48 protein-coding genes and 3 tRNA genes (1 of these 51 running past the window's edge) are annotated in these 57,671 nt (G+C 65.4%); 8 read left to right on the top strand and 43 right to left on the bottom strand.

Going from position 1 to position 57,671, the window contains the following annotated elements; genetic code table 11:
• The 3 genes from F3N42_RS13150 to F3N42_RS13140 form a co-directional block, all read right to left on the bottom strand.
• Nucleotides 1-2,051 carry the 5' portion of a M16 family metallopeptidase gene (locus F3N42_RS13150; RefSeq protein WP_150864944.1) on the bottom strand. 703 nt of this gene lie to the left of the window's left edge, so only the first 2,051 of its 2,754 coding nucleotides appear in the window; the start codon lies at nucleotides 2,049-2,051; its stop codon lies beyond the left edge, outside the window.
• Between the two features lie 116 nt (nucleotides 2,052-2,167).
• Nucleotides 2,168-5,092: a serine/threonine-protein kinase gene (locus tag F3N42_RS13145; RefSeq protein ID WP_150864943.1), complete on the bottom strand. Its 2,925-nt coding sequence runs from the start codon at nucleotides 5,090-5,092 to the stop codon at nucleotides 2,168-2,170.
• A gap of 4 nt (nucleotides 5,093-5,096) precedes the next feature.
• The gene (locus F3N42_RS13140) at nucleotides 5,097-5,657 is read right to left on the bottom strand and encodes an ECF-type sigma factor (protein WP_191621412.1); all 561 of its coding nucleotides are present in this window, start codon (nucleotides 5,655-5,657) and stop codon (nucleotides 5,097-5,099) included.
• Between the two features lie 454 nt (nucleotides 5,658-6,111).
• Here F3N42_RS13140 and F3N42_RS13135 point away from each other — a divergent pair, with 454 nt between their 5' ends.
• The 3 genes from F3N42_RS13135 to F3N42_RS13125 all read left to right on the top strand — a co-directional run bounded on the left by F3N42_RS13135 (nucleotide 6,112) and on the right by F3N42_RS13125 (nucleotide 9,182).
• Nucleotides 6,112-7,638, top strand: coding sequence for a carboxypeptidase-like regulatory domain-containing protein (locus tag F3N42_RS13135; RefSeq protein ID WP_150864941.1), 1,527 nt, complete (start codon nucleotides 6,112-6,114; stop codon nucleotides 7,636-7,638).
• A gap of 118 nt (nucleotides 7,639-7,756) precedes the next feature.
• Nucleotides 7,757-8,635: a hypothetical protein gene (locus tag F3N42_RS13130; RefSeq protein WP_150864940.1), complete on the top strand. Its 879-nt coding sequence runs from the start codon at nucleotides 7,757-7,759 to the stop codon at nucleotides 8,633-8,635.
• A gap of 118 nt (nucleotides 8,636-8,753) precedes the next feature.
• Nucleotides 8,754-9,182 carry a hypothetical protein gene (locus tag F3N42_RS13125; protein WP_150864939.1) on the top strand — a complete coding sequence of 143 codons (429 nt, stop codon included), beginning with the start codon at nucleotides 8,754-8,756 and terminating at the stop codon, nucleotides 9,180-9,182.
• Between the two features lie 64 nt (nucleotides 9,183-9,246).
• Here the strand turns inward: F3N42_RS13125 and pnp are convergent, their stop codons facing one another.
• From pnp to tpiA, 26 genes are all read right to left on the bottom strand, one after another.
• Complete coding sequence (gene pnp, locus F3N42_RS13120) at nucleotides 9,247-11,340, bottom strand: polyribonucleotide nucleotidyltransferase (protein ID WP_150864938.1); 2,094 nt, start codon at nucleotides 11,338-11,340, stop codon at nucleotides 9,247-9,249.
• 99 nt (nucleotides 11,341-11,439) lie between these two features.
• Entirely contained in the window at nucleotides 11,440-11,709 is a 270-nt protein-coding gene (gene rpsO, locus F3N42_RS13115) for a 30S ribosomal protein S15 (protein ID WP_150864937.1), read from the bottom strand.
• Between the two features lie 210 nt (nucleotides 11,710-11,919).
• Nucleotides 11,920-12,828 (bottom strand): tRNA pseudouridine(55) synthase TruB, encoded by a 909-nt coding sequence (gene truB, locus F3N42_RS13110; RefSeq protein WP_150864936.1) that lies wholly within the window; start codon nucleotides 12,826-12,828, stop codon nucleotides 11,920-11,922.
• Nucleotides 12,825-13,214: a 30S ribosome-binding factor RbfA gene (gene rbfA / locus F3N42_RS13105; RefSeq protein WP_150864935.1), complete on the bottom strand. Its 390-nt coding sequence runs from the start codon at nucleotides 13,212-13,214 to the stop codon at nucleotides 12,825-12,827. Before rbfA ends, truB begins: the two co-directional genes overlap by 4 nt.
• Nucleotides 13,215-13,226: 12 nt before the next feature.
• Nucleotides 13,227-15,782 (bottom strand): translation initiation factor IF-2, encoded by a 2,556-nt coding sequence (gene infB, locus F3N42_RS13100; RefSeq protein WP_150864934.1) that lies wholly within the window; start codon nucleotides 15,780-15,782, stop codon nucleotides 13,227-13,229.
• Nucleotides 15,783-15,815: 33 nt separating this feature from the next.
• The gene (gene nusA / locus F3N42_RS13095) at nucleotides 15,816-17,339 is read right to left on the bottom strand and encodes a transcription termination factor NusA (protein ID WP_150864933.1); all 1,524 of its coding nucleotides are present in this window, start codon (nucleotides 17,337-17,339) and stop codon (nucleotides 15,816-15,818) included.
• Nucleotides 17,340-17,372: 33 nt separating this feature from the next.
• On the bottom strand, nucleotides 17,373-17,852 hold the full coding sequence (gene rimP, locus F3N42_RS13090; RefSeq protein WP_150864932.1) for a ribosome maturation factor RimP: 480 nt from the start codon (nucleotides 17,850-17,852) through the stop codon (nucleotides 17,373-17,375).
• Between the two features lie 259 nt (nucleotides 17,853-18,111).
• A tRNA-Met gene (locus tag F3N42_RS13085) sits at nucleotides 18,112-18,188 on the bottom strand.
• Nucleotides 18,189-18,252: 64 nt separating this feature from the next.
• Nucleotides 18,253-19,086 carry a hypothetical protein gene (locus F3N42_RS13080; protein ID WP_150864931.1) on the bottom strand — a complete coding sequence of 278 codons (834 nt, stop codon included), beginning with the start codon at nucleotides 19,084-19,086 and terminating at the stop codon, nucleotides 18,253-18,255.
• 28 nt (nucleotides 19,087-19,114) lie between these two features.
• Nucleotides 19,115-20,560, bottom strand: coding sequence for an NADH-quinone oxidoreductase subunit NuoN (gene nuoN / locus F3N42_RS13075; protein ID WP_150864930.1), 1,446 nt, complete (start codon nucleotides 20,558-20,560; stop codon nucleotides 19,115-19,117).
• A 21-nt stretch (nucleotides 20,561-20,581) separates the two neighbouring features.
• Nucleotides 20,582-22,087, bottom strand: a complete 1,506-nt coding sequence (locus F3N42_RS13070) for an NADH-quinone oxidoreductase subunit M (RefSeq protein ID WP_263595899.1) — start codon at nucleotides 22,085-22,087, stop codon at nucleotides 20,582-20,584.
• Nucleotides 22,087-24,081, bottom strand: a complete 1,995-nt coding sequence (gene nuoL / locus F3N42_RS13065; RefSeq protein ID WP_150864999.1) for an NADH-quinone oxidoreductase subunit L — start codon at nucleotides 24,079-24,081, stop codon at nucleotides 22,087-22,089. Before nuoL ends, F3N42_RS13070 begins: the two co-directional genes overlap by 1 nt.
• Nucleotides 24,082-24,096: 15 nt before the next feature.
• On the bottom strand, nucleotides 24,097-24,411 hold the full coding sequence (gene nuoK / locus F3N42_RS13060; RefSeq protein WP_150864928.1) for an NADH-quinone oxidoreductase subunit NuoK: 315 nt from the start codon (nucleotides 24,409-24,411) through the stop codon (nucleotides 24,097-24,099).
• Between the two features lie 3 nt (nucleotides 24,412-24,414).
• Complete coding sequence (locus F3N42_RS13055) at nucleotides 24,415-25,050, bottom strand: NADH-quinone oxidoreductase subunit J (RefSeq protein ID WP_406600462.1); 636 nt, start codon at nucleotides 25,048-25,050, stop codon at nucleotides 24,415-24,417.
• Entirely contained in the window at nucleotides 25,047-25,535 is a 489-nt protein-coding gene (nuoI, locus tag F3N42_RS13050; RefSeq protein WP_150864927.1) for an NADH-quinone oxidoreductase subunit NuoI, read from the bottom strand. The genes F3N42_RS13055 and nuoI overlap by 4 nt, the downstream gene beginning before the upstream one ends.
• Nucleotides 25,536-25,537: 2 nt before the next feature.
• Entirely contained in the window at nucleotides 25,538-26,578 is a 1,041-nt protein-coding gene (gene nuoH / locus F3N42_RS13045) for an NADH-quinone oxidoreductase subunit NuoH (protein WP_150864926.1), read from the bottom strand.
• Nucleotides 26,578-28,935, bottom strand: coding sequence for an NADH-quinone oxidoreductase subunit NuoG (gene nuoG, locus F3N42_RS13040; protein ID WP_150864925.1), 2,358 nt, complete (start codon nucleotides 28,933-28,935; stop codon nucleotides 26,578-26,580). The genes nuoH and nuoG overlap by 1 nt, the downstream gene beginning before the upstream one ends.
• Nucleotides 28,932-30,227: an NADH-quinone oxidoreductase subunit NuoF gene (gene nuoF / locus F3N42_RS13035; RefSeq protein WP_150864924.1), complete on the bottom strand. Its 1,296-nt coding sequence runs from the start codon at nucleotides 30,225-30,227 to the stop codon at nucleotides 28,932-28,934. The genes nuoG and nuoF overlap by 4 nt, the downstream gene beginning before the upstream one ends.
• Nucleotides 30,228-30,305: 78 nt before the next feature.
• The gene (gene nuoE / locus F3N42_RS13030) at nucleotides 30,306-30,821 is read right to left on the bottom strand and encodes an NADH-quinone oxidoreductase subunit NuoE (protein ID WP_150864923.1); all 516 of its coding nucleotides are present in this window, start codon (nucleotides 30,819-30,821) and stop codon (nucleotides 30,306-30,308) included.
• Nucleotides 30,821-32,074: an NADH-quinone oxidoreductase subunit D gene (locus F3N42_RS13025; RefSeq protein WP_150864922.1), complete on the bottom strand. Its 1,254-nt coding sequence runs from the start codon at nucleotides 32,072-32,074 to the stop codon at nucleotides 30,821-30,823. Before F3N42_RS13025 ends, nuoE begins: the two co-directional genes overlap by 1 nt.
• Before the next feature lies 1 nt (nucleotide 32,075).
• Nucleotides 32,076-32,822: an NADH-quinone oxidoreductase subunit C gene (locus F3N42_RS13020; RefSeq protein WP_150864921.1), complete on the bottom strand. Its 747-nt coding sequence runs from the start codon at nucleotides 32,820-32,822 to the stop codon at nucleotides 32,076-32,078.
• Nucleotides 32,823-32,828: 6 nt separating this feature from the next.
• On the bottom strand, nucleotides 32,829-33,368 hold the full coding sequence (locus F3N42_RS13015) for a NuoB/complex I 20 kDa subunit family protein (RefSeq protein ID WP_150864920.1): 540 nt from the start codon (nucleotides 33,366-33,368) through the stop codon (nucleotides 32,829-32,831).
• Nucleotides 33,359-33,715: an NADH-quinone oxidoreductase subunit A gene (locus F3N42_RS13010; RefSeq protein WP_150864919.1), complete on the bottom strand. Its 357-nt coding sequence runs from the start codon at nucleotides 33,713-33,715 to the stop codon at nucleotides 33,359-33,361. The genes F3N42_RS13015 and F3N42_RS13010 overlap by 10 nt, the downstream gene beginning before the upstream one ends.
• Nucleotides 33,716-33,759: 44 nt before the next feature.
• A tRNA-Leu gene (locus tag F3N42_RS13005) sits at nucleotides 33,760-33,844 on the bottom strand.
• Nucleotides 33,845-33,861: 17 nt separating this feature from the next.
• The gene (gene secG / locus F3N42_RS13000; protein ID WP_150864918.1) at nucleotides 33,862-34,323 is read right to left on the bottom strand and encodes a preprotein translocase subunit SecG; all 462 of its coding nucleotides are present in this window, start codon (nucleotides 34,321-34,323) and stop codon (nucleotides 33,862-33,864) included.
• A gap of 16 nt (nucleotides 34,324-34,339) precedes the next feature.
• Entirely contained in the window at nucleotides 34,340-35,092 is a 753-nt protein-coding gene (gene tpiA / locus F3N42_RS12995; RefSeq protein WP_150864917.1) for a triose-phosphate isomerase, read from the bottom strand.
• A gap of 101 nt (nucleotides 35,093-35,193) precedes the next feature.
• Here tpiA and F3N42_RS12990 point away from each other — a divergent pair, with 101 nt between their 5' ends.
• A complete protein-coding gene (locus F3N42_RS12990) occupies nucleotides 35,194-36,042 on the top strand; it encodes an SDR family NAD(P)-dependent oxidoreductase (RefSeq protein ID WP_150864916.1) in 849 nt (282 codons plus the stop codon).
• 4 nt (nucleotides 36,043-36,046) lie between these two features.
• Entirely contained in the window at nucleotides 36,047-36,487 is a 441-nt protein-coding gene (locus F3N42_RS12985; protein ID WP_150864915.1) for an OsmC family protein, read from the top strand.
• Between the two features lie 42 nt (nucleotides 36,488-36,529).
• On the opposite strand, the gene pmbA is transcribed toward F3N42_RS12985, so the two are convergent.
• On the bottom strand, nucleotides 36,530-37,891 hold the full coding sequence (pmbA, locus tag F3N42_RS12980) for a metalloprotease PmbA (protein WP_150864914.1): 1,362 nt from the start codon (nucleotides 37,889-37,891) through the stop codon (nucleotides 36,530-36,532).
• Between the two features lie 11 nt (nucleotides 37,892-37,902).
• On the opposite strand from pmbA, the gene yjgA reads away from it, so the two are divergent.
• Nucleotides 37,903-38,442: a ribosome biogenesis factor YjgA gene (yjgA, locus tag F3N42_RS12975; protein WP_150864913.1), complete on the top strand. Its 540-nt coding sequence runs from the start codon at nucleotides 37,903-37,905 to the stop codon at nucleotides 38,440-38,442.
• Nucleotides 38,443-38,466: 24 nt separating this feature from the next.
• Here the strand turns inward: yjgA and tldD are convergent, their stop codons facing one another.
• The 10 genes from tldD to leuS form a co-directional block, all read right to left on the bottom strand.
• Nucleotides 38,467-39,909 carry a metalloprotease TldD gene (tldD, locus tag F3N42_RS12970; protein WP_150864912.1) on the bottom strand — a complete coding sequence of 481 codons (1,443 nt, stop codon included), beginning with the start codon at nucleotides 39,907-39,909 and terminating at the stop codon, nucleotides 38,467-38,469.
• Nucleotides 39,910-39,940: 31 nt separating this feature from the next.
• Entirely contained in the window at nucleotides 39,941-43,783 is a 3,843-nt protein-coding gene (locus F3N42_RS12965; RefSeq protein WP_150864911.1) for a YhdP family protein, read from the bottom strand.
• Nucleotides 43,784-45,262 (bottom strand): ribonuclease G, encoded by a 1,479-nt coding sequence (gene rng, locus F3N42_RS12960; RefSeq protein ID WP_150864910.1) that lies wholly within the window; start codon nucleotides 45,260-45,262, stop codon nucleotides 43,784-43,786.
• Between the two features lie 76 nt (nucleotides 45,263-45,338).
• Nucleotides 45,339-45,929: a Maf family protein gene (locus F3N42_RS12955; RefSeq protein WP_150864909.1), complete on the bottom strand. Its 591-nt coding sequence runs from the start codon at nucleotides 45,927-45,929 to the stop codon at nucleotides 45,339-45,341.
• A gap of 23 nt (nucleotides 45,930-45,952) precedes the next feature.
• A complete protein-coding gene (rlmH, locus tag F3N42_RS12950) occupies nucleotides 45,953-46,423 on the bottom strand; it encodes a 23S rRNA (pseudouridine(1915)-N(3))-methyltransferase RlmH (RefSeq protein WP_150864908.1) in 471 nt (156 codons plus the stop codon).
• Nucleotides 46,424-46,435: 12 nt separating this feature from the next.
• The gene (gene rsfS / locus F3N42_RS12945; protein ID WP_150864907.1) at nucleotides 46,436-46,816 is read right to left on the bottom strand and encodes a ribosome silencing factor; all 381 of its coding nucleotides are present in this window, start codon (nucleotides 46,814-46,816) and stop codon (nucleotides 46,436-46,438) included.
• Between the two features lie 55 nt (nucleotides 46,817-46,871).
• A complete protein-coding gene (gene nadD, locus F3N42_RS12940) occupies nucleotides 46,872-47,546 on the bottom strand; it encodes a nicotinate-nucleotide adenylyltransferase (RefSeq protein WP_224784924.1) in 675 nt (224 codons plus the stop codon).
• Nucleotides 47,543-48,541: a DNA polymerase III subunit delta gene (gene holA / locus F3N42_RS12930; protein ID WP_150864906.1), complete on the bottom strand. Its 999-nt coding sequence runs from the start codon at nucleotides 48,539-48,541 to the stop codon at nucleotides 47,543-47,545. Before holA ends, nadD begins: the two co-directional genes overlap by 4 nt.
• A gap of 2 nt (nucleotides 48,542-48,543) precedes the next feature.
• Nucleotides 48,544-49,017 (bottom strand): LPS-assembly lipoprotein LptE, encoded by a 474-nt coding sequence (locus F3N42_RS12925; RefSeq protein ID WP_191621410.1) that lies wholly within the window; start codon nucleotides 49,015-49,017, stop codon nucleotides 48,544-48,546.
• A 29-nt stretch (nucleotides 49,018-49,046) separates the two neighbouring features.
• Nucleotides 49,047-51,704: a leucine--tRNA ligase gene (gene leuS / locus F3N42_RS12920; RefSeq protein ID WP_150864904.1), complete on the bottom strand. Its 2,658-nt coding sequence runs from the start codon at nucleotides 51,702-51,704 to the stop codon at nucleotides 49,047-49,049.
• A 158-nt stretch (nucleotides 51,705-51,862) separates the two neighbouring features.
• On the opposite strand from leuS, the gene F3N42_RS12915 reads away from it, so the two are divergent.
• Nucleotides 51,863-53,350, top strand: coding sequence for a helicase HerA-like domain-containing protein (locus tag F3N42_RS12915; protein WP_150864903.1), 1,488 nt, complete (start codon nucleotides 51,863-51,865; stop codon nucleotides 53,348-53,350).
• Between the two features lie 216 nt (nucleotides 53,351-53,566).
• On the opposite strand, the gene pgi is transcribed toward F3N42_RS12915, so the two are convergent.
• The 3 genes from pgi to pcnB form a co-directional block, all read right to left on the bottom strand.
• Nucleotides 53,567-55,192 carry a glucose-6-phosphate isomerase gene (pgi, locus tag F3N42_RS12910; protein WP_150864902.1) on the bottom strand — a complete coding sequence of 542 codons (1,626 nt, stop codon included), beginning with the start codon at nucleotides 55,190-55,192 and terminating at the stop codon, nucleotides 53,567-53,569.
• 330 nt (nucleotides 55,193-55,522) lie between these two features.
• A complete protein-coding gene (gene folK, locus F3N42_RS12905) occupies nucleotides 55,523-56,038 on the bottom strand; it encodes a 2-amino-4-hydroxy-6-hydroxymethyldihydropteridine diphosphokinase (RefSeq protein ID WP_224784923.1) in 516 nt (171 codons plus the stop codon).
• Nucleotides 56,022-57,311 carry a polynucleotide adenylyltransferase PcnB gene (gene pcnB, locus F3N42_RS12900; protein WP_150864900.1) on the bottom strand — a complete coding sequence of 430 codons (1,290 nt, stop codon included), beginning with the start codon at nucleotides 57,309-57,311 and terminating at the stop codon, nucleotides 56,022-56,024. The genes folK and pcnB overlap by 17 nt, the downstream gene beginning before the upstream one ends.
• A gap of 128 nt (nucleotides 57,312-57,439) precedes the next feature.
• Between pcnB and F3N42_RS12895 the strand changes: the two genes are divergently transcribed.
• Nucleotides 57,440-57,514: transfer RNA gene (locus F3N42_RS12895), tRNA-Glu, on the top strand.
• The last annotated feature ends 157 nt before the right edge of the window (nucleotides 57,515-57,671 follow it).

Raw genomic sequence — 57,671 nt, 5'->3', positions numbered from 1 at the left:
CCGAATGCGTCTTCGAGCACCGGCAGGATTTCGTCCATGGTGGTGTCACCGGTAACGAACAGCGTGGCGTTGTCGGGGCGGATCCAGGTGCGGTGGAACGCCACCAGGTCATCGCGCTCCAGGCTGGCGATCGAGTCCTCGGTGCCAGAACCGGTCATCGGTACGCCGTAGGCGTGGTCCTTGCCGTAAACCAGCGGCGGCAGGTTACGCAGCGCGATCTGCACCGGCTGGGTCTTTTCCTGCTGGATGCCGGCAATCCACCGGCCGCGCAGGCGCTCAATTTCCTCGTCGTCGAAGGCCGGGTTACGGACCACGTCGGCGAACAGTTCCACCGACGGCTCCAGGGCGCCCTTCAGCGCCGACAGGTTGACGGTGGACATGTCGAGGTTGGAACTGGTGCTGATGTTCGCGCCCAGGCGATCGGCCTCGGCGGAAATTTCCAGCGCGTCACGGTCCTCGGTGCCCTCGTCCAGCATCGCCAGCGTGAAGCTGGCCGCGCCGAGCTTGCCCAGCGAGTCCGCGGCGTAACCGGCGTCGAACTGGATGGCCATATTTACGACCGGCACCGTGTGGCGCTCGGCCAGGACCACCTGCAGGCCGTTCCCGAGTTCGGCACGCTGCACTTCGGGGAAGCTCAGCCGCGGCATGTCGCCCACCGGCGGCAGGCCCTGGCTGCGATCGACATCGCTGGCCACCGTGGTGTGCTCACCGTAAGGCAGAACATCCAGCTGGTAACGGCCGGGGCCCAGCCATTCGGCGGCGGCCGCACGGACGCTTTCCGGCGTGGCCTCGTTGATCCAGGTCAGTTCGGTGCGGAAGAAGCCCGGGTCGTTGGCGTAGAGTTCACCCTGCGCCAGCACGTTGGCCTTGCCGCTGAACCCGCCGATCTGCTCCAGGCCACGCACGCGGGCGGCGTTGTAGCCTGCCTGGGCGCGCTCGAGTTCGTCGGCCGTCGGACCCTCGTCCAGGAAGCGCGCCATTTCACGATCGATGATGGCGTTAACCTGCTCCAGGGAAGCACCCTGCTTCAGCGTCACGTCAACCCAGAAGTTGCTGGCCAGCAGGTGCTCTTCCACCTGCACGTCGACCTCGGTCGCCAGCTGTTCGTTGTAGACCAGGGCCTGGTACAGGCGCGAGTTCTTGCCGGAGCCAAGGACGGCCGCGGCCAGGTCCAGCTCCGAGCGGGTCTGCGTGGTGCGGCCCGGCACCGACCACAGGCGGTAGGTACGGGTCTGCGGCACGCGGTCGTACTGGACCTCGAACGTGTCATGCGTGCGCTCGGGCAACCAGGCGGTCATGCGCTTGACCGGCGGGCCGGCCTCGATGTCGCCGAAGTATTTTTCCATCAGCGGACGCGCGGTCTCGGCGTCGATATCGCCGGCCAGCACGACCACGGAGTTGGCCGCGCCGTAGAAGTCCTTGAACCACTGGTGTACGTCCTCCAGCGAAGCCGCGTCCAGGTCGGCCATCGAGCCGATGGTGCTGTGCGCGTAGGGGTGACCCTCGGGGTAGAGGCCCTCGAGCACGCGGTAGTAGACCTGGCCGTAGGGCTGGTTGTCGCCCTGGCGCTTCTCGTTCTGCACCACGCCACGCTGGTTATCCAGCTTCTCCTGCGTCACCGCGCCCAGCAAGTGGCCCATGCGGTCGGATTCCAGCCACAGCGCCATGTCCAGTGCCGGGGTGGGCACGTTCTGGAAGTAGTTGGTGCGGTCCAGCCAGGTGGTGCCGTTGGAGTTGGTGGCGCCCACCTGCTCCAGCGGCTTGAAGAATTCGTCATCGTAGTTTTCGCTGCCGTTGAACATCAGGTGTTCGAACAGGTGGGCGAAACCGGTCTTGCCCCGCGGCTCGTCCTTGGAGCCGACCTTGTACCAGACGCTGACGGCGACGATCGGCGCCTTGCGGTCTTCGTGGACGATGACGGTCAGGCCGTTGTCCAGGGTGAAGCGCTCGTAGGGAATGTCGACATCGGGTATGTCGGCGGCAAAGGTCATCGGCGCGATGGCCAGCGAAGAGGTGGCCAGCATGGTGGCCGCAAGGGACTTCAGCGTCATGGAACGTCTCGCATGTTGTTCTGAAAACCGCGCCATGTTCCATGACCGGCGACCGAACCGCCAGCGCCAAAGGTCATGGTCGGAATGCGGCCGTGTGGATTTTTGGCTTCGAAGGGCTAGCGGACGCCGGCGCGTTCTTCGGCGAGTTCGGCGGCAACTGAGGCCGCGGGACAGAAGTACTCGGCAGACCAGAACCGTGTCTGCGGGTGGTCCTCACCCAGGGCCGCCCGCAATGCCGGCACCGCGATGTCCAGCTCCCGGCTCGAGCGCGCCGCATCGCCGCGCTGGCATGCGGCCCGGGCCAGGTCGGCGCGCGCCAGCGCCGCGGGCCAGTAATCGTCATCCCATTTCAGCGCGTATTGTTCGAGAGCGTTTAACAGCGTGGCCTGGGCCGCCACGGCGTCGCCCGATGCCAACTCCACTTTCGCCGCCTGGTGCAGCGCTTCCGGGTAACGTTCACGGCGTTCAGCCGGCCGATCTTCAATGGCGGCCAGCGTTTCGATCATCACGCGGCTGGCCTCGGCCAGCTGCTCAAGCGCGACCAGCGCCTCCGCCCGGACGATGTTCCGCTCTACCCACATGCGCGCGCCCGGGGTGACCACGTCATCCCCCGTGCCGACCGGCCCCAGGTGCTCCAGCGCCGCGGCGGGCTCGCCGCTGCGCACAAGCAGGCGCGCGTACTGGTTGTCGGCATCGAAGCGTGAGCGCACGGTGTCCTGCTGCAGCTGCGCGAAGATGTCCATCGACTCGGCCAGCGCGGCCTGTGCCTCCGGGTAGCGCGCCAGGTCGATCCAGGTGCGGCCGACGGCCTTCAGCGAAAACGCCAGGTCATTTGTCACCGGGCCGTCGCGCTCCCGGTCCATGTCGGCGACCTCCCGGTAAATACGGTTGGCCTCGACCAGTTCACCCGCCTTCTCGCGCGCCACGCCCACCTCGTAGAGCGTCAGGGCGATTTCCACGTGGCTGTCAGGGTAGACCGTGGTGGCAATGTCATGCGCCTTCTGTGCCGACGCCGCGGCACCCTCCAGGTTGCCGCGCAGGGACTGCACCCGCGACAGCACCATGGTTGTGACCCCCACACGTGGATGAATCTCGCCGTAGACCTGGACGCGCATATCGATGGCGTCTTGCAGGTACTGCTCCGCCTCGGCCAGGTCGCCGTTCCGTGACAGCAGCCAGCCGACGTTATGCAGGCCGGTGGAAATCTTGCCATGCGGCGCCTCGTAGAGCGCACGGCGGATGGCCAGCGACTGCTTCATCATCGCCATGGCCTCGTCGTGCTCACCAGAGTGCTCAAGTACCAGGGCCAGGTTGTTGGTGGTATCGCTGAGTGACTCCGTCGGCTCACCGATGCGCGCCTCGTGCAGGGCCAGTGCCTGGCCCAGGTAATCGCGCGCCGTGGCCAGGTCTTCATTCATGCGGGCGATATCACCCAGTTGCGACAGGATGACCACCTGCGGCTCGACATCATCGGGCGAGTGCTCGCGCCGCAGGGCCAGCATGCGCTCAAACAAACCCGTGGCCGCGTCCAGGTCGTCCATCGACTTGTAGGCGGAGCTCAGCGACTCCAGCACGGCGATCTGGGCCATCGGCGAGTCGGCGAGTTCCTCGGCCACTTTCGCCGCACCGATATCCAGCAACTCGTGCACGCTGCGTGGCTCACCGGCCGAAACATTGGGGTTCGCCTCGTCGAACAGGTCGACCAGGAAGCCCGCGACCGCCTCGGCGCTGCGCGCCTCTTCTTCGGCGATCCGCTCGGCGCGCTTGGCCTCGACAAAACCATAGGTGGCGACGCCCGCGCCGGCCACCAGCGACAGGACGGCCACGACCGCGGCGATCGAGGCGCCACGGTGCCGCCGCCAGAACCGCGACACCAGGTACCCGGCCGTCGGTGGGCGCGCCTGCACAGGCCGCGAATCGAGAAAACGGTCCAGGTCGTCCGCCAGTTCCCTTGCCGTGGCATAGCGGTTCTCCGGCTCGGCACGCAGCGCCTTCATCAGGATGGTTTCCAGGTCGCCTTTCAGCGCCCGGGCCAGGCCCGTAACAGTCTGGCGGCGCCGGGTTGCGATCTCATCGGCATGTTCCAGCTGGGCCAGCCGTCGCGACGGTCGCGCGGGATGTTCGAAGTCGGGAGCCGGCAGGCGCCCACCCGTGGTGGCCGCGGTCTCGTCCCGGCCAAACGGGTCACTGCCGCAGAGCAGTTCATAGATCAGCATGCCCAGGCTGTAGGTGTCGCTGGCCGTGGTCACCGGCCCGCCCAGAACCTGCTCGGGACTGGCGTAGCGCGGCGACAGCAGGCGAAACCCCTCGATGGTGGTATGGCCGCCACCCGCCGTGGCCACCGGGTCCAGCAACTTGGCGATGCCGAAATCCAGCAGCTTGGGCGTGCCGTCCTTAGTCACCAGGATATTCCCGGGCTTGATGTCACGGTGGACGACCAGGTTCCGGTGCGCGAACTGCACCGCGTCGCACACCTGCCGCGCCAGCTCCACGCGGGCGTTGAGCCCCAACTGCTCGCGATCACAGTACTCGGTAATCGGCACCCCCTCGATCAGCTCCATGACCAGGTACGGCACGCCTTCATCGGTTTCACCGCCGTCGAGGAGACGGCAGATGTTGGGGTGATTCAGGTCGGCCAGGATTTGCCGCTCAACCAGCAGCCGGCGGCGCAGTTCGCCGGTGACCAGCGAGCTGGTCAACAGCTTGATGGCCACCTCCTGGTCGTAGGCGGTGTCCGAGCGCCGCCCCCTGAAGACCACGCCCATGCCACCGGCGGCAATCTTCGCGGTGAGCGTGTAGGCGCCGATCTCGCGCCCCAGCCAGGCACTCTCCTGCCCCGCGCCCACGTCGGCGGCGGCGCGCTCCAGTGTCGGCGCTACCGGATCCTCGATCTGGTCCCCGGCCAGAAGGTCGTCAACCAGTGCACGCAGCTCAACGTCGCCGTCACAGGCCGCTTCCAGCCAGGCCGCTTGCTCTGCGGCCTGCATATCGGCGCACTGGGCAAACAGCGCTTCGGCCTTTTTCCACAGTTCAATATCCATGGTTTCAGGCGGCCTGCAGGCGCTTGAACAGCCAGGCCTTGGAAATCCGCAGGTCGGCGTGCACGGTCGATTCGGCCACGCCCAGGATTTCCGCCATCTCCGCGTAGGTCATGCCGGCAAAGTAATGCAGTTCCAGCGCCCGCGCCTTGCGCTCATCGAAGGCCTCGAGCTCGTCCAGGGCCGCGTCCAGCGCCAGCACATCCGCCTCCAGCGCCGGTGCGCCGTCGGCCAGCTCCTCGATATACGTCACATGCATGGCATCGCCACCGCGCTTGGCGGCGTTACGGGTATTGGCATGATTGACCAGCACACGGCGCATCATGCGCGAGCACAATGCCATGAAGTGATTGCGGTCTTTCCAGTCGATGTCGACGCCCACCAGCATCTGGTAGGCCTCGTTGACCAACGCAGTGGGCTGCAGTGTGTGACCGGCAGATTCGCGGCGGAAATGACGGCAGGCCAGCTGGTGCAATTGCTCGTAGACCAGGGGCGTCAGTTGCTCGAGCGCTCGCTCCTCGCCGCCTGACCACTGGTGAAGCAAGCCTGTGATGTCGTTATCTGTCATCCGTGACCGGGTGTGCATGAATGGCCACGATTGTTGCATATCCGCAGTGAGGGTCAACCGCGAACAAAAACAGCCGGACCCGGTGCGCCGGGTCCGGCTGGTTCGCTCTCGGGCAGTCGCGCGTCGATCCCCCTTGCGCCTGCCCGTTCGTCCCCTGAGGTGTTCCCCCATCCTGTATAGCGGGAAAACCGGGGAAATACCCCGATCTTTTTTCAGATTTTTTCATGTTTTGCCCTAAACGCTCATATCCTTATGTTTTTAATGTATATTTATTTATTGCCAAACTTAAAAAACGGCGTATAAATAACGCTTGGTGGCCTGCCTGGCCACTGCCCCGACCGGACATCCGGCAGGAACGCGGCCACCCCGGCCGCCGTCGGACAGGCTCGGCATCATTCGCGCGGCTCCTGCTCCGCGTGATACCCCCGATCACCCGAAGGAGGGTGTCGTCAAAATGCGTACCCCAATTCTCGCGCGCGGCTTACTGGCCAGCGCGCTGTTCTGGCTGTTCCTGCCCGCCTGGGCCATGGCGCAGGAATTTGAGCCCAACAATTCATGTGACACGGCACAAACCGAAACACTGTCTGGCTCACCCCACATTATCCTGGGGGAACTGGACCCGTTTGCGGAGCAGGCCGATGTCGACTTCTTTCGGTTCACGGCCCAGCCTGGCACAGTTCTGCGCCTGGACCTCGAGGGCCAGCCTACCGGTGCCGGCGACCTGGGTGACCCGTTCGTCGGCTGGTTCGATTCCGCCTGCCAGCTCATGGCGTTTGACGACGACAGTGGCGAGGGACTCAACTCGCAGCTGCATCTTGTCGTTCCCGGTGACGGCCTGTTCACGGTGGGCGTAACGAACTGCTGCGACAGCGGATTCAACGGCGTTGGCCAGGGCAGTTACCGCCTCTCAGTGACCGAGCGAAACAGCATCGGCAGCATTTCCGGGCTGGTCTTCAACGCCGAAACCGGCGTACCGCTGTCAAGCTATGAGCCGCCCTACGTGGTGGCCTACCTGAACCAGTGCACGGGCACGGAATGTACTTACGGCGTCGCCGATGCCTTGGCCGATGCCCATGGGGTGTTCGCGTTCCTCACCGATTACTGGGGCCAGCCGCTGCTGGATGGCGACTACCAGGTGTCGCTCCGCGCGGAAGGCTTTGACGAGTTCCTGACCGACATATTCACGGCTGAAGCCGCCGCCAACGTGCACCTGGGGGTCCTGGGCATGTCGCCGAAGCAGTACATCGGCTCCATTGGCGGCCAGCTGCGCGATGCGCTTGACGGCAGCCCCATACCGGGCATCGTCCCCCCATGGGCCTGGGTGACGCTGTCGACCTGTGACGGCCCTCAGTGCTTCGAACTGGCGTCGACGAGCGCGGATGAAAACGGCCAATTCCATTTCGATGGCCTGTACTGGCGTGTCGCACCCGGCGACTTCTGGATCACGGCCAGGGCCGACGGTTTTTCCATCCTGGAGAGCGCAACGTTTCAAGTTGGCCGGGACGAGCACGTCGACATCGGCGACCTTCACCTGGCGCCCTTCCCCGTCCGTCTCGGCGAACTGCACCATTGCGAGCCGGTGGCCGGACAGACCTGCCGATTCGGTATCGAGGTCAGCGCGCGGACCAGCAAACGGCTGCGCGCCGAGGTGTGGAGCACCGTCGAGTACGTGGACTACACCCGCCCGGTGCTGAGCACCCGGTTCCAGCTGGGTCGCAATGGCGTCGCCAACCCCGCCCCGCAATCTCTCAACCTGGCCTCCGGGGAGACACGAACGGTCATGTTCGAACTCCGTATCCCGCAGGACGCGCCTGCCGGCAGCTGGGTCTGCGCGACGATTTTTGTCGGGGAGTCACCGTTCGCGCAGTTTCATACGCTGGCGGAGCAGACCGCGTTCTGTGCCACGCCACAAAATGGGGTGATGACCCGCGTGCCTGACAAGGAAGTGCGGATGCGACAACGCGGCAAGCAAGGGAAATAATTCACGCCGGGCGCAATCCCGCGAGCGACTGAGCAGAAAGGGCCCGGGTTTCCGGGCCCTTTCCCCTTTCACCGCCAATCCGGCCTATCATGGGCTCATGCAGAAATTCCCTCGTGTAATGACCCGAATGGCCTGGCTCCTGGCTGCGATCGCGGCCCTGGCCGCCTGCGGCGGCGAGCCCCCTTCGCCCTACCGCGGCGCGCTGTATTACGGCAACGGCGCGTACCTGATGCGGCTGGGCCTGCAGACCGGAGAGGTCTCGGTGGCCGGGCACCTGGGCGATACGGTGATCCGCGAGGTGTCGACCTACAGCGGCGAGTACCTGCTGATTGCCGAGACCAACACGGTCAACCGCCGGCGCGTGCCGCGCATTGCCTGGTTCAATCGCCGCACCGGCGAGAAAGGCGACTTCTACGGGGGTGTTCGCGCCCGCTTCCTGGCCGCGGCCGAAGTGATGGTCTACGACGACGGCAACAGCCTGTTCGCGGTGCCCAGCGAGGACCGCAGCACCAACCAGCTGATCATGGCGCATTCCGGCGCAGCTTTGACGGCCATGATCGAGGCCGCACCGGGCCTGCTGTTGCTGGAAACCCTGCGCGATGGCGCGGCGACCATTCACTCCTGGGACGGCCACAGTGGCGAGCTGCAGGCGCTTGATGCCCTGTCCTCGACCTGTCGGCTGGAAGGCGCCGTCTGGATCGACGCCATGGAGCGATTGGCCTGCGCGCCACGCGATGGCGACGCGTCGGCGCCATGGCTGTTGACGGACCTTGCCGCCGAAGCGCCACGCCCCCTGGGGCTGCCCGCTGACCGGGCCTTCAGGCCCCTGGCCTACCTGGATGACCAGCGCGCGCTGGTGTTACAGGAATCACGTGACAAGCTGCTGGGCGGTGGTGCCCGGCATTCCGCCTGGCTGTACGCGATCGACAGCGGTGAACTTGTCCACCTGGCCGATGATGTCAGCCTGGGGCGCTCGGTGGCCTACGCGGAATACTGACCGCGGGGCGTTCTGTCCTGCACGAGCCCTCGCCCTGGTTTGACCCGGGTGTCAGTCTTTAGCTGTTTCGCACGTTAAACCCTGTAGAAGTCACGAACAATCATGGGAGGAACGAGCGATGAACAAGGCAGTACAACCACTGTCCGCCATGCTGGCCTGCGGGCTGGTACTCACGAGTCCGGCTGCGCTGGCACTGCGGGATTATGGCACCTGGTCTGGTGAAGCAACCAGCACCGAGGCCCACACGATCGGTGTCAATACCGTCGACACCGTGCGCCAGGTGCTCGTATCTGCCCACGTGGCAGCAGACGAAATGCCGGGCAAGCCCTGCATTGTCACAGTGCGGACGTTTGACCAACGGAACCGCATTTATGGCCCAGTCATTGCGCGGGTCCTGGCGGGCGCTGGGCATTCTGCCAACCAGGAGATTCGTTTTCCCCAGGGCCTGGACCAGTCCAGCCAGCTTGACCCGGCGCTTCGCATCACCGTCGACCCGGGGGCCGCATCGGGTTGCCACTGGGTGGTGTCCGCCCACGGAGACCGCTGACACCCGGGCATAAAAAAACGGCGCCCGCAGGCGCCGTTTTCATTCGTTCGAGCTGAAGTGACGATTACTCGCCGTCCTTCACCTCTTTCATGGACAGGCGGATACGGCCCTGCTTGTCCACTTCCAGCACTTTCACCTTCACGACCTCGCCTTCCTTGACCACGTCGGTGACTTCTTCCACGCGCTCGTCGGAGAGTTGGGAGATGTGCACCAGGCCGTCACGGCCCGGGGTCAGTGAAACGAAGGCGCCGAAGTTCATAATCTTGATGACCTTGCCTTCGAAGATCTGGCCCGGCTCGATGTCGGCGGTGATCTGCTCGATGCGCTTACGGGCTTCGTCGCCGGCGGCCTTGTCCACGGAACCGATGGTGATGGTGCCGTCATCGGCGATGTCGATGGTGGCGCCGGTCTCCTCGGTGATGGAGCGGATGGTCACGCCACCCTTACCGATCACGTCGCGGATCTTGTCCGGGTGGATCTTGATGGTCATCAGGCGCGGCGCGAACTCGCTCATCTCGGCGCGCGGCGCGTCGATGACCTTGTTCATTTCGCCGAGGATGAACTGGCGGCCGTCGTGGGCCTGGGCCAGGGCGATCTTCATGATCTCCTCGTTGATGCCTTCGATCTTGATGTCCATCTGCAGCGCGGTGATGCCTTCGGCAGTACCGGCCACCTTGAAGTCCATGTCGCCCAGGTGATCTTCGTCACCCAGGATATCGGTCAGCACCGCGAAGCGGTCGCCTTCCTTGATCAGGCCCATGGCCACACCGGCCACCGGTGCCTTCACCGGCACACCGGCATCCATCAGCGCCAGGGATGAACCACACACGGACGCCATGGAGGAGGAGCCGTTCGACTCGGTGATCTCGGAGACCACGCGGATGACGTACGGGAAGTCTTCCTGTGACGGCAGCACGGCGGAGATGCCGCGGCGCGCCAGGCGGCCGTGGCCGATTTCGCGGCGCTTGGGGCCACCGGCAAAGCCGGTCTCACCCACACAGAAGTGCGGGAAGTTGTAGTGCAGCATGAACGGGTCTTTGTACTCACCGGTGACCGCGTCGATGATCTGCGCGTCGCGCGTGGTGCCCAGCGTGGTGGTCACGATGGCCTGGGTCTCGCCACGGGTGAACAGCGCGGAACCGTGGGTACGCGGCAGTACGCCGGTTTCCACGGAGATCGGGCGAACCGTCATCGGGTCACGACCGTCGATACGCGGGTTGCCGGACAGGATCCGGTCGCGGACCAGGAACTTCTCCAGCTTGTAGAAGTACTCACCCACTTCACCGGCGGACGGTGCATTCTCGTCGTCCTCGTCACACAGTTGGTCGATGACCTGCTGCTTGACGGCGGCGACCGCGTCGCGACGCTCCATCTTGTCGGCGTTGCCGTAAGCGGCGACGAGGCCGTCCTTCGCGGCGGCTTCGACCTTGGCCTTCAGGTCGGTGTTTTCGACCGGGCCTTCCCAGTTCCACGCGGTGACGCCGACTTCGGCGACCAGTTCGTTGATGGCCTTGATGACCGTCTGCATGGCTTCGTGGCCGAAGGTCACGGCGCCCAGCATCACGTCTTCAGACAGCAGGTCGGCTTCGGATTCCACCATCAGAACGGCCTTTTCGGTACCGGCCACGACCAGTTCCAGCTTGGACTCTTCCAGCTGGGTGGCGGTCGGGTTCAGCACGTACTCGCCGTTGACGTAACCGACCTTGGCGGCGCCGACCGGGCCGGCGAACGGCATGCCGGACAGGGCCAGGGCGGCGGAGGCACCGATCAGCGCCGGGATGTCGCCGTCCACTTCCGGGTTGGAAGACACCAGGTTGGCGGTGATCTGGACTTCGTTCAGGAAGCCTTTCGGGAACAGCGGGCGAATCGGGCGATCGATCAGGCGGCAGGTCAGCACTTCCTTTTCGGTCGGGCGACCTTCGCGCTTGAAGAAGCCACCCGGGATGCGACCCGCGGCGTAGAACTTCTCCTGGTAGTTGACGGTCAGCGGGAAGAAGGACTGGCCGGGGTTCTGCTCTTTGCGACCCACGGCGGCCACCATGACCACGGTGTCGGCCATCTTGACCATCACGGTCGCGTCGGCCTGTCGGGCGATCTGCCCGGTTTCAATCGTTACGGTGTGCTCACCGTACTGGAACGTCTTGGTAAATTTTTGCACGTCAGATTCCTGCGTTGAATTTATGTCAGATACGACAAACCGCTGGCGAAACAGGTGTTTGCCAGGCGGTTAGTCGATCGAATCGGGCAAAAGAAGCGTTTATCGACGCAGGCCAAGACGGCCAATCAGGTCGCGGTACCGCTCGATGTCCTTTTTCTTCAGGTAGTCGAGCAGGCTGCGACGCTGATTCACGAGTCGCAGCAAGCCGCGACGCGAGTGGTGATCACCCTTGTGGGTTTTGAAATGATCGGTCAGGTGACGAATACGGCTGGTCAACAATGCAACCTGAACTTCCGGTGAGCCGGTATCGCTCTCCGAACGCTTGTATTCCTCGACGATCTTGCTTTTTGCCTCAGCACTAAAAGACATGGTTAGTTCTCCATGACTAGAGCCCTCGAGGCCTTTGTAAAAACCCGCCGCCACATCACTTGTCGACGTGGCTGGGTCTTTGCAAAGCCCTCTACGAGCCCCGGGTTGAAAGAGCCGCGTATTGTACGCCTGAAGTGCACTGCAAACAAGCTTTTGGGGAAGATAATTTACCTGTGATTCCAGCGACTTGCGACACCGCTGTCAGCGAATTCACGGATCGTCGCGGACAAACACCCTGCGCGGCCTGATTTGCCCGTCCAGGCACTCGCCGATACCGCGCGCGGTGCCTTCGGAATCGTGCAGCCGGACCAGCCCTTTTTCGCTACCGTTCGAGTCGACGGGGTTGCCGTGGGCGAGCCGCTGGAGCGCTTCCGCGCCCAGGGTGACCACCGGCCAGTCGGCAAGCCCGGCATCGGCCGGCAGGCGCAGCGAATCGAGTTCGCCGTTCTCGCTCGCCTGCTCTACCTGTTCCAGCGTCACCATGCTTTGGCTGCCGAAAGGGTGCACCCACTGGCGGCGCAGCGCGACCAGGTGGGCCACGGTGCCGAAGGCCCGGGCGATGTCCTCGGCCAGGGTGCGGATGTAGGTGCCCTTGCCGCAGGTGACTTCGAAACGGATGTCGGGACCGTCAATGGACAGCAGTTCGATGGCGTGGATTTCCACCGGCCGCGGCTGGCGCTCGATCTCGATGCCGCGGCGCGCGTATTCATACAGCGGCCGGCCCTGGTGCTTGATGGCCGAATACATGGGTGGCACCTGCTCACCCAGGCCGACAAAGCTGTCGAGCACATCGCGAAGTCGCGCTTCGTCGACCGGGGGCACGTCCTGCTCTAGCAGCACTTCGCCCTCGGGGTCACCGGTGCTGGTGGCGATACCCAGGCGCGCCGTGGCGCGGTAGGCCTTGCCGGCATCGAGTATGAATGCGGACGTCTTGGTGGCTTCACCCAAGCACAGGGGCAACATGCCGGTGGCGAACGGGTCGAGGGTGCCGGTGTGGCCGGCCTTGCGGGCATTGAAGGCGCGGCGTACGCGTTGCAGGGCCTGGTTGGAGGACAGGCCGGCCGGCTTGTCCAGCAGCACGACGCCGTCGATGGCTTCGCCACGACGACGTCGGCTCATTCTTCTTCGCCTTCTCCCGCGGCGTCATCGCGGCCGTCGGAAGACACGGCCCGATCGATCAACGCGTCCATGGCGATACCGGTCTCCACCGATGCATCGTGGTGGAAGTGCAGCTCGGGCACAGCGCGGATGCGCATTTCCTGCCCCAGGCGCATGCGCAGGAAACCCGCCGCGCGCTTCAGGGCCTTGATGCTGTCCGCGGCCTTGTCGGCCTCGAACACGGTGACGTAAACCTTGGCGTGAGCCAGGTCACGGGTCACCTCCACGTCGGAAAGACTGACGAAACCCAACTCCGGGTCATCCACCTCGCGCTGGATCAATGTCGCCAGTTCGCGCCGCATCTGGCCGGCGACGCGTTCTGAACGCTTGAATTCACGGGGTGCCATGGCCGGTTGCGCTTACAGCGAGCGCTGGACCTCGATGCGCTCGAAGCACTCGATCTGGTCGCCGGGCTTGACGTCGTTGTACTGCTTCACGCCGATACCGCACTCGGTACCGGACTGCACTTCCTTGACGTCGTCCTTGAAGCGACGCAGCGACTCCAGCTCACCCTCGTAGATCACCACGTTGTCACGCAGCACGCGGATGGGGTTGTCACGGCGCACCACGCCCTCGACCACCAGGGAGCCGGCGATGGCGCCCAGCTTGGAAGAGCGGAACACGTCCTTGACCTCGGCCAGGCCGATGATCTGCTCGCGCGTCTCGGTGCCCAGCAGGCCGGAAATGGCCGCCTTGACCTCGTCGATGGCGTCGTAAATGACGCTGTAGTAGTGCAGGTCCAGGTCGGCCTCGGAAATCACCTTGCGCGCGGCCGCGTCGGCACGCACGTTAAAGCCGATGATGATGGCATCGGAAGCCTGCGCCAGGGAGGCGTCGGACTCGGTGATGGCGCCCACGCCGGACGCGACGATATTGACCTTGACCTCGTCGTTGCTGAGCTTCTCCAGCGAGTCGCGCAATGCTTCCGCGCTTCCCTGCACGTCGGCGCGCAGCAACAGGTTCACCTGAAGCTGGTCGTCCTTGCCCATGTTGTCGAACAGGTTCTGCAGGTTGGCGGCCTGCTGCTGGGCCAGGCGGCCCTCGCGCTGGCGGTCCTGGCGCTGCGAGGCGGCCTCGCGGGCCTTGCGCTCGTTGGCCGCGACCAGCATTTCGTCGCCGGCCATCGGTACGCCGGAAAGACCGAGCACCTGGGCTGGGTAAGACGGGCCGACTTCATCAACCTTGTCGCCATTCTCGTCGAACATGGCGCGAACACGGCCGATCTGTTCACCGGCCAGCATCATGTCGCCACGCTTGAGCGTGCCTTCCTGGACCAGCACGGTGGCCAACGGGCCGCGGCCCTTGTCCAGGCTGGATTCGATGACGATACCGCGGGCGTTGCGATCGGCCACCGCGGTCAGTTCCAGCAGCTCGGCCTGCAGCGTGATCGCCTCGAGCAGGTCATCGATGCCCTGGCCGGTGTGCGCAGAAACCGGGATGAACTGCTCTTCACCACCCCAGTCCTCCGGCACGACTTCCTCGGCGGCCAGTTCGGACTTCACACGCTCGATGTCCGCCTCCTGGCGGTCCATCTTGTTGACGGCGACGATCAGCGGCACACCGGCAGCGCGGGCGTGCTGGATCGCTTCCTTGGTCTGCGGCATGACGCCGTCGTCGGCGGCCACCACCAGGATGACGATATCCGTAGCCTGGGCGCCGCGCGCACGCATCGCGGTAAACGCGGCGTGGCCCGGGGTATCCAGGAAGGTAATGCCGCCCTTGTCGGTATCCACGTGGTAGGCGCCGATGTGCTGGGTAATGCCACCGGCCTCACCGGCCGTCACCCGCGACTTGCGGATGTAGTCGAGCAGCGAGGTCTTGCCGTGGTCAACGTGGCCCATGACGGTCACGACCGGCGGACGGGTCACCGCCTCGGCATCGCTGGATGCTTCTTCCTCGACCGCGAGCAGTTCCTGCTCAATGTCTTTTTCTTCCGCCGGCTTGGCGCTGTGACCCATTTCCTCGACCACGAGGATGGCCGTATCCTGGTCCAGCGGCTGGTTGATGGTGACCATCATGCCCATGCCCATCAGCACCTTGATGACTTCGGCAGACTTGACCGCCATTTCCTTGGCCAGGTCACCCACCGTAATGGTTTCCGGCACGGCCACCTCGCGAACCACCGGAGCGGTGGGGCGGGAGAAACCGTGCTCGGTGCTGCCGGCCGAACCGCCGCTTACGCGACGAGTGGGCTTGCGACGACGACCCGCCGCACCCTTGGCCACGTGCAATTCCTTGCGACCGTAGCGGGTGGCTGGCTTGGCCGGTTCCTTGACCTTTTCTTTCTTACGGGCACGCTCTTCGGCGGCAAACTTGCGGGCGCGCTCTTCGTCGGCACGGCGTGCGGCCTCTTCGGCCTCGCGCTTGGCGGCTTCCTCGCGGGCCTTTTCCTCGGCCTCGCGACGCTCCTGCTCTTCCGCTTCGCGCTTGGCCTGCTCTTCGGCGTCCTTGCGGGCCTGCTCCTCGGCCTCGTGGCGGGCCTTCTCCTCGGCCGCCTGCTTCTCGGCATCGGCCTTGGCGGCGCGCTCGGCGCGCGCCTCTTCAAGCGCCTTGCGAGCCTGCTCGCGTTCCGGGTCTTCCTGGTTCTGGCTGTCCAGGGCGTCGCGCTTCACGTAGGTCCGCTTCTTGCGGATCTCGACGTTGACGATGCGCTTGCCGCCACGGGGGCCGCCACCGGAGACACTCAGCTCTTCGTGCGAGCGCCGCTTCAGCGTGACCTTGCGCGGCGCCGAGGCGTCTGACTCGGACTTGCCGTGGCTGGTCTGCAGGTGCATCAGCAGTTTTTTCTTGTCGTCATTGGACACGGGCTCGTCGCCGGACGACGCGCTGATGCCGGCTTCATTGAGCTGGCTGATCAGCTTGTCCACGGTGACGCCGAGCACCTCGGCCAATTGTGAGACGGTTACCTGTGACATATCTTGCTCCTGCCTGGGCGATGCCCGGCCTGCTTACGCTTGTTCTTCGGTCTTTGCTTCTTCTTCGCTGTCGGCGAACCAGGGTTCGCGCGCGGCCATGATCAGCGCCGCCGCCGCTTCCTCGTCGAGGCTTTCCTCGACATCCTGCAGTTCGTCGACGGCCAGTTCCGCCAGGTCTTCCTGGGTACGGACGCCCCGCTCGGCCAGCTTGTAGGCCAGCCGCTCGTTCATGCCGTCGAGGGCCAGCAGGTCTTCGGCCGGCTTGTTCTCTTCCAGCGCTTCCTCGCGGGCGATCAGCTGCGTCAGCAGCGCGTCGCGGGCGCGGCGGCGGAGTTCTTCGACGATGTCCTCGTCGAACTCGGCGATATCCAGCAGCTCGGCTTCGGGCACGTAGGCCACTTCGTCGACGCTGGAGAAACCTTCCTGCACCAGGATGCCGGCCACGTCCTCGTCAACGTCCAGGCGCTCCATGAAGGACTGCAGCAACTTCTGCGACTCTTCCTCGCCCTTGGCCTCGGCGTCCTCGGTGGTCATGACGTTCAGTTCCCAGCCGGACAGCTCGCTGGCCAGGCGCACGTTCTGGCCGCCACGGCCAATGGCCTGGGACAGGTTCGGCTCTTCCACGGCGATGTCCATGGACTGCTTTTCCTCGTCGACAACGATGCCGGCGACCTCGGCCGGGGCCATCGCATTGATGACGAACTGGGCCGGGTTTTCGTCCCACAGGATGATGTCGATGCGCTCGCCGGCCAGCTCATTGCTGACGGCCTGCACGCGCGAACCGCGCATGCCCACGCAGGCGCCGATCGGGTCGGTGCGGCGATCGTTGGAACGCACGGCAATCTTGGCGCGGCGGCCCGGATCGCGGGCGGCGCCCATCACCGAGATCAGCTCCTGGCCGATTTCCGGCACTTCCAGCTCGAACAGCGACATCAGGAATTCCTTGATGGTGCGGCTGGCGAACAGCTGCGGGCCACGGATTTCCGAGCGCACCTCGAACAGGTAGGCTCGCAGGCGGTCGCCGGGGCGCACGGACTCGCCCGGGATCATGTGGCGCGAACCGATAAAGGCCTCGGCGTTGCCGCCCAGGTCCAGGTAGACATTGCCGCGCTCGATGCGCTTGACGATGCCGTTGACCAGTTCGCCTTCGCGGCCCTCGAAGGCCTCGACCACCTGGGCGCGTTCGGCTTCGCGGACACGCTGCACGATCACCTGCTTGGCGGTCTGCGCGGCGATGCGGCCGAATTCCGGGTTTTCCATCGGTTCTTCGATGAAGTCACCCACCTCGATGTCGGCCTGCTGTTCGCGCGCCTGGCTCAGCGTCAGCTGGGCCTCGGGGAACTCGATTTCGGCGTCGTCTTCGAGCACTTCCCAGCGACGGAATGTTTCGTACTCGCCGGTGGTGCGGTCGATGGCGACACGGGCGCCGATCTCTTCACCGGCGCGCCGGCGGGCGGCAGAGGCCAGCGCCGCTTCCAGCGCCTCGAAGATCACGTTTTTGCCCACGCCCTTCTCGTTGGATACGGCGTCGACAACCAGCAGAATGTCTTTACTCATGTTCGTTTGAACCCCGTCTCAGAGCCTCGTCGCTCACTTCTTTCCCGATGCCATCAGGGCATCGTAGTCCGGCACCAGTCGTGCCTTGGCTATGTTGTCGAACCGCAGCTCGACCGTTTCTCCATCCACCTGCATCGTCAGCGTCTCACCATCGTGGCTGTCGATGCGGCCCTTGAACTTGCGTCGCCCCGCTTCCGGCGCGAACGTGGTCACCTTGGCCTCCTGGCCGGCGAAGCGGTTGTACTGCTCCGCGGTGAACAGGGGGCGGTCCAGGCCCGGCGATGACACCTCCAGGTTGTACTGGCCGCTGATGGGATCCTCGACGTCCAGCATGGCGGCGACTTCGCGGCTGACGAATTCGCAGTCCGACAGGCCAACACCCTCGCCCGAATCGATATAGATTCGCAGCACCGACTGTTTCGGGTTACCTGCGTACTCCAGCCCCACGAATTCATATCCCAGGCCTTCAACCAGCGGTTGCAGCAACGCGTTAAGCCTGTCCTGGGTCGCCATGATCATTCTCCGTCAATCGCCACCCCGAATGGCGCGCATAAAAAAGGGGCATGAAGCCCCGCAAACGCCGATCCCGCGAAACATGGGGGACCGTCCCAGACACCCGAATAAAGCCAGTTCGCCAATCCAGGTGAAAGGTCGATGCGGTTGCCTTATTTCATCGCAAATCCATTTCGGTTCAGATGGTCGTTTTCACAACTCCGCCGGTGCTCGTCAACCGGCGTTAACAAAAAGGGCCCTGCTGGGCCCTTTTAAAACTTGGTAGCGGGGGCAGGATTCGAACCTGCGACCTTCGGGTTATGAGCCCGACGAGCTGCCAGACTGCTCCACCCCGCATCAGCAAGGTGGGGAATGATACGGACTCGTCTTGTGTTTTTCAAGCACCGATTCGGGAAATGTTTCAGCGCCCGGCCCACGCCCCCATGTCAAGCAGGTCCCGATGGTAACGTTCGGTCAGTTGTGCGACCCGCCGGGACGAAATGGGCGTAAACGTGGTATCACCAAAGCGCCGCCCCTGCTGGTCCAGCATTCGTAGAAACGCGCTGGCGGTCTCGGCGTCCGCCCGTCGAGCCAGCTCGGCGGCCGCGGCGATCTCCTCCGCGCTATAGGAAGAACGTGATTTCTGCCCCGGGAATGCGGACAACGATGACCGATCAACACCGGCACAATCAAGCAGTTGCCCGACAATACGATCAACGCCACCGCCAAACTCGGGCTCGAACGGGATGAGATGCACCCGAACCTGCTCAGGCAGGTCGGTCAGCCAGTCGAATACCTGCCGCCACGAAAACTCACGCAGGTCATGCTGGCCAAGGAACGATTCAACCGGAACGTAATGGTTATTGCGCACGTACTCGCAGTAAATGGACACCAGGAACCGGGCCGGATTCCGCAGCACCAGTACCAGGTCGACGGGCAATTCACCGGTAACCCCGAGAAGCGAGCGAATTCGCTTCCGGGCACGAGGGTAGACTCGCCCAACGGAAAAATCCCTGGGCACCCCGATCAGGTTCTCTTCCGACAACATGAGAACCGGCTCCTTGCAAGAAGCCATCCAACCTTTCAGTCGCTGCCCGGAATGCTTGCCTGGCGCCGCCCCGGCGCGCCATTGTTTTCGACCCACGTAGCCGACACCGGCGGCGGCCAGCGCCGCCTGGTTGGCCTGCAGGTAATCCTGGATGGACGTGGTGGCCGTCTTGTGCAGGCCGATGTGCAGCAGGACCCTGGATGGCATGCGCGGCACCGCGCCCGGACGGTCCGGGTCAGGCCGTGAAGCTGGTCACGCAGAGCGTGATCAGGCCGCCGGAGAACAGGCCCAGTGCCAGCATCAGCAGGCCGTTCAGGGAGATGGCCGCGGTGAAGTCCACCGGCCCGTCGTGCACGGCCTCGCCCGGCGCCTCGTCGAAGTACATGATCTTGACCACGCGCAGGTAGTAGAACGCGCCGATCACGGAGAACACCACCGCGGTGATGGCGACCCAGGTCAGGCCGGCCTGCAGCACGGCCTCGATGACCAGCCACTTGGCGAAGAAGCCCACCAGTGGCGGCACACCGGCCATGGAAAACATGACCATGGCCATGATCGCCGCAAACCAGCCGTTGTGACGGTTCAGGCCTTTCAGGTCATCCAGGTCCTGGACATCATGGCCCTTGCCGGAGAGCAGGATCAGCATGCCGAAGGCCGCCGCCGACATCAGCGCATAGACGATGATGTAGAACAGGGACGCGCCATAACCCGTCGCCGTACCCGGAAGCATGCCCAGCAGCACGAAACCCATGTGGGAGATGGTGGAATAGGCCAGCATGCGACGAATGTTGGTCTGCATGATCGCGGCCAGGTTACCAATGATGATCGACGCCACGGAAAGGAATGCCAGCATCTGCAGCCAGTCGCCATGTAACGGCGCCATGCCGGACACCAGCAGCCGGTAGGCCATCGCGAACGCGGCCAGCTTGGGCACCGTGGAAATGAACAGCGTCGCCGCCAGGGGTGCGCCCTGGTAGACATCGGGCACCCACATGTGGAACGGCACCACACCCAGCTTGAAGGCGATACCCACCACCAGGAAGACCATGCCAAACACCAGGACCAGGTTATCGGTACCGCTGGTGGCCAGCGCCTCGGCAATGTCCGGCAACGCCAATGTGCCGGTCGCGCCGTAGATCATCGACATGCCATAGAGCAGCAGGCCCGAGGCCATGGAGCCCAGGACGAAGTACTTCATCGCCGCTTCCGAGCCATCTCGGGAATCCCGGTTGAAGGCCACCAGGGCGTAGGACGCCAGCGACGTCAGCTCCAGGCCCAGGTACACCATGATCAGGCTGTTGCCGGAGATCATCAGCATCGCGCCCAGCAGCGAGAACAGGCTGAGCGTGTAGAAATCGGCGCGGAACAGGTTGTTGTTGCGCAGGAAGGCCTTGGAGTATGTGAACACCAGCGCCAGCGTGCCGTAGGCGAACAGCTTCAGCAGGTCGCCCATGTAGTCGCGCACGAACACGCCGTTGAACGCGTACTCGACCTCCTTGGACGGGATGCCGGCATCCTGCCGCAACGTGATGATCGCGGCGAAGACCAGCGTCAGCACGGCCAGCATGTGGATGATTCCGCGACGCTCTTCGCGCAGGAACACGTCCACGCACATGACCACGCAGGCCATGACCAGGACCAGGAGTTCGGGCGCCGCCAGCAGCATTTCCGCTTTATTCATTGTTAGGGCCTGTTAACACGACTAGTTCAACTTGCTCTGGATAATGTGGGCCAGCAGCTGGTCCACCGAGGCATGCATCATGTCCACGACCGGGAACGGCCAGACACCCATGCCGACCACGGCGATCGCCAGCGTGGTCAGCACCAGGGCCTCGCGGCCGTTGATGTCCTGCAGCGCGGCGACGTCCTTGTTGGCGACGGCGCCGAAGATCACCCGCTTCACCAGCCACAGGCTGTAGGCCGCACCCAGGATCAGGGTCAGGCCGGCCAGCGCGGCAAACCAGAAGTTGGCCTGGAATGACGCCAGGATGACCATGAACTCGCCAACAAACCCGCTGGTGCCCGGCAGGCCTGAGTTGGCCATCAGGAACAACACGGCGAAGAAGGCGAACCACGGCATGGTGTTGGCCACGCCGCCATAGGCCGAAATCTCGCGGCTGTGGACGCGGTCGTACAACACGCCCACGCACAGGAACAGCGCGCCGGAAATGAAGCCGTGCGACACCATCTGCACCATCGCGCCTTCCACGCCCAGGCCGGCACCCTGGGTGCCACCGCTGTTGCGGTAAATGGCGAAGGCGATAAACAGGCCCAGGGTGACGAAGCCCATGTGCGAAATCGACGAGTAGGCGATCAGCTTCTTCATGTCCTGCTGCACCAGCGCCACGAAGCCGATGTAGACGATGGCGACCAGTGAGAAGGCGATGACCAGCCAGTCCAGCGCGGCGGCGGCGTCCGGGGTGATCGGCAGGCTAAAGCGGATAAAGCCGTAGCCACCGATCTTCAGCATGATGGCGGCCAGGATCACCGAGCCACCCGTGGGTGCCTCGACGTGCGCATCCGGCAACCAGGTGTGCACCGGCCACATCGGGATCTTCACCGCGAAAGCGGCGAACAGCCCCAGGAAGATCCACTTCTGCTCGACCATCGACAGTGGCAGCGCGTGCCAGTCAGTGATCGCCCAGCTACCGGCCTGCAGGTACAGGTAGATAATGCCGATCAGCATGAACACCGAGCCGAGGAAGGTGTAGAGGAAGAACTTGATGGTCGCGTAAACACGCCGCGGCCCACCCCAGATGCCGATCACCAGGAACATCGGGATCAGCATGGCCTCGAAGAAGACGTAGAACAGCAGGCCGTCCAGCGCCGAGAACACGCCCACCATCAGGCCTTCCATGATCAGGAAGGACGCCATGTACTGGTGGACCTTGTCGCGAATGACTTCCCAGCCAGCAATGACCACCAGCGGACCGAAGAACGCGGTCAGCAGGATCAGCGGCACGGAGAAACCGTCCACGCCCAGGTGGTAATTGACGTTGAAAGCACTGATCCACGGCCGTGACTCTTCGAACTGCATGGCCGCCGAGGCGCCATCGAAGCCGGTGTACAGCGGGATGCACAGCGCCAGCGTGACCAGCGTGGCCAGCAGCGAGATCCACTTCGCCATCTGCGGGCGGGAATCGCCGGCGGCCAGCGCCGCAACGCCGCCCAGGATGGGCACCCAGATCAGCAGGCTGAGTAACGGCATCATCGCAGCACCACCCAGACGCCGAGAATGGCAATCAGTCCGATAATCATCGAGAACGCGTAGTCATAAAGGAAACCTGTCTGCCAGCGGCGCACCAGAGCGGCGACCTTGCCCACCAGCTTGGCCGAGCCGTTCACCAGGATGCCGTCGATAAAGCCGGCGTCGGCCTTCTTCCACAGCCCGTTGCCCAGCCGGACCGAACCGTTGGCGAAAACCTTCTGGTTGAACTCGTCGAAGTAGTACTTGTGGTCCAGCAGCGTGTAGATGCCTGACAGCCGTGACTTCGCCGCGGCGGCGATGCCCGGGCGGAACTTCCAGATCAGCGTGGCGACGGCGAAGCCGGCCAGCATCAGCCAGAACGGCACGGTCTGCACGCCGTGGATGGCCATGGCCGTGGCGCCGTGGAAGTGATGACCCAGCTCCGCGACCACGTCGTTGCCCTCGGCCACGTGAATGGCGTCCGACAGCCAGCCGCCAAACAGCACCGGCTCGATGGTCAGCCAGCCGATGACGACCGACGGAATCGCCAGCAGGATCAGCGGGATCGTCACCACCAGCGGTGACTCATGCGGCTTGTGCGCCAGTTGCCCGTCCGGCAGGTGCGCGTGCGGGTCGGCGCCTTCGACGACCTCGAACTTCTCCTTGCCGTGGAAGGTCAGGTACAGCAGGCGGAAACTGTACAGCGCGGTGACGAATACACCTGCCACGACCAGCCAGTAGGTCACACCGGCGCCAAAGCGCTCGGACAGGTGCACCACCTCGATAATGGCGTCCTTGGAGTAGAAACCGGCGAAGAACGGGAAGCCCACCAGCGCCAGCGTACCCAGCCACGCGGTGATCCAGGTCACCGGCATGTACTTGCGCAGGCCGCCCATGTAGCGCATGTCCTGCTGGTGATGCATGGCGATGATCACCGAGCCGGCGCCCAGGAACAGCAACGCCTTGAAGAAGGCGTGCGTCATCAGGTGGAAGATGGCCGCGGAGTAAGCGGACACACCCAGCGCCACGGTCATGTAGCCCAGCTGCGACAGGGTCGAGTAGGCCACCACGCGCTTGATGTCGTTCTGCACGACACCGATCAGGCCCATGAAGAAGGCCGTGAACGCGCCGATCAGCATGACAAAGCTCAGCGCCGCGTCGGACAACTCGAACAGCGGCGACATGCGCGCCACCATGAAGATGCCGGCCGTGACCATGGTCGCGGCATGGATCAATGCGGAAATGGGCGTCGGGCCTTCCATGGAATCGGGCAGCCACACGTGCAGCGGCGCCTGCGCGGATTTACCCATGGCGCCGATGAACAGGCACACGCAGATAAAGGTCAGCAGTCCCCATTCCATGCCACCAATGACACTGATGGTTTCGTCCGCCGCATCCGGGGCCGCCGCGAACACGGTGGCGTAGTCCAGCGAGCCGAAGGTCATCAGCACCGCGGCGATACCCAGCAGGAAACCGAAGTCACCCACGCGGTTGACCAGGAAGGCCTTCATATTGGCGAAGATGGCCGTGTCTTTCTTGAACCAGAAGCCGATCAGCAGGTACGACACCAGGCCCACGGCTTCCCAGCCGAAGAACAGCTGCATGAAGTTGTTGGCCATCACCAGCATCAGCATGGCGAAGGTGAACAGGTTAATGTAGCTGAAGAAGCGCTGGTAGCCCGGGTCATCGTGCATGTAGCCGATGGTGTAGATATGCACCATCAGCGACACGAAGGTCACCACGCACATCATCAGCGAAGTCAGGTGATCGACCAGGAAGCCCACCTCGAAGGTGACGCCCTCGACCACCATCCAGGTGTAGACGCTGTAATTGAGCGTTTCCAGGCCCTCGTACATCTGCAGGTACAGCACCCAGAACGACAACAGGCAGGAGCCCGCCACGGCCAGGATGGTCACCCAGTGCGCGCCGGCACGGCCCACGTGGTTGCGAAGGAGCCCGGAAACGGCCGCGCCGACCAGCGGCAGCAGCGGAATCAGGAGCAGGATGGTCTTGATATCCATGGTCTTGCCCTACCCCTTCAGGTCGTCCAGCTCGGCCACGTTGATGGTGCGCCGGTTACGGAACAGCACCACCAGGATAGCCAGGCCAATGGCGGCCTCTGCGGCGGCCACGGTCAGGATAAAGAATACGAACACCTGGCCGTCCAGGTTGCCCAGGTAACGGGAGAAGGCGACGAAGTTCATGTTCACCGCCAGCAGCATCAGCTCGATGCACATCAGCAGGATGAGCACGTTCTTCCGGTTCAGGAAGATGCCGGCCAGGCTGATGCTCATCAGGATGGCACCCAGGGTCAGGTAATGCGCCAGTGTCAGGGACGTCAACATCGCTCAGGACCCTCCACCGGAATTCGGCGCTTCGGACTTCATTTTCACCAGTCGCACCCGCTCTTCACGCTTGACGCGCACCTGGCGCGCCGGTTGCTGGGTCTTCGAACCCTTGCGCTGGCGCAGCGTCAGGGCCGTTGCCGCGACGATGGCCACCAGCAGGATGACGCCGGCAACCTCGAACGGCAGCAGGTACTGGGTGTACAGGTGCTCGCCCACCGCCTGGGTATTGCTGTAGTCAGCGGCGCGGTCGGCGGGCGTCGGGTATGCGGCCTCGCCGAAGCGGCCCTGCGTCCACATCACCGCCAGCAGTTCGAACGCCATGATCAGCGCCACCAGGATGCCCACCGGCAGGAAGCGCACGAAGCCTTCCTTCAGCGGCACCAGGTTGATATCCAGCATCATCACCACGAACAGGAACAGCACCATCACGGCGCCGACATAGACCACCACCAGCACGACGGCCAGGAACTCCACCTGCAGCAGGATCCACAACGCCGCGGCGGTGAAGAACGTCAGCACCAGGAACAGCGCCGAGTACACCGGGTTACGCGAGCTGATGACCGCCAGGGCCGAGCCCACCAGGATGGCGGAAAACAGGTAGAACAGGATGACCTGCAGTTCGATTCCCATGATCATCGGTATGCCGCGTCCTGCCGCTTCTCGGCGGCAATCTGGGTTTCAAAGCGGTCGCCAATGGCCAGCAACTGCGGCTTGGTGACGACATTCTCACCCCGGTTTTCGAAGTGATACTCGTGGAACGTGGTCTCGACGATCGAGTCCACCGGGCAGGATTCCTCGCAGAACCCGCAGTAGATGCACTTGAACAGGTCGATGTCGTAGCGCGTGGTGCGGCGGGTGCCGTCCTCGCGCTGTTCCGAATCAATGGTAATGGCCAGCGCCGGGCAGACAGCCTCGCAGAGCTTGCAGGCGATGCAGCGCTCTTCACCGTTCGGGTAGCGACGCAGGGCGTGCAGGCCACGGAAACGGTTGGACTTCGGCGTCTTTTCTTCCGGGTAGCGCAGGGTTGCCTTGGGCTTGAAGAAATAGCCCAGCGTGACGCTCAGGCCTTTCATCAACTCCAGCAGCATCAGGCTTTTGAGATATTGGGTCATCGCACTCATCGTCAGGCTCCCAGGGTCACGGCGCCGGAGAGTTTCAGCACTGCGGCCACCATCACCCAGACCAGCGTGATGGGAATCAGGACCTTCCAGCCCAGGCGCATGATCTGGTCATAGCGGTAACGCGGGAAGGTCGCACGCAGCCACAGGAACGTGAACATGAAGAACGCGGTCTTGGCCAGGAACCAGTGCACACCGCCCGCGCCCAGGACCGTATCGCCGATGCCGGGGATACCGGCGAACGGGGACAGCCAGCCGCCCAGGAACAGCAGGGCGGTGAGCGCCGAGATCAGGATCATGTTCGCGTACTCGGCCAGGAAAAACACCGCGAACGCCGCGCCGGAATACTCCACGTGGAAACCGGCGACGATTTCCGACTCGCCTTCGGCAACATCAAACGGCGCACGGTTGGTCTCGGCCACGCCGGAAATGAAGTAGACGATGAACAGCGGGAACAGCGGCAGCCAGAACCAGTCGAAGATGTTGCCCTGCTGGCCCTTGACGATTTCCGACAGGTTCAGCGAGCCGGACAGGACCAGCACGCCCACCAGCGCGAAGCCCATGGCAATTTCGTAGGACACGATCTGCGCCGCCGAGCGCAGGCCGCCCAGGAACGCGTACTTCGAGTTCGACGCCCAGCCGGCGATGATGATGCCGTACACACCCAGCGAGGTCATCGCCAGCAGGTACAGCAGGCCGGCATCAATATCGGCCAGCACCATCGTGTCACTGAACGGAATGACCGCCCAGGCCGCAAAGGCCGGGGCCAGCGTGATCACCGGCGCCAGCACAAACAGGAACTTGTTGGCGTTCTGCGGCAATACGATCTCTTTCAGCAGAAGCTTGAAAACGTCCGCGAATGGCTGCGCCAGGCCCCACAGCTTGAAGCCGAAGATACCGACACGGTTGGGCCCGTGGCGCGACTGCATGAAGCCGATCACCTTGCGCTCGGCATAGGTGAAGTAGGCCACCGAAAGGATCAGCGGAACGGTGATGGCCATGATCTTGACGACGATCCAGGCCAGTTCGAGAAACGCTTCGAACATCAGTCGTTCCCTCCCGGACGGGACACGGTAATCGGGCCGTTGACCGGGCCCAGCTCGGCCGATTCCGGCGTCGACGCGCGCACCCAGGCCGCGTTGGCCGGAACCGCATCGGTGACGCGCACGTTCAGCACCACCGCGGCGTCACCCTGGGCGACGCGGGCGCTGCCGCCGTCAACCAGGCCCAGCGCCTCGGCATCGGCCGGGTTCAGGCCGACGAAGCCGTGCTCGGCGTGGACCGTGTCCTGCAATGCGGCGGAGCGGCGGCACAGGGCGTCGGTCGAGTACATCGGCACTTCGCCGACACGCCACATGCCCGCGGCAACGGATGGCGCCGGCAATGTGATGGAGGACAGGCCGGGAGCGGTCGGCGCGGCCAGGTGGCCGTCCATGTCGGCACGCACGGCGGCGATGTTCACGTGATCAAAACCTTCCAGCGCCAGGGCCGTGCCCAGGCGACGCAATACCTTCCAGCCGGGGCGAGATTCGCCCGCGGCCTGGCCGGCCGGGCTGACGTCCACGCGCAGGCCATCCAGGCTCACCAGGCTGCCCTCGGTCTCGGCCCAGGGCGTCAGTGGCAGGATCACGTCGGCGGCGTCGCGCAACGCGCCGCCGGCAAACGAAGTGACCGCAACGACCTTGTCCGCGGCGGCCAGTGCAGCACCGGTAACGGCCGGGTCGAAGGTGTCGGCCTGCGGCTCGACATCCCAGAGCAGGTAGGCGCGGCGCGGTGACTCCAGCATGGCGCGGGCGTTCAGGCCGCCCTCGCCGGGCAGTGCCCGCGCGGCCGCGGCGCCGGCCGTGTTGCCGCCCATCGGCAGCAGGTTCAGCGCGGTGCCGGTGGCCTCGGCCACCCAGGCGGCCAGCTGTCGCACACGGGCCGCGTCGGCCATGGCCATGGCGGCGTGACCGACGATCACGACGCCACCTTCGGCGTCCGCCAGGCCACGGGCGATAGCGCGGTGCGCGTCACCCGGGGTGACATCGCCCGTCGACAGGTTCTCCGGCAGCGCCTGGCCCGAGGCCTCGGCCACGGCCAGTGCCACCGCGGCCAGTTCGCCGGCCAGTGACTGCGGCGCGGCAATGACCTTGCCGGCGACGTCGAAATGGAAGTTCCAGTCCAGCGGGTTGACCACGAACACCGAGGCACCCGCGCGCCAGGCCTGGCGCACACGGTGACCCAGCACCGGCGCTTCCTGGCGGGCGTTACAGCCCACCAGCAGGATGCCCTTCGCGTTCTGGATGCTGGCCAGTGGTGCGCCGAACAGCGACGGCCGCGCGCCATCGTCGGCGAAATCACATTCCCGCGCACGATGGTCAATATGCGGCGTACCCAGGCCATCGGCCAGGCGCCGGGCCAGGAAGTAGTCCTCGGTGGCCGCTGACGGCGACATCAGCACGCCGATGTCATCACCCGCACGGCCACGCAGCGCATCGGCGGCTGCCTCGATGGCCTCGTCCCAGGTCACCTCCACCCACTCGCCGTCGCGCTTGACGGACGGCGCCAGCACCCGGTCCTCGGCATACAGGCCGAAGTGGCTGTAACGGTCCCGGTCGGACAGCCAGGTCTCGTTCACGGACTCGCGGTCCGCCGGCACGGCGCGCATGACCTTGCCACGGCGCACGTGGAAATGAATACCGGAACCCAGGCCGTCATGCGCCGCCGTGGACGGGCGTGACTGCAGTTCCCAGGCACGCGCCGAAAAACGGAACGGCTTGTTGGTCAGCGCTCCCACCGGGCACAGGTCGATGATGTTGCCGGACATCTCGGAGTCGATGCTGCCGGCAATGCTGGAAGTAATCTCCAGGCGGTCGCCGCGCCCGGTGCCACCCATCTCGCAGGTGCCGGCCACTTCGTCGAGGAAGCGCACACAGCGCGTGCAATGGATGCAGCGGGTCATGTCGGTCTGCACCAGCGGACCGATGTTCTTGTCTTTCACCACGCGCTTGCGCTCGGTGAAACGTGAAACCGATCGGCCGTAGCCCATGGCCAGGTCCTGCAATTCGCACTCACCGCCCTGGTCGCAGATCGGGCAATCCAGCGGGTGGTTGATCAGCAGGAATTCCATCACGCCATGCTGCGCGTCGATGGCGCGGCGCGAGGTGGTGTACACCTTCATGCCTTCCATGACCGGCGTGGCGCAGGCCGGCATCGGCTTCGGTGCCTTTTCCACGTCGACCAGGCACATGCGGCAGTTGGCCGCGATGGACAGTTTCTTGTGGTAGCAGAACCGCGGTACGTTGATGCCGGCCTTGTCGGTGGCCTCGATGATCATCGAGTTCTTCGGCACCTGCATGGCGATACCGTCGACCTCGATGTTGACCATGTCCACGGCCTGTTCTCCGGTCACGGCGCTCATGCGGCCTTCTCCCCGGCCCCGTCGACAATCGACCGGCCGTGCTCCACGTAGTATTCGAATTCATGCCAGAAGTGGCGCAGCATGCCCTGCACGGGCCAGGCCGCGGCTTCACCGAAGGCGCAGATGGTGTGGCCCTCGATCTGGCCGGCCGCTGATTTCAGCAGCTCCAGGTCCTCGGCGCGGCCCTTGCCATCGACGATGCGCTGCAGCACGCGGTGCATCCAGCCGGTGCCTTCGCGGCACGGCGTGCACTGGCCGCAGCTTTCCATGTGATAGAAGCGCGAGATACGGGTGCAGGCGCGCACCATGCAGGTGGTCTCGTCCATGACGATGACGGCGCCGGAACCCAGGCCGGAGCCGGCCTTGCTCAGCGCGTCGTAGTCCATGGTGATGCCCATCATGGTCTCGCCGGGCAGTACCGGCATGGATGAACCACCCGGAATCACGCCCTTGATGGCATTGCCGTTACGCATGCCGCCGGCCATCTCCAGCAGGTCGGCAAACGGCGTACCCAGCGGAATCTCGAAGTTACCCGGCTTGTTGACGTGACCGGACACGGAGAACACTTTCGGCCCGCCGTTGTTGGGCTTGCCGATCTCCAGGAACCAGTCGGCGCCCTTGCGCATGATCGACGGAACGGAGGCCAGGGTCTCGGTGTTGTTGATGGTGGTGGGCTTGCCGTACAGGCCGAAGTTGGCCGGGAACGGCGGCTTGAAGCGCGGCTGGCCCTTCTTGCCTTCCAGCGACTCCATCAGTGCGGTTTCCTCGCCGCAGATGTAGGCACCGGCGCCCAGCGCGCCATGGATATCCATGTCGATGCCGGAACCGTTGATGTTCTTGCCCAGCAGGCCGGCCTCGTAGGCCTCTTTCACCGCCGCCTCGAACCGCTCCCACGGTTCGTGATGGAATTCGCCGCGCAGGTAGTTGTAGCCCACGCTGGCGCCCATGGCGTAGCCGGCAATCGCCATACCCTCGACCACGGCATGCGGGTTGAAGCGCAGGATGTCGCGGTCATGGCAGGTACCCGGCTCGGACTCGTCCGAGTTGCACAGGATGTACTTCTGCACCGGCGCCGAGCGCGGCATGAAGCTCCACTTCAGTCCGGTGGGGAAACCCGCACCGCCACGACCGCGCAGGGCCGAGGCCTTGACCGTCTCGATGATTTCCTCGCGCGGGGTCTTCTCTTCGAGAATCTTGCGCCAGGCCTGGTAGCCGTCGACCTTCAGGTAGTTCTCGTAGGTCCAGGGCTCGTCGAAATCGAGCGTGGTGAAAACGACACTATGATCAGCCACGACGACCTCCGTGACGGGTGACGCGTGACGCGTGACGCGTGACGAGTGACGGGTGACGCGGGAAGGGTGACATCGTCATCATTTGAGGCCGTCCAGGATTTCGTCGACTTTTTCAGGGTCGAGGTTTTCGTGGTAGTGGCCGTCGACGACCATCATCGGCGCGCCGCAGCAGGCGGCCAGGCACTCTTCCTCGCGGATCAGCGTGATGCGGTCGTCAGCGGTGGTCTCGCCCAGTTTCACACCCAGCTTGTTCTCGACGTGGGCGACGATGCCCTCGGCGCCGTTCAGCCAGCAGGAGATATTGGTGCAGATGTTGACCTTGTGCCGGCCCACCGGCTCGCGGTCGAACATGGAGTAGAAACTCGCGACTTCCGCGCACCACACTGGTGGCAGGTCCAGGTAGTCGGCCACGGCCTCGACCAGTTCGTTGCTGATCCATCCACCGTTCTGCTCCTGCGCCGCCATCAGCGACTGGATCACGGCGGAGCGCTTGCGGTCTTCCGGGAAACGCGCCACCCAGCCGTCGATGGCCGTGCGGGTTTTCTCCGTGAGCAGGGACGCCTTGCCCTCGACAAATTCAGCCTTGTGCGCCATCAGCGGTCCACCTCTCCGAATACGATGTCCTGGGTGCCGATCAGCGCCACCACGTCGGCCAGCATGTGACCCTTCGCCATCTCGTCCATGGCGGACAGGTGGGCGAATCCGGGGGCGCGGAAATGCGCGCGGAATGGCTTGTTGGCGCCGTCGGACACCAGGTAGCAGCCAAACTCACCCTTGGGCGCTTCCACCGCGGCGTAGGTCTCGCCTTTCGGCACGCAGTAGCCCTCGGTAAACAGCTTGAAGTGGTGAATCAGCGCTTCCATGTCATCCTTCATTTCCTCGCGCGTGGGCGGGATGACCTTGAAGTTCTTCAGCATGACGTGGCCCGGGTTGGCACGCAGCCAGTCCACGCACTGCAGGATGATGTTCGCCGACTGGCGCATCTCCTCGACGCGGACCAGGTAGCGGTCGTAGCAGTCGCCATTGACGCCCACCGGGATGTCGAAATCCATCTCCGGGTACATGGCGTAGGGCTGCTTCTTGCGCAGGTCCCACTCGATGCCGGAACCGCGCAGCATGGCGCCGGTAAAGCCCAGCTGAAGGGCCCGCTCCGGCGACACCACGCCAATGTTCACGGTGCGCTGCTTCCAGATCCGGTTATCGGTCAGCAGGGTCTCGTACTCGTCGACCTTCTTGAAGAAGTCCTTCGTGAAGGCCTCGACGAAGTCCAGCAGGCTACCTTCACGCCACTCGTTGGCGCGCTTTAAGTCCTTGCCCTTGGTCCACGGCGATTCTTTCTGCTTCGGCATGCGGTCCGGCAGGTCGCGGTAGACGCCGCCCGGGCGGTAATAGGTGGCGTGCATGCGCGCGCCGGACACCGCCTCGTACATGTCCATGGTCGCCTCGCGCTCGCGGAAGGCGTACAGGAACACGGTCATGGCGCCCAGGTCGAGGCCATTGGCGCCGATCCACATCAGGTGGTTACCCAGGCGCGTGATCTCGTCGAACATGGTGCGGATGTACTGCGCACGCACCGGCGGCGTGATACCCAGCAGCTGCTCGATGGCGCGCACATAGGCGTGCTCGTTGCACATCATGGAAACGTAATCGAGACGGTCCATGTAGCCGATCGACTGGTTGAACGGCTTGGTCTCGGCCAGTTTCTCGGTGGCACGGTGAAGCAGGCCCACGTGCGGGTCGGCACGGACCACGGTCTCGCCGTCCATTTCCAGGACCAGGCGCAACACGCCGTGCGCCGCAGGGTGCTGCGGGCCGAAATTCATGGTGTAGCTGCGGATTTCAGCCATGTCAGTCACTCGCCTCCGCGGCGATGTCGTCGGCGGCATCGTCAGCCGCCTGGTCGATGTCGTCGGCCTTGTAGCGCGAGTCCTCGCGGATTACACGCGGCACCAGTACGCGTGGCTCGATTTCGACCGGCTCGTAGACCACGCGGCCGCGCTCCTCGTCGTAACGCACGGTGACGTTGCCGATGAGCGGGAAGTCCTTGCGGAACGGGTGGCCGCTGAAACCGTAGTCGGTGAGCAGGCGGCGCAGGTCCGGGTGGCCTTCAAAAACAATGCCGTACAGGTCAAAGGCCTCGCGCTCGTACCAGTTGGCGGAACTCCAGGTCTCGACCAGCGAAGGCACGATCGGAAAGCCCTCGTCCGGCGCAAAGGTGCGCAGGCGCAGGCGCCGGTTGTGCGTGATCGACAGCAGGTGCACGACCACGGCAAAACGGTTCTCGACCTCTTCGGCTTCGGGCTGTTCACGCCAGCGGAAACGGCCGGGACCCATGCCCTCGACACCGCGGCTGAAGCCCTCGCTGGTGGCGTCACCGGTTTCCCACTCGGTCTGGCCGTAGCCCAGGTAGTCGATGCCACACAGGTCGATGAGCTGCTCGAAGGCGAGCTCGTCGTGGTCACGCAGCGTGCGGGCGGTGTCCAGCCAGTGCTTGGCGGACACGTCCACGGTGACCAGCCCCAGGGCGTCCTGGTTGATGGTAGCGGTATCGCCAAGCAGCTCGGCTAACCGGACCTGGAATTCAGATGCATTCATGATCGATCAGCGAGCGATGGTGTTGGTGCGACGGATTTTCTTCTGCAACTGCAGAATGCCGTAGATCAGCGCCTCGGCGGTAGGCGGGCAGCCGGGCACGTAGACGTCAACGGGGACGATCCGGTCACAGCCGCGGGTCACCGCGTAAGAGTAGTGGTAGTAGCCGCCGCCGTTGGCGCAGGAGCCCATGGAAATCACCCACTTGGGGTCGGGCATCTGGTCGTAGACCTTGCGCAGCGCCGGGGCCATCTTATTGCACAGCGTGCCGGCCACGATCATGACGTCGGACTGGCGCGGGCTGGGGCGGAAAATCACGCCGAAACGGTCCAGGTCGTAGCGCGCCGCGCCCGCCTGCATCATTTCCACCGCGCAGCAGGCCAGGCCGAAAGTGACCGGCCACATGGAGCCCGTGCGCGCCCAGTTGATCAGTGAATCGAGCGTGGTGGTGACCGCGCCGCGACTCAGGATGGGGTTGGTGTCGGCATTCGGCCGCAGGATGTCATCCACGGCATTGAGCTCGACCACGCCCGGATCTGTCACTCCCATTCCAGTGCTCCCCGTGACCATTCAACAAAAAAGCCCACGATCAGCAGCAGCACGAACACCATCATCGCGATAAAGCCGTTCCAGCCAATCGTGTCCAGGGCCAGCGCCCAGGGAACGAAAAACGCGATTTCCAGGTCAAAGATGATGAACAGGATCGCGACCAGGTAGAAACGGACATCGAACTGGCTGCGGGTGTCTTCGAAGGCCTCGAACCCGCACTCGTAGGGCGAGTTCTTCTCGGCGCTCGGCCGTCGCGGCCCGAGGATTCCACCGATGGTCACCAGGATGATACCCAGCGCCATCGAAATACCGATAAACAGCAGGATTGGAAAGTACTCTGCAAGCATGTCCCGTTCCGTTTTCCGGCGCTCAACCACGCCGGGTTCAAAGATGGTGCCCAAGGCCGGACTCGAACCGGCACGGCTTTCGCCACTACCCCCTCAAGATAGCGTGTCTACCAATTCCACCACTTGGGCAATCGTAACAGCTACCGTCAGCTGTCAGTAGCCTCGTCCTCGTCAGCCGCTTCCACGGCCTCGGATTCGGTGGCTTCCGGCTCGAGCGCCGGGAGATCGTCTGCCGCGGGGGACAGTGCTTCGATGCCGGGCGACGGCAGGTCCGTGTCGGGGTCACCCATTACCGGGGTCGACGGCTCGGACTCGAGCGGCGCTTCAACCGCCGGCGCATCACGGCCGACAACACCAAGATCAGTCTCGGGCGCAGACAGGTCACGCGAAACGATGACCGCCATGACCAGGCTGATCAGGCAAAACAGGGTGGCGAGAATCCAGGTCGAACGGGACAGGAAAGAGCCCGCGCCGCGCGAACCGAAAACGGTACCGGATGCGCCGCTGCCGAACGCCGCACCGGCGGTCGCGCCGGGGCCACGCTGGACCAGGATAAAGGCGACCATGGCGATGGCCACCAACACGTGAAAAATGTTGAGTACTTGCATTTAAAACACCAATTGTTCAGGACGCGCCGCGGCAGATCCCCAGGAAGTCCCCGGCCGTCAGCGATGCGCCGCCCACCAGGGCGCCGTCAATGTCATCCCGTGCAAACAAATCGGCGGCATTGGACGATTTCACGCTGCCGCCGTACAAAATCCGAATTTGACCGCCTATTCTACCATCCAACGCCGACAATTTGTCACGTATAAATGCGTGAACATCCTGCGCCTGCTCCGGCGTTGCGGTCAGGCCGGTGCCAATCGCCCACACCGGCTCATAGGCCACCAGTGCCTGGTCAAAGGCGGCGATGCCGCAGCGATCCAGCACCGCATCAATCTGCGCGGCCACCACGGCCTCGGTTTCACCGGCCTCGCGCTGCGCCTGCGTTTCACCGATACACAGCACCGGCACCAGGCCATCGCGCTGCGCGGCCTCGAAACGCTCGGCGACATCTGCGTCGCTCTCGCCGAACAGCGTGCGCCGCTCGGAATGCCCAACCAGCACGTAGCGGCAGCCAAAATCGACCAGCATGGCGCCGGAAACCTCGCCGGTATAGGCGCCCTGCTCGTTGGGATTCAGCGTCTGGCCACCCCAGGCCACCCGTGAACCGTTTGCCATGGCCTGCACCTGCGGCAGGTATGGCGCCGGCGGAAAGACCGCGACGTCCACCGGCATGGTGTCATCCAGCCCATCGATCACCCCGCCCAGCAGGGTCTCGACCATGGACATCGAACCATGCATCTTCCAGTTACCCGCTACCATGATCTTTCGCATGCCTTTCTCCTCATCGGCTGGCCACCACTCGGCGAGGCGAAAGGATACCCGCCGACAACGGGGCTTGCCAGTCGGGCCCGGCCGCCACAGAATTCATCGTCATGAGTGATTCAACAAACAAATCCGCCGCAGACGATGAAACGTCGACCGGCTGGGCCCTGGTCACCGGCGCCTCCGCCGGCATCGGCACGGCGTTCTGTCGCGCGCTGGCCGCGCGGGGTTACGACCTGGTGCTGGTCGCCCGCCGCGAGGACCGGCTGAAAACGCTGGCCGATGAACTGAACGCTCAGTGCGGCACCCGCTGCCACGTCCTGGCGGCCGACCTGGCCGACCCCGCCGCGCCGGCCACCATCGTGGCGCAACTGATGGATGCCGGTATCGAGGTCGAGTGCCTGGTGAACAACGCCGGCTATGGCGTGCCGGGCCGGTTGGTGGAGGTCGACTGGAAGACCCACGCGGACTTCCTGCAGGTCATGGTCACCGCCGTGTGCGAGTTGTGCCGGGCGCTGATGCCCGGCATGATCGATCGCGGCCGTGGACAGATCATCAACGTCGCCTCCGTTGCCGGCCACATGCCGGGCAGCGAGGGCCATACGCTTTACGCGGCCTCGAAGGCCTTCCTGATCAAGCTGTCAGAATCGCTGTCACTGGAAGGCCGGCGCCACGGCATCCGCGTCTCGGCGCTCTGCCCCGGCTTCACCTATTCCGAGTTCCACGATGTGACGGGCACGCGCGACCGCGTCTCGACCATGCCCGGCTTCATGTGGCTGCAGGCCGACGAGGTGGCCGAGTACGGCCTGGACGCGGTACTGGGCCGCAAGCACCGGACCGTGGCCATCCCCGGCCGGGTCTACCGGTTCCTGGTCTGGCTCAACGGCGCCTGGCCGTGGCTGGGCCGGCAACTGAACCAGCGCTCCACGCACCGCTTCCGCAAATTCAACGAGGATTGACCCGATGTCCGAACACCGCGCCACGATTGACTGGAAACGAACCACCGACAGCTTCGCCTACGACGACTACAACCGCGAACACGAATGGCGCTTTGGCAGCGGCATCGCCGTCAAGGCCAGCGCCGCCCCCGCCTTCCGCGGCGACGGTCAGTCCGTCGACCCCGAAGAGGCCTTCGTCGCCGCCGTCTCGTCCTGCCACATGCTGACCTTCCTCGCCCTTTGCGCGAAGAAGCGCATCGTCGTGGACGCCTACGAAGACGCCGCCGTGGGCCTGCTGGCCAAAAACGAAAACGGCAAACTGGCCATCACCGAGGTCCGGCTGTCACCCAACATCACCTTCGCCGGCGAGGCACCCGACGAAGCCGCCCTGGCCGCACTGCACGAGCGCGCCCACCACGAATGCTTCATCGCCAACTCGGTAAGCTGCCAAATCACCACCCCCTAACTCCTCACTACTCACTACTCACCACTCACTACTCACTACTCACTACTCACCAGCCAAAGTCATCCCATCCACCACCACCGTACCAATATGCACATTGCCACGGCGATCAACATCTTCGCCAATCGCGCGGATGTTCATGAACATGTCGCGCAGGTTGCCGGCAACGGTGACTTCCTCGACCGGGAAGGCGATCTCGCCGTTCTCGATCCAGAAACCGGAGGCGCCACGGGAGTAGTTGCCGGTGACCATGTTGACGCCCTGCCCCATGACCTCGGTCACGAGCAGGCCGGTGCCGATATCGGCCAGCAGGTCGGCCTGGGTGCCACCGGCGCCGGTAAGCCGCAGGTTGTGGACCCCGCCGGCATTGCCGGTGGATTCCAGGCCCAGCCGGCGGGCTGAGTAGCTCGACAGGATATAGCCGGTCAGGACGCCGGCGTCGATAATGTCACGATCGCTCGGCGCGACACCCTCGGCATCAAAGGTGGCACTGCCGGCCGCGCGCGGCAGGAATGGCCGCTCGGACAGCGTCAACCAGTCCGGGAACAACTGCTCACCGACCGCGTCCTTCAGGAACGACGCGTTGCGGTACAGGGCCGAACCGGCGATGGCCCCGGTGAAGTGCCCGACCAGCGAGCGCGCAACTTCCGGCGCGAAGGCCACGGGGACCTTAGCGGTCGGCACGCGGCGGGCGTCCAGGCGGCGCAGCGTGCGGCGCGCGGCTTCCTGGCCGGTGAATTCGGGCGATTCCAGGTCGTCAAAGCTGCGCGTGGAGTCGTACCAGTAATCGCGCTGCATGCCCTCGCCCTTGCCGCCGACCAGCACGCAACTCTGGCTGTAGCGGGTTCCGCTGGCCTGGCCCATGAAGCCGTTGCTGTTGCCGTAGACCGACTGGCCGAAGCTGCTGGAAACGCTGCCACCCTCGGAATTGGTGATGCCCGGGTCAGCGCGACCGGCTTCTTCAATGGCCAGCGCACGGTCGATGGCGGCCTGGGCGTCCAGGTCATGGTGATGCCACAGGTCCAGGTCCGGGAACTCGGTGGCCATGCGCTCCGGGTCAGCCAGGCCGTTGCAGTTGTCGGCCTCGGTGAAGCGGGCGATTTCGACGGCACGGTCCACGCAGGCGAGCACGGACTCCGGCTCCAGGTCGGCGCTGCTGGCGTGGCCCTTGCGGCCGTCGGCGTAGACCGTGATCGAGATGCCGCGGTCACGGGTGTGCTCGATGGTCTCCACCTCGCCCAGGCGCACGTTGACGCTCAGGCCACCATGAATGCTGGCCGTCGCCTCGGCGCCGTCGACGCCGGCGCGGGTCGCCCGGCGCAGGGCGTCCTGTATGCGTGCCTCCAGTTCTTCGAAACCGGCCTTACGGTCGGCGTCCGCCTGGGCTACGCTAGTCACTTCTGACATTGATTAACTCCATGAACGAATTCGATTCCGGGACCGGCGATGAGCCGGTCAGCAAGAGCCAGCTCAAGCGCATCGCCAAGGCGCGTGTCGACCTGGGCAAGCGGCTGGCGACCCTGCCCGAGGGCGTGCTGGCGCAACTGCCGCTTGACGACGACATCCTCGAGGCCGTGCGTTTCGCGCGCTCGATCAAGTCCAACGTGGCGAAAAAACGCCAGTTTGGCCACCTGGGCAGCCTGCTGCAGCATGTCGACACCGATGCCGTGCTGGTGGCGCTGGAAGCCCGCGATGCCGACGCGCGACAACTCACGGCGCGGCATCACCGCGCGGAAGCGTGGCGTGATGTACTGCTGGAACGCGGTGACGGCGCGCTGGGGCCGCTGCTGGACGCCCGTCACGATGTCGACGCCCAGGCGCTGCGGCAACTGGTCCGCAATGCCCGGCGTGAAGCCGCGGCCAACAAGCCACCGGCCTCGGCCCGCAAGCTGTTCCGCATGCTGCGCGAACTGGACGAGGCCGAACCGCTGCCACCCACGGCCGAGCCGGCCGGCTGACGATTCACCGGCACCCGCCGGCCATCAGGAGGCGGTGCCACCGACGGTCAGCTGGTCGAGCTTCAGCGTCGGCTGGCCCACGCCCACCGGCACGCTCTGGCCGTCCTTGCCGCAGACGCCGATGCCGGCATCCAGCGCCAGGTCGTTACCGACCATGCTGACCTTGTTCATCGCGTCCGGACCGTTACCGATCAGCGTGGCACCGCGCACCGGGCGGGTGACCTTGCCGTTCTCGATCAGGTAGGCCTCGCTGGCGGAAAACACAAAACGGCCCGAGGTGATGTCCACCTGGCCACCGGCGAAGTTTACCGCGTAGATGCCCTTGTCGACCGAGGCGATGATCTCTTCCGGGTCGTGCTGGCCGGCGAGCATGTAGGTGTTGGTCATACGCGGCATGGGCAGGTGCGCGAAGGATTCGCGCCGGCCGTTGCCGGTCGCTTTCATGCCCATCAGGCGGGCGTTCATCTTGTCCTGCATGTAGCCGCGCAGGATGCCGTTCTCGATCAGCACCGTCTCGCCGGTGGGCGTGCCCTCGTCGTCGATGCTGAGTGAACCGCGTCGCGCTTCGATGGTGCCGTTGTCGACGATGGTCACGCCGTCGGCGGCCACCTTTTCGCCGATGCGGCCGGAATACGCCGACGTGCCCTTGCGGTTGAAATCGCCTTCCAGCCCGTGGCCGACGGCCTCGTGCAGCAGCACGCCGGGCCAGCCCGGGCCCAGCACCACCGGCATGGTGCCGGCCGGCGCGTCCTCGGCTTCCAGGTTCACCAGCGCCTGCCGCACCGCCTCGTCGGCAATGCGGCGCCAGCCGTCCTCGGCCACCAGGCGGCGGTAGTCGAAACGCCCGCCGCCGCCATCGCTGCCCTGCTCGCGGCGACCGTTCTGTTCAGCAATCACCGTCACGGACAGGCGCACCAGCGGCCGCACGTCGCCGGCCAGGTCGCCGTCCACCGACGCCACCAGGATGGTCTCGTGGGATGCCGCCAGGCTCACCATCACCTGGTTGACGCGCGGGTCCAGCGAGCGCGCGTAGGCGTCGATCTTGCGTAACAGGTCGACCTTGTCGGCGGCCTGCATGGATTCCAGCGGGTTGTCCGGCGTGTATAGCGCAGCCGGCTGCTTGCGCGACCAGGCCTGTACCGCCTGGCCACCACCCTGGCGGGCGATGGCGCGCGCGGCGCCGGAGGCTTCCAGCAGCGATGGCATGACGATCTCGTCGGCATAGGCGAAGCCGGTCTTGTCTCCGTCCACGGCGCGGATGCCCACGCCCTGCTCCACCGAGTGGGTGGCGTTGCGCACGCGGCCGTCTTCCAGCGACCAGGCCTCGCGGGCGGTGGACTGGAAATACAGGTCGCCGCCGTCGATGCGTGCGCCCATCAAGTCTGAAAGCACGCGGGCAAGATCGCTCTCGTCCAGGCCGCCCGGTTCCAGCAGGCGGTGTCTCGCCAGCGCCAATGCTTCGGTCATGTGTTCAATCCTGTGTGTCGGGGCCCTATACTCAGGGGCCCGGGGGTTCGGTGGTATCCGCGTCGCCGGCCGCGGTCTGCGGGGCTTCGAGCCGGGTCACTTCCGGCTCCGCCCAGGGGCCGACGATGCTGTAGCGGGCCTCGGCGGCGTTACCCAGCGCATCCCTGAGCAGGCCCTGCAGGGCCAGCCCGGCAGCCGCACCCGGGGGGCCCGCCGCCAGCGCGCCGATCACCGGCAGTGCCTGGCTCACGCCCGGCCGCACGGTCATCCGGTAGTCGAACTGCTGGTTGACCAGGTCGGTGCTGCCCTCGATCGCCAGCGTGGCCGCGGTCGATTCCATGATGAAATCATCGGTGCGGGCCACCCCACTTTCAAGGCTGATGTTGGCCCCGGCCGTGTCAAAGTTGAATCCGGATTCGAACACGTCACGGAAATCCAGCGACAGGCGGCGCGGCAGCGCGGCCACGCTGAACAGGCCCAGCACCCGCCCGGCGCCGGGTTCGGCGTCCAGCACACGGCCGTCGGTGATGGTGAAATTCATCAGGCCATTGAGTTGCGCCAGCTCGAACGCCGCGGGCGGGCCGGGCCACCAGGCGTCATAGTGAATCATGGTCTGGCCACCCTCGAGCAGCGTCGACAGTTCCATGGCGCTGACCAGGTCGCCCAGGTTCTCGGCGGTCAGCAGGATATCGAAATCGGAACGGCTGCCCGCGCCCGTGGTGACCCAGTCGCCACGTGCCTGGAAGGTCATGTGGTCGCTGGCGGCTTCCATTGACTCGATGCGCAGGCCATCGGCCACCGGGTAGGCCTCGATACGGGTTTCGCCCAGCGCCACGCCGTGGTAGCGCAGGTCCTGTACGAAAATGTGAAACTCCGGTAACTGCGTCGGGTCGCTGTCCATCGTGATGCCCTCGGACAGCGGTTTCGGCATATCGACATTGTCCATCTGCGCGGACAGGCTGTGGGTGCCGCCGACATTGGACTGGTAGCGGATATCGCCGGTGAGCCGGGCGGAATCAACCCGAACCTCTACCGCCTCGCCTGGCTGGGTGATCTGCAGGGTGGCGTCAGGAAATTCCCGGTTCATGAACACCAGCTGGTCCGTACGCAGGTCACTGGCGGCGAACCGCAGCGGCGCTGCCTGGCGGCGGTCCGGAACGGCCTCGATGATGGCGTCGAGCCACTCGTCCAGGTCCAGGCGATCGACATGGCCCGTCAGCAGCCACTGGCCGGGGTCCGGCAGGTTGGCCGGGCCCTCGTTCAGCGCCACCGCCACGCGCGTCAGCGTCTCGCCATCATCGCCCAGCTCGGCACGCAGCGAGCCCACACCGCCCAGCCGGGCGTCGATGACCCGGCGAGAAGACTTGAGCGGCCAGCGCATCTCCAGCGGCCTGACCGTGCCCACCGTCTTGGTCAACGGCGCCGGCAGGTCCATGCTGACGTCGACCAGGTCGGAATTGACATGCAACCACAGGTCCCGCTCGCCCGATTCGGGGTTCCGGTCACCCACCTCGAAGCCGACATCCCACTGGGCCATGCCCTGCAGCCGGCTGAGCATCGGCTCGTCCGCGGCCGGGGTCGCGGCCACCAACTCGGCGGCCGGGAAGTAGCCGGAGAGGTTGGCCCTGAAGGGCTGTTCGCCACCCCAGTCCGCGACCAGGTCCAGCCGCGCCGGGTGCGCCTGCCAGGTCGCCGCCAGGTCACGGCCCTCGAAGCCCGAGCGGTTGAAATTCACCCGGCCGGCCACGTTTTCCAGCCTGACCCCGGACCGGTCTTCGCTGAAGGCGTTCCCACCCAACGCCAGGCGGCCGTCCACCTGCAACTCACCCGGCGTCGAACCCAGGGGGATACGAACCTCGCCGTCGACCGACGCCGGGCCTTCGAAGGTCATGCCGTCCAGGTCCAGTTCGCTGTCGGCCAGCAGGGGCGTGGACTGCAGGAACGTGGCCAGCCTGGGCAGCGTGGTGTCGCCTTCGAAACCGATATCCAGCCGCGCGCGCTGGAAGTCGGTGATCGACGCGGTGGCCGCGGGCACCGGCACGCCACCGAAATCCGTGATCGAACCCTGCGCCGACATGCCGACGCCCAGGAACCGCAGGTCGATGTCGACGCCGCTGGCCAGGGGCCAGCCGGTATGGACCGCCAGTTCACCGCCAACGACGCTGGCACGTGCATCGAGCACGCCTTCATTGCCGCGGAACGGGAAGTCATCCAGGTCGCCACGGAGCAGGAAATGGCCCGCGTTCACCGTGCCGCCCTCGATGGCGCGATCCATCCAGGCCAGCACCGGCGGTTTCAGCAGCGCGGCGGGCCAGTAGTCGCCCAGCGCGGCGATATCCAGGTGGTCGGTGCCGACGGCCAGGTCGACAAACGGCCGACCCTCCGATTGCGTGAACCGGAGCCGGGCCTCCAGGCTGGCGGCCTCGTTGCCACCATGGCAGTCGGCGACATCAACCTGCCAGCGCGCACCCCAGGTCATATCAAACCGGCAGCCCGGTATCTCGATCAGCGCGGGTGAACGGAAATTCCGCGGCCAGTTGACCTCGACGGCCTCACCGCTGATGTGTGCGACGCCATGGCCGTTAAGCAGTGCCACCTGGCCGTTGATACCGGAGACATCCGGCCATTTGCCCCACTCCGTCGCGCTGATGTCGATCAGCTCGCCCCAGGCGCCGACAAACTTTTTATCGGCGTTAATGACGATATCGAAGTCAGTGATCTCGCCATCCGCGGCGGTGGGCACATTACGCGGCCAGCGGGCGTTGAAGTTCGCCATGATGCGCTGTGTCAGCGCCATCGGCATGGCCGCGCGCAGGTAGTCGGCGCCCACCCAGATGCCCAGCCCGTCCGGGATGTTACGCTCCACGGCCAGCGCGCCCACCACCCAGTCACGGCCACCCTCGGCGATGCGCACATCACCCAGGTCCAGGCGCCAGCGCTGGCGGTGCTCGGAACGCCACTGGAACCGGCTGTTGATGTGGTCGACGGCGATCAGGCCATCACCCTCGCCCAGCTCGACATCACGCACATCCAGCACACCCTGCATGCGTTGCGGCTGCCCCGGCGCCCACTCGCCCCAGACCTGGGCGTTAACGCGTCCGGATTCCGGCAGCAACGCGTGATCGGGCAGGCCACGGGTCAGCTGCGAAAGCAGGAACTCGCCGGTTTCTGCGTGCCAATCAATGGCGCTGACCCGGCCCTCATCGTCCAGGGCCACGACCGCGGTGGCGCCCACGTCACCCAGCACATGGCCCTGGCTGTCATCGGCGACGGCGGCCTGTACCTGCAGTGCGACCCGGTCCATCGCCAGCTGCATGCGACCGTCGACATCGACGAGTTGCAGTGCGACTCCGCGCGCCGGGTCGCGATAGGCCAGCCTGGAGGTCACCAGGGCAACCTCGCCCAGCCGCGCCAGCGTGCCCAGCCCGCCGCCGGAGCCGTCACCGCGACCACTGACACCCAACCCGGACAGCGCAAACCGCCCGTCATCACCGCGTGACAGCACCAGGTCGGCGCCGATGATGCGGAACGCGTACAGCGGCCGGTTCGGCAGCAGCACATTCAGGGGGCGGATATCCAGGCCGGCCTCGCGCAGCGCGATATCGCCATCGCTGTCGGTGCCGCCCAGCAATTCCAGGTCTCGCAGGCTGATACGGGGGCCAAAGGCCTTCCACTCACCGGTGAACGAGCCCACCCGAACTGGCTGGTTGAACTCCTCCGACAGCCAGGCCTCCAGCCGCGGCTTGAACTGCGTGCTGTAGGGCATCAGCAGCTTGCCCAGGCCAACCATAATCGCGGCCAGCAGCACCACCAGCGTCAGCGCGGTCCAGAGTATGGACCGCGCGCGTCGCCACCATATCCGCCATCGCTTCATTTACAGCAGCACCACGTCGTACTGTTCCTGGCTGTACTGGTCCTCGCGCTGGAAACGGATGGTTTTGTCCACCAGTTCCTCCAGCTCGGCGATGGTCGTTGAGTGTTCGTCCATGACCAGGTCGACCACCGACGGCGGCGCCAGCACCAGGATCTTGCTGGCCTCAAACTGGCGCCCGGTGCGCATGATTTCGCGGAAAATCTCCAGGCAGACGGTCTCGGCCGTCTTCAGCGCGCCGCGGCCACTGCACACCGGGCAGGGCTCGCACATGACATGCCCCAGGCTCTCGCGCGTGCGCTTGCGGGTCATTTCCACCAGCCCCAGGTCCGACAGCCCGGTCACCGAGGTGCGGACGTTGTCCTGCGCCAGCGCCTTTTCCAGTGTCTTCATCACCTGTTCGCGGTGAGCGGCGTCATTCATGTCGATGAAATCGATGATGATGATGCCACCCAGGTTGCGCAGCCGCAGCTGCCGGGCGATGGCCTGGGCCGCTTCCAGGTTGGTCTTGTAGATGGTCTCCTCGAGCGTGCGATGGCCGACGAAGCCGCCGGTGTTCACGTCGATGGTGGTCATGGCCTCGGTCTGGTCGATGACCAGGTAGCCGCCGGATTTCAGCGGTGTGTGCCGGTGCAGCGCCTGCTCGATCTCGTCCTCGATCTGGTACAGGTCAAAAATCGGCCGCTCGGCGTCATAACGCTCAATGCGCGTGACCCAGTCCGGCATGAAGCTGCGCACGAAACGGCAGACCTTTTCATACGTTTCGGTGTGATCGATGCGCACCCGTTCGACATCGGCATGCATCATGTCGCGAAGCGCCCGCAGCGGCAGGTCCAGGTCCTCGTAGATGCACTCGCCCGGTTTGGCCTCGCCGCGACGTTCGTTGATGGCGTCCCAGAGCTTGCCCAGGAAGGCCATGTCGGCGGCCAGCGCAAACTCGTCGACGTCCTCCGCATTGGTGCGGACGATGTAGCCCACGCGGGCGTCCGGACGCAGTTGCGACACCATGCCGCTGAGCCGCGCGCGTTCGTCCTCGTCCTCAATGCGCGTGGACACGCCGATGTGGTCGCTGCCCGGCAGCAGTACAAGAAATCTCGACGGCACGCTCAGGTTGGTGGTCAGCCGCGCGCCCTTGGTGCCGATCGGGTCCTTGACCACCTGCACCACGACCTCGGCGCCCTCGGTCACCAGTTCGGAGATCGGCCGCTCGGCCGTATCCGGCTCCGGCACCTGGCCGGTCATGCGCTCGCGGTCGACGCGGTGGATGTCCGAGGCGTGCAGGAACGCGGTGCGTTCAAGGCCAATATCGACGAAGGCCGCCTGCATGCCCGGCAGCACCCGCGACACGCGACCCTTGTAGATGTTGCCCAGGTAGCCGTAATGGGAGGCGCGGTCGAGCCAGACCTCCTTGAGCACGCCGTTGTCGACCACGGCGACGCGCGACTCCGTGGGCGTGACATTGATGAGGATTTCTTCGCTCACGGCATAGGGCTCCCGGTTCGGTCAGGCACGGGCGTCCCGCCTGCGAATGACAGGCCGCTAGAATACCATTGCATGGTTAACGCCCCGTTAGCGCCAGGCCGGCCTGGCGGAGCAGTTCGGCGGTCTCGAACAGGGGTAAACCCATGACCCCCGTATAACTGCCTTCGACGCGCTGGATCCATTGCCCGGCCAGGCCCTGCACGGCATAGGCGCCGGCCTTGTCCATGGGCTCGTCGAGCGTGGCGTAGTGATCAACCCAGTGCGCCGGCACCTCGCCAAACTCCACCCGGGTGCGGTTGATGGCCCCGAAAACGCGGCCGTCCGTTGCCACCACCGCCACGGCCGTCAGCACCTCGTGATGCCGGCCGGCCAGGCGTGAAAACATGTCGCGGGCGTGCGCGCGGTCGCGCGGCTTGCCCAGGATGTCGCCGTCGAGCAGGACAATGGTGTCGGCACCCAGTACCGGCCGCTCGTTGCCATGGGCCTGCCGGCCCGCGGCCGCCTTGGCGCGGGCCAGGCGTTCCACGTAGGCGTCCGGCGCCTCGTCGGCCAGCCGGCTCTCGTCGATATCGGCACTCCAGGCCCGGTAACGGACGCCCAGCAGGTCCAGCAGTTCCCGCCGCCGGGGCGACGCCGAGGCGAGCAGGATGTCAGGTTCGTCGGTCATATCGATGCTGTCGTCGGCCGCGCTCAGGCGCGGTGATAGGGGTGATTGCGGGTGATCGTCCAGGCCCGGTAGAGCTGCTCGGCCAGCACCACGCGGACCAGCGGATGCGGCAGGGTCAGCGGCCCCAGTGACCAGCGGTCATCCGCGGCCGCCAGGCAGTCATCGTGCAGGCCGTCCGGTCCGCCCACCAGGAAACCCACGTGGCGCCCATCGCCCATCCACTGCTCCAGCCGTTGTGCCAGTTGCTCGGTTGACCAGGCCTTGCCGCGGCCATCCAGTGCCACGACGCGCGCGCCCGGCGCCATCGCGGCCAGCAGGGCCTGGCCCTCGTCACGGCGCATCCGCTCGATATCGGCGTTGCGGCCGCGGCGGACCATGGTGATTTCACGGAGCTCGAGCGACAGCTCGGGCGGCATTCGGCGGGCGTATTCTTCCCAGCCGGCCTGGACCCAGCCCGGCATGCGCTGGCCGACACTGGCGACGGTCAGGCGCACGTTCGGTCGACCCTAGGCGGAGCGCGCGCCGTCGCGATGCTCGGCGCTGACTTCCCAGAGTTTTTCGAGGTTATAGAACGCGCGTGTCTGCGGCAGCATCAGGTGGACGATGACGTCATTCAGGTCCACCAGGACCCATTGCGCCTCGCCCTGGCCCTCGACACCGGTCGGCTGTATGCCGTTGGCCTTGGCGCGCTCCACCAGCTTGTCCGCCATCGAGCGCACATGCCGTGTGGATGTGCCGGAAGCGATGACGAACTGGTCGGTCAGGGGGCTGACGCCGGTGACATCAATCACCTTGATGTCCTGGGCCTTGAATTCTTCGAGGGTGTCGATAACGAGCCGTTGCAAGTCGGCCGCGGATAACGCGTCGTGCGAAGTGGATTGAGTCAAAAGCGGTTCTTCGGCTTTGGGGCTTGTGCCTATTCTAGCCCAGCCGCACCCCTAATCACAGCGCCCGGACGTCCCGGTACAGGCCGTGTTCCTCGATATAACCCAGCACGCCGGGCGGCAGCAGCGTGACCACCGGGTCACCGGCGGCGATACGACGGCGGATTTCGGTCGACGACACGTCCATCTGGGACACGTCCAGGTGCAGCAGCAGGCCGGCAGTGCTGTCTTTCAGGCGCGCGATTTCGCGGGTCTCGCGGTGCGCCAGCGCGGTGCCCAGCTGGCCGCCATACATGGGCCGCTCGCCCGGGCGGGTCATGACCACCAGGTGGGCCAGCGCCGGCAAGCGCTGCCAGCGGTGCCAGCGGTGCAGGCCGTTGGCCGCGTCCTGGCCCAGCACCAGCACCAGCGGCGCGTCGGGATGAGCCTGACGAAGTTCTTCCAGCGTGTCGACCATGTACGAGGGGCCTTCGCGATCAACTTCCCGGGTATCGATACTGAGCCCGGAATAGCCACGCAGCGCCAGTTCCAGCATGGCGACACGGTCGGCGGCCGGCGCGTGTGTGCCCATGCGGTGTGGAGGATCGCCGGCGGGCAACAGGCGGAAATCGTCGATCTCCAGGGCTTCGGAGGCATCCAGGGCGACCTGGATATGACCACGGTGCACCGGGTCGAAGGTGCCGCCAAAGAGGCCGATCGGCAGGCTGCTGTCCGCCTGCTGCGCGGGCTTCACGCGCACATCCGGATCGCCAGCCGGTCGAGCTCATGCCAGGGGTCACCCCGGCCACGGCCCTTGGCCTGGCGATCAATACGCGACAGCATGGCCATCACCTCGGCCAGGCGGTCTCGTCCCAGGCGGCGCGCCGCATCGCTGCAGGCGCCCTGTTGGCTCTGCCAGATTCGTAGTCGCCGGAACACATTACCCGCCGGCTCGCCGCGGGCCACGGCATCGGCGAAGGCCTGAACCTGCCCCAGCTTCATCGCCAGCGCACCCACCACCATCGGCAGCGGCACGCCAATGCGCCGTAGCCCAAGCGAGACACGCAGCGCGTTGGCCAGGTCACCGGCCACCAGGCTGTCCGCCAGCACGAAGGCATCAAAGCGGGAGCTGTCGGCCACCACCTCCAGCACGTCTTCGGCGCCCAGCGGTGCATCGCCCTTGAGCAGGGCCAGCTTCATGATTTCCTGGTCGGCGGCCAGCAGGTTGCCTTCCAGCCGCTCGGCCAGCACCTGGATGGCCCCCGGGTCGGGGTTCAGCCCGGCATGGCGCATACGCCCGGCGATCCAGCCGGGTAACTCGCCGGCCTTGACCGGCCAGATATCGACCCGTACGCCGGCGCTGTCGAACTGCTTCGCCCACTTGGAGTCCCGCGAGCCCTTGTCCCACTCGTTGCAGCTGACCACCAGCAGGTTGTCCGGGTCCGGCGCCTCGCACCAGTCGCTGAGGGTGCGGCCGCCCTCCTGCCCGGGTTTGCCGGTGGGGATCCGCAGGTCGATCACGCGCCGGCGCGCAAACAGCGACGGCTCGCCACCGGCGGTCAGCTCATTCCAGTCGAAATAGCGATCGGCATGCAGGGTCACGCGCTCGTCAAAGCCCTGCTCGCGGGCGTGGGCGAAGACCTTGTCGCGGCACTCCTGGACCAGCAGCGGCTCAGGGCCGGCCAGCAGGTAGACGGGCGCCAGGCCCTGTTCCAGTCGCGCGTCAAACTGTTCGAGGCGGACCGGCATGCTCAGGCGCGGGTCGTGCCCAGGCGGCGCAACACCAGCCGTGAAAGGGTGTCGGCCAGCTCCTCGCGCAGGTATTCCTCTTCACGCGTGGCCGCCAGGATGTCCTGCTCGTCAAAGCTGATGACGCGGCTGCGCTCCAGGGCCTGCTCGGGCACCAGCACGTTGCCGTCCGTATCCACCAGGCGGAAGCGCACCCGATGCACGATGCGGTATTCACGCACGCGGGCCGTGTCGCCAATGGACAGGATGTCCTTGCGAACATTGGACTCGGGGATCTCGAGGATGGCGGTGCCGGCGGGCGCGGTGACCACCTGGGCACCGTTCTGCTCCAGCAGGATGGACAGGCGGCGGACGAACTGGCTGTACGGGTCCGGCGTAGCGATACGGGTCTGCGCCATTTCCGGCGGCAACTCGGCCTGGCCCTGGAAATGGAAACCGCAGGCCGACAGCACCAGCGCCAGCGCCAGTATCAGCACCCCGTTCAGCCCATTCCGCCGCATCGCGTTCATCCCACCACGATGTTGAGCAGGCGGTCCGGCACGTGGATGACCTTGCGCACCGTCTTGTCCTCGGTGAACCGCTGCACGTTGTCTTCGGCCATCGCCGCCGCCATCGCGGTCTCCTGGTCGGCACCGGGCGCCAGGGACACACGGGCGCGCAGCTTGCCGTTCACCTGCACGACCAGTTCCACTGCCGACTTCACCCGCGCGGACTCGTCCGCCACCGGCCAGCCGGCCTCGTGCACGGCGCCGTCCTGGCCCAGGGCTTCCCACAGGGCCTGGCTGATATGCGGCGTGACCGGGGCCAGCAGGCGCGTGATCGCGTTCCAGCCCTCGTCACTGACCGCCCTGCCCGCGGCCGAGCGGTCGTCGAAGCGGGCCAGGTGGTTGCTCAGCTCCATGACCGCGGCGATCGCGGTGTTGAAGGTATGCCGACGGCCGACATCGTCGCCGACCTTGGCGATGGCGTCGTGCACCAGCCGGCGCATTTCGCGCTGGCCGTCATCGAGGCGATCCGCATCCAGCGCTTCGACCGGGCCTTCGGCGACATGCGCGCTGACCAGGTTCCAGAGCCGCTTTAGGAAGCGGAACGCGCCCTCAACGCCCGACTCCGACCATTCCAGTGACTGGTCCGGCGGGGCCGCAAACATCGAGAACAGGCGCACCGTGTCGGCGCCGTACTGGTCGACCAGGCCCTGCGGGTCGACGCCGTTGTTTTTCGACTTGGACATCTTCTCGACCGCGCCCACTTCCACCGATTCACCGGTGGCGGCCAGCGTCGCGCCGGTGACCTTGCCCTTGTCGTCCTTTTCCAGCGTCACGTCGGCCGGGTTGACCCAGTTCACGTGGCCGTCCTCGCCCGGCATGGAGAAGGTCTCGGCCACCACCATGCCCTGGCAGAGCAGGTTCTTCGCCGGCTCGTCGCTGCTGACCAGCCCGGCGTCGCGCATCAGCTTGTGATAGAAGCGGAAATACATCAGGTGCAGGATGGCGTGCTCGATGCCGCCGATGTACTGGTCCACGGGCAGCCAGTAGTTGGCGCGCTCGTCCAGCTGGGCGTCGGCGCCGGGGCAGCAGTAGCGCGCGTAGTACCAGCTCGACTCCATGAACGTGTCGAAGGTGTCGGTCTCGCGCTCGGCCGCGCCACCGCAGGTCGGGCAGGTGGTCTTGCGCCATTCCGGGTCGGCCTTGATCGGCGACTGCACGCCCATGAAGGTCACGTCCTCGGGCAACTCCACCGGCAGCTGGTCTTCCGGCACCGGCAGCGCGCCGCAGTCGTCGCAGTAGATCACCGGGATCGGGCAACCCCAGTAGCGCTGGCGGCTGACGCCCCAGTCGCGCAGGCGGAAGTTCACCTTGCGGGTGCCGAGCCCCTGGTCTTCGAGCCAGTCGATGGCTTTGGCCTTGGCCTCAATCATGCCCAGGCCGTCCAGCCAGTCGCTGTTGATGGCTACGCCCTCGCCCGTGTAGGCGCCGCCGTCCCAGTCGTCCGGGGGCTGCACGGTGCGGATGATGGGCAGGTCGTAGGCCTTGGCGAACGCCCAGTCGCGCTCGTCCTCGCCCGGCACGGCCATGATGGCGCCGGTGCCGTAGCCCATCAGGACGTAGTCGGCCAGGTAGACCGGCACGGCCTTGCCATTGAACGGATTCTTCACGTAAGCGCCGGTGAACACGCCGCGCTTCTCGGCCTGGCCGTCCTCGGCCAGTCGGTCGATCTCGGAGGTGGCCGCGACGCGTTCACGGAAGGCGGCGACCTCGGCGGCCTGCGCTTCGCTGGTGATCACGTCCACCAGCGGATGCTCCGGTGCCAGCACCGAGTAAGTCATGCCGAAGGCGGTGTCCGGCCGCGTGGTGTAGACGCGGATCTCATGGCCACCGGGCAGCGCCTCGCCATCGGCATCGCACACGGTCATGCCGAACTCGGCGCCCTCGGAGCGGCCGATCCAGTTGCGCTGCATGGTCTTGACCGAGTCCGGCCAGCCGTCCAGGTTATCCAGCTCGTCCAGCAGTTCCTGGGCGTAGTCGGTGATCTTCAGGAACCATTGGCTGATGGAGCGCTTCTCCACCACCGCGCCGGAGCGCCAGCCGCGGCCGTCGACGACCTGTTCGTTGGCCAGCACGGTCTGGTCCACCGGGTCCCAGTTGACCTCGGCGTCCTTGCGGTAGGCCATGCCTTTATTCATCAACCGCGTGAACATCAACTGCTCCCAGCGGTAGTACTCCGGACGGCAGGTGGCGAACTCGCGGTTCCAGTCATAGGCGAATCCCAGCCGGTCCAGCTGGCCGCGCATATGGTCGATATTCGCGTAGGTCCACTTCGCCGGCGCGGTGTTGTTCTTGATGGCGGCGTTCTCCGCCGGCAGCCCGAAGGCGTCCCAGCCCATCGGCTGCAGCACGTTCTTGCCCAGCATGCGCTGGTAGCGGCTGATCACGTCGCCAATGGTGTAGTTGCGCACGTGGCCCATGTGCAACGCACCCGACGGGTACGGCAGCATGGACAGGCAGTAGAACTTCTCGCGGCTGTCGTCCTCGGTCACTTCGAAGGCGCGGTCATCGCGCCATTGCTGCTGCACCCGCGCCTCGATGGCGCCGGGGTCATAGCGGTTTTCGTCGACCTGGGTTTCGTCTGGGTTTGTGGATGCTGGGGAACGGCTCTGGCTCATGATCGGTGCTTGAATTCTTTGTGGCGTGGCGAGCGGTGTCGCCAAAACCGCAATCTTAACCCGCGCACCCGCGGAAAGGTATGCGCGCGGCCTCCGCGCTGGCGCATTCGCGCCCGACTCACTAAGCTGTGGCGCATGTCTACGGGGAGTCACACGCGATGAGCGATATCGAACCCATCCTGCTTGGCAAGGGTGCCGACAAGCGCTACCTGCTGCCCGCGCTGGGCAACCGCCACGGCCTGGTCGCGGGCGCCACCGGCACCGGCAAGACCGTCACCCTGCAGGTGCTGGCCGAAGGCTTCTCGCGCATCGGCACACCGGTCTTCCTGGCCGACGTCAAGGGCGACCTGTCCGGCCTGTGCAAGCCCATTTCACCGCACCCCAAGATCGACGAACGGCTCGACATCATCGGCATCCCCGACTACGCGGCGGCCAGCTGGCCGGTGACCTTCTGGGACATCAACGGCCATTGGGGCCACCCCATCCGCGCGACCATCTCGGAGATGGGCCCGCTGCTGCTGGCCAACCTGCTGGAACTGAATGACACCCAGGAAGGCATCCTTAACATCGCCTTCCGCGTGGCCGACGAGCAGGGCCTGCTGTTGCTCGACCTGGAAGACCTGCAGCAGTTGCTGCGCTTCGTCGGCGAGAACCGCGCCGAGCTGTCGCTGCAGTACGGCAACGTCAGTTCCTCGTCCGTGGCCGCCATCCAGCGCCGGCTGCTGGTGCTCGAGGACCAGGGCGGCGCCCAATTCTTCGGCGAGCCCGCGCTGGAACTGGCCGACCTGCTGGTCACCGGTGAAGACGGCCGCGGCCAGGTCAATGTGCTGGCCGCCAACCGCCTGATCCAGCAGCCACGGATGTACTCGACGGTGCTGCTGTGGCTGCTGTCCGAGCTGTTCGAAACGCTGCCCGAGGTGGGCGACCCGGACCACCCCGTGCTGGTGTTCTTCTTCGACGAAGCTCACCTGCTGTTCGACCACGCGCCCAGGGCTTTGCTGGAGAAAATCGAACAGATCGTCCGCCTGGTCCGCTCCAAGGGCGTCGGCGTGTACTTCATCACCCAGAACCCCACCGACGTGCCGGACACCGTGCTCGGCCAGCTGGGCAACCGCATCCAGCACGCCCTGCGCGCCTATACCCCGCGCGAGCGCCGCGCGGTCAAGGTCGCCGCGGAGTCATTCCGCCAGAACCCGGAGCTGGACACCGAGACGGTCATCACCGAACTGGGCGTGGGCGAAGGCCTGGTGTCGACCCTGGACGAGGACGGCGTGCCCTCGGTGGTCGACCGTGTATTGATCCGCCCGCCCACCTCGCGCATCGGCCCCGCCACCGAGGAAGAGCGCGCCAAGTGGATGGCCACCAGCGCCCTGGGCAGCAAGTACGGCCAACGCGTCAACCGCGAGTCCGCCGCAGAAATGCTCAAGGCCCGCGCCGAGAAAGCCGCCGAGCGCGCCGAGGCCGCCCGCGCGGAAGAAGAAGCCGCCAAATCCACCAAGGCCTCCACGAAATCAAAACCGAAATCTTCATCCCGCCGCGGCGACTCGGCCATGGAAGCGATGTTCAAAAGCACTGCCCGCAGCTTCGGCACCTGGCTGGGCAAAGAGCTCTCCCGGGGGCTGATGGGGGTGCTGAAAGGCCGGTGACGGGTGACGCGTGACGCGTGACAAAACTCTCGGGGACTGGCGGCGTTGACGCAAGGGCCAGCCTGTCATCGGCCTGCGCGGCCATATGGCACAGCCCCGGGCGATGAACCACTAGCCAACAACGCCAAAGCAAGTCCTTCGCAACCCCGTACCAGGCAATCAACGCCCTACGCGTCACTCGTCACTCGTCACGCGTTACGCGTAACGCGTTACGCGTTACCCGTGAGTGCGGACGGAGGCGACGTAGTCGATGATCGCGTCGACGCCGGCGGGGGCATCGGCCTTGCCGGCCAGGGCGGACTGGATGCCGGGGGCGAGCGTTTTGCCCAGTTCCACACCCCACTGGTCGAAGGCATTGATGTTCCACAGCACGCTTTCGACGAACACTTTGTGCTCGTAAAGCGCGAGCAGCATGCCCAGGCGTTTTGGATCCAGCCGGTCGAGCAGGATCAGCTCGGAGGGGCGGTTACCGGCGAAGGTGCGTTGCGCGAGCAGGTCGTCGTCGATGTCGCCGATGCCGGCTCGGGTGGCGGCGGCGTCGCGGCCCTCGGCCAGCGCTTTCAGCTGCGCGAACAGGTTGGCGAGCAGTTCGTTCTGCGCTTCGCGATCGTCGTGGTCAGGGCGGATCACGCCGATGAAATTCAGCGGCACGACGTCGGCGCCCTGGTGCATGGCCTGGAAGACGGAATGCTGGGCCTCGGTGCCGGTCTCGCCGAAGACCACGGGCGCGGTCTTCAGCGGCACAGGCCTGCCGTCACGGGTGACGGACTTGCCGTTTGATTCCATCACCAGCTGCTGCATCCATGCCGGCAGCAGGCGCAGTCGCTGGTCGTAGGGCATGACGCCCCAGGCCGCGTGGCCGCAGATGTTGCGGTGCCACGCCCCGATCAGGCCGTACAGCACGGGCAGGTTGTCCTCCAGCGGTGCGCGCTGGAAATGCCGGTCCATCGCCGCCGCGCCGGCGAGCAGTTCGCGGAACGCGTGCGAGCCGATCACGCCTGCAGCGGACAGGCTCACGGGCGACCACAGCGAGTAGCGTCCGCCCACCCAGTCGCTGAAATACAGCAGGCGCTCGGGCGCAATACCGAACGCGCCGGCGCGCTCGACCTGGCTGGTGACGGCGAACAGGCGGCCAGCGCCCTCTTCCTCGCCCAGGTGACGGGCGAGCCAGTCACGCAGGCGGCGGCCGTGCAGCAGGGTATCTCCGGTGCTGAAACTCTTGGACACCAGCACGACCATGGTCTCAGCCGGGTCGAGCTGGCGCATGAGCCGCTCGCGCAGCACCGCGTCCACCGAACCCAGGAAATGCACGGTCAGCGGCGAAGTGCCCCGGTCCAGGGCCTCCACGACCAGCTGCGTACCCAGCAGCGAACCGCCGATGCCGACATGGATGATGTGCCGCACTCGCTTGTCCGGGGCACCGGGCAATTCACCCTCGTGCAGCAGGTCGGCCCATACCAGCATCGTTTTCATGGCCTGGGTGACCCGGGCGGCCTCGTCGCCGCCCACGTGCGCCAGCACATCCGGGCTGCGTAGCGCCATGTGCAAGGCGGGGCGTTGCTCGGTTGAATTGACGTTGTCGCCGGCGAACAGGGCATCGCGCTGGGCCTCCAGGCCGATCTCACGCGCGCCGTCGAGCAGGACATCCAGGGTTGGCGCATCCAGCAGCACGCGGCTGAAATCGAACAGCAGGCCGTCCAGGCCGCGGCTGAAGTCGTCGAAACGACCCTCGGCCGTGGACAGCGCCGGCAGGCCTTCGGTCACGAGGCGGGTGTGGTTTTTTTGCAACAAAGCGCGAGTTTCGGCGGTCAGTTCCTGACCGTTGTGGCGTTCAGACGTCATTGGTGGTGGAAATCCCTGCGGTGGTCAATGGAATGCCAGCCCGCAACCGGCGCGGCAACACGGTGACAACACACGGCACCGCGCCAGCCCGCAATGGAGAAGGCTTAACACTTTGATAACAGGTCAATAATAAGGGGTTTGGGCTGATTATCAAACGCCCAAAAAAAAACCTCTCCCCGAATCTGGGGAGAGGTAGGCTTTTGGAGTGATGTATCCGTCTTTCGCGCCCTGCGATCCTGACAAACGTTGTAAATTTGCCAAGAGTGGTTGTAATAATACCACTAACTGACAAAAAAGCAACCCACCTGTGACTTCTCCGCGACATTTGGCTCACAACACCCCTGCCGGGCTGACGGTCGTCGTATCAATCGCCGCGAGCAGATCGGCCACGACGCCCCTGCCCGGCACCCGCAGCCCGGGCGCGATGTCCGCCAGCGGCACCAGCACAAACGCGCGTTCGGGCAGTCGCGGATGCGGCACCACCAGGTCCGGTGTGTCGATGGCCTGGTCGCCGAACACGAGGATATCCAGGTCAATCGGCCGTGGCCCCCAGCGGCGCTCCCCGCGCACCCGGCCCAGGTCGGCCTCTATGGCCTGCAGTGATTCCAGCAACTGCTCCGCCGTGCCACTCACCGCCAGTTCCGCCACCGCGTTCAGGAACGCGGGCTGGTCGGTATCGCCCCAGGGCTCGGTTTCGTAGACGGGGGAACTACGGACGAGTTCGACGGCGGGCAGCTGACCGATCCGTTCCAGCGCCTGGGCCAGCAGCGCCCTGCGGTCACCCTGGTTACTGCCCAGGCCAACCCACGCGGCCTGCGTGGGCGATGACTCAGTCGCCGCCGCCACCATCCGACGGCTTCCGGCGTCGCCGGCCACCCCGCCGGCGACGGCGCTTGCGTGGCGCCTCCACCTGGACCTGCGATTGCAGCTCGGGATCTTTTTGCGCCTCGCTCCAGAACGCCACCAGTTCCGCCAGGCTGTCGTCCTCGCGCGCCCGCAGTTCGAGGAAATCGTAGGCTGCGCGAAAACGCGGCTGGCGCAGGATGGACAGGGCGCGCTTGCCACGGGTCCGCCGCAGCCGCGCCTGGTTCAGCCAGATCTGCCGGGTCACGGAACTGAAGCGTCGCGGCACCGCCGTGCGCTGCACCTGCAGCTGCAGCACCTCATCGGCGGCCTGCTCCAGCGCCTGGTACTCCGACGCACCGTTGGCCTGGTACTTCTCCGCGCGATCGCGAACCGGCTGCCACAGCAACGCGGCCACCAGGAACGCGGGCGTGACAGATTGCTCGTTGGCGATGCGATCATCGGTGTTGCGCATGGCCTGCCAGGTCAGCTCGACGACGGCGGCCTGGCCCAGGTGTTCACCGCGTTCAAGTACGGGGAACAACGCCCGTGTCAGTTCAAAGCGCTGCAGCGACTCCATGGTCCGCAGCGCGTGGCCGGTCAGGAACAGCTTGCAGACCTCCTCGAACAGGCGCGCCGGCGGAATGTCCTCCAGCGTACCCGCCATGGCACGCACCGGCGCCTCGGTGGCCGGATCCAGGTTCAGCCCAAGCTTGGCGACGAAACGCGCCGCGCGCAGCAGCCGCACCGGGTCCTCGCGATAGCGTGTCTCCGGGTCGCCGATCAGTTTCAGCCGCCGCGCCACCAGGTCTTCATAGCCGCCCACGTAATCCTGGATGTCGCCAGATACGGGGTCCATGAACAGCGCGTTAAGGGTGAAATCGCGCCGCACCGCGTCTTCCTCGACACTGCCCCAGACATTGTCCCGCAGGATGCGGCCCTCGTCGGTGACGTGCTTGTCGTCGTGGCCGCTGGGGCCACGGAACGTGGCCACCTCGACCAGCGAGCCGCGAATGCGCACGTGCGCCAGCCGGAACCGCCGCCCGATCAGGCGGGCACGCGGAAAAACGTTCTTGACCTCTTCGGGTGTCGCGTCGGTGGCGACATCGAAGTCCTTGGGCGCCTTGCCCAGCAGAAGGTCGCGGACACTGCCGCCGACGATATAGGCCTCGTAACCCGCCTCCTGCAGCCGCTCAACCACTTCCGTGGCGCTGCTGCAGAGCTGGCGGGCATCGATTCCGTGCTGTTCTGGCGTGATGATGACGGGATTACTGATAGCGGCGTCCTGCCGTGCTTTGGCGCCGGTTGAGTGCCCGCGCCAGGGTTGCTGAAATGATTGATGTCGTAAGCCCGCTAGTTTACCATGTGCGCCCCGCGCGGGCTCCCGCGTGGCAAGTTTACGACGCTCCCTTCGTCTAGCGGTTAGGACGCGGCCCTCTCAAGGCTGAAACACGAGTTCGATTCTCGTAGGGAGCGCCAACTTTCCTTATTCCCGAGGCTCTGCCAACCGGTGGCGGCGCGTTGCTGCGTGGCCGTCCTGTTTGGGGTTTAGCCCCGGGCAGGGCACGCTTTGAATACATCCATGTACGCTTATCGGCGACATCCCTGTCGCCGATAGCCCTGCCCGGGGCTAAAC

It is taken from the genome of Marinihelvus fidelis (assembly GCF_008725655.1).
Taxonomy (GTDB): Bacteria; Pseudomonadota; Gammaproteobacteria; order Xanthomonadales; family SZUA-36; genus Marinihelvus; species Marinihelvus fidelis.
The sequence above is the reverse complement of the archived record's forward strand: the minus strand, read 5'-3'. Positions and strand labels throughout refer to the sequence as shown.

Excerpts from the sequence above, each read along its gene's own strand:
- F3N42_RS13145 (WP_150864943.1), bottom strand. The coding sequence starts at position 5,092 with ATGGATATTGAACTGTGGAAAAAGGCCGAAGCGCTGTTTGCCCAGTGC.
- F3N42_RS13140 (WP_191621412.1), bottom strand. The coding sequence starts at position 5,657 with ATGACAGATAACGACATCACAGGCTTGCTTCACCAGTGGTCAGGCGGC.
- F3N42_RS13135 (WP_150864941.1), top strand. The coding sequence starts at position 6,112 with ATGCGTACCCCAATTCTCGCGCGCGGCTTACTGGCCAGCGCGCTGTTC.
- F3N42_RS13130 (WP_150864940.1), top strand. The coding sequence starts at position 7,757 with ATGACCCGAATGGCCTGGCTCCTGGCTGCGATCGCGGCCCTGGCCGCC.
- F3N42_RS13125 (WP_150864939.1), top strand. The coding sequence starts at position 8,754 with ATGAACAAGGCAGTACAACCACTGTCCGCCATGCTGGCCTGCGGGCTG.
- rpsO (WP_150864937.1), bottom strand. The coding sequence starts at position 11,709 with ATGTCTTTTAGTGCTGAGGCAAAAAGCAAGATCGTCGAGGAATACAAG.
- truB (WP_150864936.1), bottom strand. The coding sequence starts at position 12,828 with ATGAGCCGACGTCGTCGTGGCGAAGCCATCGACGGCGTCGTGCTGCTG.
- rbfA (WP_150864935.1), bottom strand. The coding sequence starts at position 13,214 with ATGGCACCCCGTGAATTCAAGCGTTCAGAACGCGTCGCCGGCCAGATG.
- infB (WP_150864934.1), bottom strand. The coding sequence starts at position 15,782 with ATGTCACAGGTAACCGTCTCACAATTGGCCGAGGTGCTCGGCGTCACC.
- nusA (WP_150864933.1), bottom strand. The coding sequence starts at position 17,339 with ATGAGTAAAGACATTCTGCTGGTTGTCGACGCCGTATCCAACGAGAAG.
- rimP (WP_150864932.1), bottom strand. The coding sequence starts at position 17,852 with ATGGCGACCCAGGACAGGCTTAACGCGTTGCTGCAACCGCTGGTTGAA.
- F3N42_RS13080 (WP_150864931.1), bottom strand. The coding sequence starts at position 19,086 with ATGCCATCCAGGGTCCTGCTGCACATCGGCCTGCACAAGACGGCCACC.
- nuoN (WP_150864930.1), bottom strand. The coding sequence starts at position 20,560 with ATGAATAAAGCGGAAATGCTGCTGGCGGCGCCCGAACTCCTGGTCCTG.
- F3N42_RS13070 (WP_263595899.1), bottom strand. The coding sequence starts at position 22,087 with ATGCCGTTACTCAGCCTGCTGATCTGGGTGCCCATCCTGGGCGGCGTT.
- nuoK (WP_150864928.1), bottom strand. The coding sequence starts at position 24,411 with ATGTTGACGTCCCTGACACTGGCGCATTACCTGACCCTGGGTGCCATC.
- F3N42_RS13055 (WP_406600462.1), bottom strand. The coding sequence starts at position 25,050 with ATGATCATGGGAATCGAACTGCAGGTCATCCTGTTCTACCTGTTTTCC.
- nuoI (WP_150864927.1), bottom strand. The coding sequence starts at position 25,535 with ATGAGTGCGATGACCCAATATCTCAAAAGCCTGATGCTGCTGGAGTTG.
- nuoH (WP_150864926.1), bottom strand. The coding sequence starts at position 26,578 with ATGTTCGAAGCGTTTCTCGAACTGGCCTGGATCGTCGTCAAGATCATG.
- nuoG (WP_150864925.1), bottom strand. The coding sequence starts at position 28,935 with ATGAGCGCCGTGACCGGAGAACAGGCCGTGGACATGGTCAACATCGAG.
- nuoE (WP_150864923.1), bottom strand. The coding sequence starts at position 30,821 with ATGGCGCACAAGGCTGAATTTGTCGAGGGCAAGGCGTCCCTGCTCACG.
- F3N42_RS13025 (WP_150864922.1), bottom strand. The coding sequence starts at position 32,074 with ATGGCTGAAATCCGCAGCTACACCATGAATTTCGGCCCGCAGCACCCT.
- F3N42_RS13020 (WP_150864921.1), bottom strand. The coding sequence starts at position 32,822 with ATGAATGCATCTGAATTCCAGGTCCGGTTAGCCGAGCTGCTTGGCGAT.
- F3N42_RS13015 (WP_150864920.1), bottom strand. The coding sequence starts at position 33,368 with ATGGGAGTGACAGATCCGGGCGTGGTCGAGCTCAATGCCGTGGATGAC.
- F3N42_RS13010 (WP_150864919.1), bottom strand. The coding sequence starts at position 33,715 with ATGCTTGCAGAGTACTTTCCAATCCTGCTGTTTATCGGTATTTCGATG.
- secG (WP_150864918.1), bottom strand. The coding sequence starts at position 34,323 with ATGCAAGTACTCAACATTTTTCACGTGTTGGTGGCCATCGCCATGGTC.
- tpiA (WP_150864917.1), bottom strand. The coding sequence starts at position 35,092 with ATGCGAAAGATCATGGTAGCGGGTAACTGGAAGATGCATGGTTCGATG.
- F3N42_RS12990 (WP_150864916.1), top strand. The coding sequence starts at position 35,194 with ATGAGTGATTCAACAAACAAATCCGCCGCAGACGATGAAACGTCGACC.
- F3N42_RS12985 (WP_150864915.1), top strand. The coding sequence starts at position 36,047 with ATGTCCGAACACCGCGCCACGATTGACTGGAAACGAACCACCGACAGC.
- pmbA (WP_150864914.1), bottom strand. The coding sequence starts at position 37,891 with ATGTCAGAAGTGACTAGCGTAGCCCAGGCGGACGCCGACCGTAAGGCC.
- yjgA (WP_150864913.1), top strand. The coding sequence starts at position 37,903 with ATGAACGAATTCGATTCCGGGACCGGCGATGAGCCGGTCAGCAAGAGC.
- tldD (WP_150864912.1), bottom strand. The coding sequence starts at position 39,909 with ATGACCGAAGCATTGGCGCTGGCGAGACACCGCCTGCTGGAACCGGGC.
- F3N42_RS12965 (WP_150864911.1), bottom strand. The coding sequence starts at position 43,783 with ATGAAGCGATGGCGGATATGGTGGCGACGCGCGCGGTCCATACTCTGG.
- F3N42_RS12955 (WP_150864909.1), bottom strand. The coding sequence starts at position 45,929 with ATGACCGACGAACCTGACATCCTGCTCGCCTCGGCGTCGCCCCGGCGG.
- holA (WP_150864906.1), bottom strand. The coding sequence starts at position 48,541 with ATGCCGGTCCGCCTCGAACAGTTTGACGCGCGACTGGAACAGGGCCTG.
- leuS (WP_150864904.1), bottom strand. The coding sequence starts at position 51,704 with ATGAGCCAGAGCCGTTCCCCAGCATCCACAAACCCAGACGAAACCCAG.
- F3N42_RS12915 (WP_150864903.1), top strand. The coding sequence starts at position 51,863 with ATGAGCGATATCGAACCCATCCTGCTTGGCAAGGGTGCCGACAAGCGC.
- pgi (WP_150864902.1), bottom strand. The coding sequence starts at position 55,192 with ATGACGTCTGAACGCCACAACGGTCAGGAACTGACCGCCGAAACTCGC.